This window comes from Nonomuraea harbinensis (assembly GCF_019396385.1).
GTDB lineage: Bacteria > Actinomycetota > Actinomycetes > Streptosporangiales > Streptosporangiaceae > Nonomuraea > Nonomuraea ferruginea.
On sequence record NZ_JAHKRN010000017.1, the window covers coordinates 111,619 to 153,815 of the forward strand.

At 70.8% G+C, this 42,197-nt stretch carries 37 protein-coding genes and 1 pseudogene (1 of these 38 running past the window's edge); 23 read left to right on the forward strand and 15 right to left on the reverse strand.

Annotation, left to right across the window (positions count from 1 at the left end; genetic code table 11):
• The 4 genes from KME79_RS19520 to KME79_RS19535 all read left to right on the forward strand — a co-directional run.
• Window positions 1-1,043, forward strand: the 3' portion of a protein-coding gene (locus tag KME79_RS19520; protein WP_219545655.1) for an ABC transporter substrate-binding protein. 184 nt of this gene lie to the left of the window's left edge; only the last 1,043 of its 1,227 coding nucleotides appear in the window; its start codon lies off the left edge, out of view; it ends in the stop codon at window positions 1,041-1,043.
• A gap of 69 nt (window positions 1,044-1,112) precedes the next feature.
• Complete coding sequence (locus tag KME79_RS19525; RefSeq protein WP_219545656.1) at window positions 1,113-1,634, forward strand: flavin reductase family protein; 522 nt, start codon at window positions 1,113-1,115, stop codon at window positions 1,632-1,634.
• A gap of 116 nt (window positions 1,635-1,750) precedes the next feature.
• On the forward strand, window positions 1,751-2,920 hold the full coding sequence (locus tag KME79_RS19530; protein WP_219545657.1) for an LLM class flavin-dependent oxidoreductase: 1,170 nt from the start codon (window positions 1,751-1,753) through the stop codon (window positions 2,918-2,920).
• Window positions 2,920-3,729: an acetoacetate decarboxylase family protein gene (locus KME79_RS19535; protein ID WP_219545658.1), complete on the forward strand. Its 810-nt coding sequence runs from the start codon at window positions 2,920-2,922 to the stop codon at window positions 3,727-3,729. The genes KME79_RS19530 and KME79_RS19535 overlap by 1 nt, the downstream gene beginning before the upstream one ends.
• Before the next feature lie 62 nt (window positions 3,730-3,791).
• Here the strand turns inward: KME79_RS19535 and KME79_RS19540 are convergent, their stop codons facing one another.
• Window positions 3,792-4,565, reverse strand: coding sequence for an SDR family NAD(P)-dependent oxidoreductase (locus KME79_RS19540; RefSeq protein WP_219545659.1), 774 nt, complete (start codon window positions 4,563-4,565; stop codon window positions 3,792-3,794).
• A 207-nt stretch (window positions 4,566-4,772) separates the two neighbouring features.
• On the opposite strand from KME79_RS19540, the gene KME79_RS19545 reads away from it, so the two are divergent.
• Both KME79_RS19545 and KME79_RS19550 read left to right on the forward strand, forming a co-directional pair.
• Window positions 4,773-5,918 (forward strand): acyl-CoA dehydrogenase family protein, encoded by a 1,146-nt coding sequence (locus KME79_RS19545; RefSeq protein WP_308248979.1) that lies wholly within the window; start codon window positions 4,773-4,775, stop codon window positions 5,916-5,918.
• A 156-nt stretch (window positions 5,919-6,074) separates the two neighbouring features.
• Entirely contained in the window at window positions 6,075-7,112 is a 1,038-nt protein-coding gene (locus KME79_RS19550; protein ID WP_308248978.1) for a phosphotransferase family protein, read from the forward strand.
• Between the two features lie 43 nt (window positions 7,113-7,155).
• On the opposite strand, the gene KME79_RS19555 is transcribed toward KME79_RS19550, so the two are convergent.
• Complete coding sequence (locus KME79_RS19555) at window positions 7,156-7,596, reverse strand: nitroreductase family deazaflavin-dependent oxidoreductase (RefSeq protein ID WP_219545662.1); 441 nt, start codon at window positions 7,594-7,596, stop codon at window positions 7,156-7,158.
• Between the two features lie 95 nt (window positions 7,597-7,691).
• Here KME79_RS19555 and KME79_RS19560 point away from each other — a divergent pair, with 95 nt between their 5' ends.
• A complete protein-coding gene (locus KME79_RS19560) occupies window positions 7,692-8,444 on the forward strand; it encodes an SDR family oxidoreductase (protein ID WP_219545663.1) in 753 nt (250 codons plus the stop codon).
• A 362-nt stretch (window positions 8,445-8,806) separates the two neighbouring features.
• Here KME79_RS19560 and KME79_RS19565 read toward each other — a convergent pair whose 3' ends face one another.
• Both KME79_RS19565 and KME79_RS19570 read right to left on the reverse strand, forming a co-directional pair.
• On the reverse strand, window positions 8,807-9,694 hold the full coding sequence (locus tag KME79_RS19565; protein WP_148033972.1) for a serine/threonine-protein kinase: 888 nt from the start codon (window positions 9,692-9,694) through the stop codon (window positions 8,807-8,809).
• A 40-nt stretch (window positions 9,695-9,734) separates the two neighbouring features.
• On the reverse strand, window positions 9,735-11,498 hold the full coding sequence (locus KME79_RS19570; protein ID WP_219545664.1) for an HsdM family class I SAM-dependent methyltransferase: 1,764 nt from the start codon (window positions 11,496-11,498) through the stop codon (window positions 9,735-9,737).
• Between the two features lie 75 nt (window positions 11,499-11,573).
• Between KME79_RS19570 and KME79_RS19575 the strand changes: the two genes are divergently transcribed.
• Window positions 11,574-12,344, forward strand: coding sequence for a PP2C family protein-serine/threonine phosphatase (locus KME79_RS19575; RefSeq protein ID WP_148033970.1), 771 nt, complete (start codon window positions 11,574-11,576; stop codon window positions 12,342-12,344).
• A gap of 159 nt (window positions 12,345-12,503) precedes the next feature.
• The gene (locus KME79_RS19580) at window positions 12,504-13,298 is read left to right on the forward strand and encodes a CHAP domain-containing protein (RefSeq protein WP_308248980.1); all 795 of its coding nucleotides are present in this window, start codon (window positions 12,504-12,506) and stop codon (window positions 13,296-13,298) included.
• Between the two features lie 3 nt (window positions 13,299-13,301).
• On the opposite strand, the gene KME79_RS19585 is transcribed toward KME79_RS19580, so the two are convergent.
• A complete protein-coding gene (locus KME79_RS19585; RefSeq protein WP_219545666.1) occupies window positions 13,302-14,345 on the reverse strand; it encodes a glucose 1-dehydrogenase in 1,044 nt (347 codons plus the stop codon).
• A gap of 87 nt (window positions 14,346-14,432) precedes the next feature.
• Here KME79_RS19585 and icmF point away from each other — a divergent pair, with 87 nt between their 5' ends.
• Window positions 14,433-17,630, forward strand: a complete 3,198-nt coding sequence (gene icmF / locus KME79_RS19590; protein WP_219545667.1) for a fused isobutyryl-CoA mutase/GTPase IcmF — start codon at window positions 14,433-14,435, stop codon at window positions 17,628-17,630.
• Here the strand turns inward: icmF and KME79_RS19595 are convergent.
• Window positions 17,627-18,400, reverse strand: coding sequence for an SAM-dependent methyltransferase (locus KME79_RS19595; protein WP_219545668.1), 774 nt, complete (start codon window positions 18,398-18,400; stop codon window positions 17,627-17,629). The genes icmF and KME79_RS19595 overlap by 4 nt on opposite strands.
• A gap of 91 nt (window positions 18,401-18,491) precedes the next feature.
• On the opposite strand from KME79_RS19595, the gene KME79_RS19600 reads away from it, so the two are divergent.
• On the forward strand, window positions 18,492-19,271 hold the full coding sequence (locus tag KME79_RS19600; RefSeq protein ID WP_219545669.1) for a helical backbone metal receptor: 780 nt from the start codon (window positions 18,492-18,494) through the stop codon (window positions 19,269-19,271).
• Here the strand turns inward: KME79_RS19600 and KME79_RS19605 are convergent.
• Genes KME79_RS19605 through KME79_RS19620 form a run of 4 tightly spaced genes read right to left on the reverse strand, consistent with a single transcriptional unit; the run spans window position 19,264 to window position 23,539 of the window.
• A complete protein-coding gene (locus KME79_RS19605) occupies window positions 19,264-20,421 on the reverse strand; it encodes an ROK family transcriptional regulator (RefSeq protein ID WP_219545670.1) in 1,158 nt (385 codons plus the stop codon). The two genes, KME79_RS19600 and KME79_RS19605, sit on opposite strands and share 8 nt — an antisense overlap.
• A gap of 4 nt (window positions 20,422-20,425) precedes the next feature.
• Window positions 20,426-21,271, reverse strand: coding sequence for a carbohydrate ABC transporter permease (locus KME79_RS19610; RefSeq protein WP_261808811.1), 846 nt, complete (start codon window positions 21,269-21,271; stop codon window positions 20,426-20,428).
• Window positions 21,258-22,175, reverse strand: coding sequence for a carbohydrate ABC transporter permease (locus KME79_RS19615; RefSeq protein WP_219545671.1), 918 nt, complete (start codon window positions 22,173-22,175; stop codon window positions 21,258-21,260). The genes KME79_RS19610 and KME79_RS19615 overlap by 14 nt, the downstream gene beginning before the upstream one ends.
• Entirely contained in the window at window positions 22,172-23,539 is a 1,368-nt protein-coding gene (locus KME79_RS19620; RefSeq protein WP_219545672.1) for an ABC transporter substrate-binding protein, read from the reverse strand. The genes KME79_RS19615 and KME79_RS19620 overlap by 4 nt, the downstream gene beginning before the upstream one ends.
• Window positions 23,540-24,015: 476 nt before the next feature.
• Between KME79_RS19620 and KME79_RS19625 the strand changes: the two genes are divergently transcribed.
• The 3 genes and pseudogenes from KME79_RS19625 to KME79_RS47435 form a co-directional block, all read left to right on the forward strand.
• On the forward strand, window positions 24,016-25,050 hold the full coding sequence (locus KME79_RS19625) for a zinc-binding dehydrogenase (protein ID WP_219545673.1): 1,035 nt from the start codon (window positions 24,016-24,018) through the stop codon (window positions 25,048-25,050).
• Window positions 25,047-25,832, forward strand: a complete 786-nt coding sequence (locus tag KME79_RS19630; RefSeq protein WP_219545674.1) for a sugar phosphate isomerase/epimerase family protein — start codon at window positions 25,047-25,049, stop codon at window positions 25,830-25,832. Before KME79_RS19625 ends, KME79_RS19630 begins: the two co-directional genes overlap by 4 nt.
• A pseudogene (locus KME79_RS47435) lies at window positions 25,829-27,007 on the forward strand (MGH1-like glycoside hydrolase domain-containing protein); the annotation flags it as partial. The gene KME79_RS19630 and the pseudogene KME79_RS47435, both read left to right, overlap by 4 nt.
• Before the next feature lie 9 nt (window positions 27,008-27,016).
• Here KME79_RS47435 and KME79_RS19635 read toward each other — a convergent pair.
• Window positions 27,017-28,129: a zinc-binding dehydrogenase gene (locus tag KME79_RS19635; protein ID WP_219545675.1), complete on the reverse strand. Its 1,113-nt coding sequence runs from the start codon at window positions 28,127-28,129 to the stop codon at window positions 27,017-27,019.
• Window positions 28,122-29,072 carry a Gfo/Idh/MocA family protein gene (locus KME79_RS19640; RefSeq protein WP_246640094.1) on the reverse strand — a complete coding sequence of 317 codons (951 nt, stop codon included), beginning with the start codon at window positions 29,070-29,072 and terminating at the stop codon, window positions 28,122-28,124. Before KME79_RS19640 ends, KME79_RS19635 begins: the two co-directional genes overlap by 8 nt.
• A gap of 105 nt (window positions 29,073-29,177) precedes the next feature.
• Here KME79_RS19640 and KME79_RS19645 point away from each other — a divergent pair, with 105 nt between their 5' ends.
• Both KME79_RS19645 and KME79_RS19650 read left to right on the forward strand, forming a co-directional pair.
• The gene (locus tag KME79_RS19645; protein ID WP_219545677.1) at window positions 29,178-30,152 is read left to right on the forward strand and encodes a glucosyl-3-phosphoglycerate synthase; all 975 of its coding nucleotides are present in this window, start codon (window positions 29,178-29,180) and stop codon (window positions 30,150-30,152) included.
• The gene (locus KME79_RS19650; protein ID WP_219545678.1) at window positions 30,149-31,282 is read left to right on the forward strand and encodes a glycosyltransferase; all 1,134 of its coding nucleotides are present in this window, start codon (window positions 30,149-30,151) and stop codon (window positions 31,280-31,282) included. The genes KME79_RS19645 and KME79_RS19650 overlap by 4 nt, the downstream gene beginning before the upstream one ends.
• Here KME79_RS19650 and KME79_RS19655 read toward each other — a convergent pair.
• Window positions 31,254-32,048 carry a universal stress protein gene (locus KME79_RS19655; protein ID WP_261808810.1) on the reverse strand — a complete coding sequence of 265 codons (795 nt, stop codon included), beginning with the start codon at window positions 32,046-32,048 and terminating at the stop codon, window positions 31,254-31,256. The genes KME79_RS19650 and KME79_RS19655 overlap by 29 nt on opposite strands.
• Before the next feature lie 77 nt (window positions 32,049-32,125).
• Here KME79_RS19655 and KME79_RS19660 point away from each other — a divergent pair, with 77 nt between their 5' ends.
• From KME79_RS19660 to KME79_RS19670, 3 genes are all read left to right on the forward strand, one after another.
• Window positions 32,126-32,434 (forward strand): hypothetical protein, encoded by a 309-nt coding sequence (locus tag KME79_RS19660; protein WP_219545679.1) that lies wholly within the window; start codon window positions 32,126-32,128, stop codon window positions 32,432-32,434.
• A gap of 81 nt (window positions 32,435-32,515) precedes the next feature.
• Window positions 32,516-33,067, forward strand: a complete 552-nt coding sequence (locus KME79_RS19665; RefSeq protein WP_219545680.1) for a phosphatase PAP2 family protein — start codon at window positions 32,516-32,518, stop codon at window positions 33,065-33,067.
• Window positions 33,068-33,071: 4 nt separating this feature from the next.
• Window positions 33,072-34,001 (forward strand): threonine ammonia-lyase, encoded by a 930-nt coding sequence (locus KME79_RS19670; protein WP_219545681.1) that lies wholly within the window; start codon window positions 33,072-33,074, stop codon window positions 33,999-34,001.
• Here the strand turns inward: KME79_RS19670 and KME79_RS19675 are convergent.
• Together KME79_RS19675 and mscL are read right to left on the reverse strand one after the other, a co-directional pair.
• Complete coding sequence (locus KME79_RS19675) at window positions 33,980-34,558, reverse strand: hypothetical protein (protein ID WP_261808809.1); 579 nt, start codon at window positions 34,556-34,558, stop codon at window positions 33,980-33,982. The two genes, KME79_RS19670 and KME79_RS19675, sit on opposite strands and share 22 nt — an antisense overlap.
• 96 nt (window positions 34,559-34,654) lie before the next feature.
• Entirely contained in the window at window positions 34,655-35,083 is a 429-nt protein-coding gene (gene mscL, locus KME79_RS19680) for a large conductance mechanosensitive channel protein MscL (protein WP_148033954.1), read from the reverse strand.
• A gap of 325 nt (window positions 35,084-35,408) precedes the next feature.
• Between mscL and glgX the strand changes: the two genes are divergently transcribed.
• The 4 genes from glgX to KME79_RS19700 all read left to right on the forward strand — a co-directional run.
• Window positions 35,409-37,502, forward strand: coding sequence for a glycogen debranching protein GlgX (gene glgX / locus KME79_RS19685; RefSeq protein WP_148033950.1), 2,094 nt, complete (start codon window positions 35,409-35,411; stop codon window positions 37,500-37,502).
• Window positions 37,495-39,663, forward strand: a complete 2,169-nt coding sequence (gene treY / locus KME79_RS19690; RefSeq protein ID WP_219545682.1) for a malto-oligosyltrehalose synthase — start codon at window positions 37,495-37,497, stop codon at window positions 39,661-39,663. The genes glgX and treY overlap by 8 nt, the downstream gene beginning before the upstream one ends.
• Window positions 39,653-41,365 carry a malto-oligosyltrehalose trehalohydrolase gene (gene treZ, locus KME79_RS19695; RefSeq protein ID WP_219545683.1) on the forward strand — a complete coding sequence of 571 codons (1,713 nt, stop codon included), beginning with the start codon at window positions 39,653-39,655 and terminating at the stop codon, window positions 41,363-41,365. The genes treY and treZ overlap by 11 nt, the downstream gene beginning before the upstream one ends.
• Window positions 41,366-41,481: 116 nt before the next feature.
• Window positions 41,482-42,197: hypothetical protein (locus KME79_RS19700; RefSeq protein WP_219545684.1), on the forward strand; the 716-nt coding region annotated here is incomplete at its 3' end.

Genomic DNA, 42,197 nt, shown 5'->3' on the forward strand with positions numbered 1-42,197 from the left:
CCCTGAACGGGCTCAAGGCGGGCGTGGACTACGTCAACACGCTCGACGGCCCGAAGTTCGAGCTGGTCAGCAGGGACACGAAGGGAGATCCGAGCGCAGGGGCCAACCTTGCCCGTGAGGTGGCCCAGTCGGGCGTGGGCGCGATCTACGCGGGCACGCAGGACATCGCGGCGATGCAGCCGGTGCTCAACCAGTACCGGGTGCTGGCCGCCGACGCCGGCGGGATCACGGCGATCCTCCCGAAGATCGGGGACGACAAGGAGTTCCCCTGGACCTTCTGCCCGAACCCGGCCTGTGGCCCCAACGGCATCGTGCCGCAGCTCCGGTTCGTCAGCGAGATCGGTGACGGCAAGGTCGGCGAGCTCTCCGACGCGGGCCCGTACGGGGCCGGGATGACGGCACTGACCGAGAGCGTCGTCAAGGAGCAGTTCCCAGACATGGAGATCGTGCGGGAGTCCTTCCCGATCTCGGCGACCAGCGTCACGTCACAGCTGCAGAAGCTCCGTGACGCGGGCGCGGAGACCCTCCTGCTGTGGACCTACGGGGCGCCGCTGGTCATGGTGATGCAGAACCTGGACCGCATGGGCTGGTACCCCTACATCGGCGCGCCTCTGGGCGCCGGCGACCCGTCCGTGGTGGACGCCACGCCCGAAGGGCTCAAGGGCAAGATCGCGGCCGGCGGGATCGCGAAGACCCAGGTCCAGGGGAGCCAGAAGAGCGAGGTGGCCAAGGCGTTCTACGACGGCTACGCCAAGGCCGGCGGAGTCGACATCAACTCCTTCAAGTCCCTCGACACGGTCGGGTCCTACAGCTTCGACTGGGCCGTCGTCCTGCACGCGGCGATCAAGGGAGCCGGCTCCACCGAGCCCGAGAAGGTCAAGGACTGGCTGACCGCCGGCAACACCGTGGAGGGAGCCCAGGGCCCCCTCACCTTCGGCAAGTCGGGTGAGGAGCGGATCGGTCTCAGCCTCGACGACACCACCGTGTACGACCCGTCGCAGCCTTGCAGCGACGGGCAGTGCGCGCCGATGAAGACCCCGTAACCGACACCCTCGCCCGGATGCCCTGACACCAGGGCATCCGGGCGGCCGGCCTCAGCAGATTGGACTGTCATGGACGCACAGCCGGTCCCGTCGGAGCAGACGGTTCACCCCGACCAGTTCAGGCATGTCATCGGGCACTTCCCGACCGGAGTCGCGGTCCTCACCACGGTCGTGGAGGGCGAGGGCCACGGAGCGACGGTGAGCGCCCTGACCTCGCTGTCGATGGAGCCGCCGATGCTCCTGGTGTGCCTCAAGCACACGAGCCGGACACTTTCGGCGATCAAGCGGCGCGGGTCCTTCCTCGTGAACCTCCTCGCGGAGGACCAGGCCCACGTCGCCGCGCACTTCGCCACCCGCGAAGGGGCGAAGATCGCGCCGCCCGATCCCGAGGGGGAGGGCTTGCCCGTCGTCCCCGGGGCTCTCGGCGCGATCGAGTGCGAGGTCGAAAGCATGGTCCGCGGCGGATCCCATCTGGTGATCACCGCGACGGTCCGGCGTGCGGAGGTGTTCGGCGGCCGGCCCCTGACCTACTACCGGGGCCGGTTCGGCGGGTTCGTGCCCGCGCTCACCCTCGTCAAGCCGTCCGACTGACGAGATCCGATTGACGAGAGAGGTTCGCCATGGCGGACGGAAGAAGTTCGATTGGCCCTGCTCTGACCTCGTGAGTTCCGAGCGGCCGGTCCCGTGTGAAGTATTCGGAGGTGCTGGTGAAGGTCGGTGTGTCGGCGTGGTTCGCGAACCTGCCGGAGTTCGAGGAACGGACCAGGGAAGGGCGGTTCGGTCGCTCCTATCCGGTCCCGGACGTCGACCAGTTCCGCCGTGAGATCGCGATGGCCGATCTGGTGGAGCCGCTGGGGTTCGACTCGTTCTGGACGATCGAGCACCATTTCACCCCGTACGGGATGACGGCGAATCCCACGCAGATCCTGTCGTACATCGCGGGGCGCACGAAGCGGATCGATCTGGGCACGATGGTGCTGGTGCTGCCGTGGCACGAGCCGCTGAAGCTGGCGGAGAACCTGGCGATCCTCGACGTCCTGCTCGACGGCCGCAAGCTCAACATCGGCGTCGGGCGCGGCTTCGCGGCCCGCGAGTACAACACCCTGGGCGTGCCGTACGAGGAGTCGCGGGGCCGGATGGCCGAGTGCCTGGAGATCGTGCGGCTCGCGCTGACCCAGGAGTTCTTCTCCTTCGACGGCGAGCACTTCCGGATCCCCCGCACCAGCATCCGGCCGCGCCCGCTCAGCCCGGATCTCACCGAGAACCTGCTGATGACCTGGGCGTCGGTCGAGTCGCTCGAGTTCGCCGCCCACTCCGGGGCCGCCCCGCTCTTCACGAACTACCGCGGGTGGGACACCCTGCGGGAGAACCTCGGCAGGTTCAACGCCCTGCGGACCAGCCACGGCTGGCCGGCCTCGACCTCGGCGATCGCCACCACGGTGCACGTCCACGAGGATGGCGAACGCGCCAGGGAGATCGGCGAGCGCTACTGGCGCCGGACGAGTGCGATGACGATGTGGCACTACGACCGGCTCGCCTCGGAGTACTTCATGCCCGGCGCCACCGAAGAGGAGCGGGAGCGCTACGTGAGAGCGGGCTACGAGGACCAGGCCTCGGCGGGCCTGTTCGGCACCCCCGGCGAGGTGATCGAGCAGATCCGGGAGTTGCAGGAGACGGCCGAGGTGGGCCATCTGATCACCTTGCACAGTTTCGGGGACATGCCCCAGGACACGGTGGAGAGAAGCATGCGGTTGTTCGCGAGAGAAGTCCTGCCCACGATCAAGACCTTCGGCGGCCCGGAGCCGCGGGCGATGCCCTACCGAGCGGTGGTCTCCGATCGAGCGGCGACGTCGCCGGGCTGGGAGGGGAAGGCCTGATGGGAGGCGTCGAGCTGACCCCCGGTGTCCGTTATGACATGCCGGCCGCCTTCGGGCCGTCGGTGGCCCCCGACGTGGAGGAGGGTTTCGACATCCGGGGCTCGGAGATCTTCTTCGAGACCTCGCCCGAGGCGGTCGAAGCCCTGCTGCCGCGCTGGTTCCGCCCGGCTGAGCGGCCCGTGGTCTCGGTGTGCTACCGCCACATGATCCGGATGGGCTGGATGGGCGGCAGGGACTACCGGCTGGTCACCTTCCGGGTCACCACGCACTGCGACGCGGTGGAGGGGTCGCCGGTGAACCCGTACTCCTGGGTGATCTGGGAGTCCGACTGCGCTCCCGTACTGGCCGGGCGGGAGCTCATGGGGTCGCCGAAGCTCTTCGCCGACATCCCCGTGGCGCGGGCCGGCGGGGAGGACCACGAGTTCACCTGTCACGAGTACGAGGCGTTGCTGGTCCGCGGCCGGCTGCACGGGCTGCGGGAGGTCTCGCGCCCGGAGCTCGACGCCGCGCTGGAGCGGATGCGCGAGGCGCGCAGCTACTACTGGAAGTACATCCCGGGTCCGGGCGGCACCGTCGACGCCGACTATCCCGTCGCGATCCGGATGGACATCCCGTACGTCCAGATGTGGAAGGGCGCCGGGGAGCTTGAGCTGAACGTCCCGACCGCGGTGGAGGCGCCCTACTCAAGCAAGATCATGGCGGCTCTGGCGGCGCTGCCCCGGCTCTCGCAGCTCACCGCCTCCAGCTGGCACGCCGTCGACTGCAAGCTGTTCCGCGGTGAGACCCGGCGTCTCGACCTTCCGGCGTAGGGCCGTAGGGCCGTCGGGCCGGCGCGGTCGTGGAGGGATCCTCGCCGGCCCGGAGAGCTGGTTCACGCCTCGACGGTCGACACCTTCGGCATGAGGGCGGCGGTCCAGCCGCCGTCGACGGGGATGTCCGCCCCGCTGACGTACGCGGCGTCCGGGCCGAGAAGGAAGGCCACCACGGCTGCGACGTCCTCCGGGACGCCGACGCGGCCGAGGGGCACCTGCGCGCCGCGCCGCTCCATGACACCCGGCTTCTCAAGCCCGGCACGGGTCATTCCGGTGAACGTGGAACCCGGCGAGACCACGTTGCACCGGATGCCGTCCGGACCCCACTCCCTGGCGATCTGACGGGCCAGCATGCTCACGGCCGCCTTGTTCGAGCAGTACGCCCCTACGTCGGCGGTGGGATGGGTGCCGGAGACGGAGGCGGTCACGACGATGCTCCCCCGCGCCCCGCGGAGCGCCTCGTAGCACTCCTGGGCCAGGCGCAGGCAGGCGCGGGTGTTGATCGAGAAATCCCGGTCCCAGACCTCGGCGCGGACGTCCTTGAGCGGCGCCGGTGAGATCACGCCCGCGTTGCTCACCAGCCCGTCGAGCCCGCCGCCGAGATGGTCCAGGGCGGTGGACACGGCCTGGACCAGGGAAGCGTCCCGGCCCAGGTCCACCTGGACCGCGAGCGCGCCGGGCCCCAGCTCGCGCGCCAGATCATCGACGCCGGACGCGTCGATGTCCAGGAGGGCGATCCGCAGGTCCTCCCCGGCGCGGGCCGCGTCCGAAGCCAGCCTCCGGGCGACCGCGCGTCCGATCCCCGAAGCGGCTCCCGTGACGATGGTCCTCATGGTGGCCCTCCTGTCCAATTCGTGATCGATTGATCAGAACGTAGAGCTTCCACGGAATTCGAGTCAAGTGTCCGCCGCCAGTCAGGCGGCGGTGTGGAGCTGCTTGCTCCAGCCGGTCAGGGCATGTTGACAAAGTCGCCGGCCTCAGTAGATGCTAAGCAAGCGATTAGTTTCTGGATGTCGGGCCATCATGCCGTGCGAGGTCACGTGAAGCGCAGCGTCTACAACTCCGATCACGAGGCGTTCCGGAGTTCGGTTCGTACGTTTCTCGACCGGCACGTGTGGCCGCGCACCGAGCAGTTCATCGACGAGCGGGCGTTCCCGCGCGACCTCTGGATCGAAGCGGGCAAATTGGGCTTTCTGGGGCTGGGAGTCCCCGAGCACTACGGCGGCTCGGAATCGGGCGACTACCGCTACAGCGCCCTGCTCGGCGAGGAGCTCGCCCATGTGTCGGCGGCGCTGGCCTCCTCGCTCAGCATCCACTACGACGTGGTGGCCCCGTACCTGGTGGAACTCGCCGGCGAGACGCAGCGGCGGCGTTGGCTGCCCGGGTTCTGCTCTGGAGAGCTGGTCACGGCGATCGCCATGACCGAGCCGAGCGCCGGATCGGACCTCGCGGCGCTGCGAACCACCGCGGTGCGCGACGGTGACGTCTGGGTGCTCAACGGTGCGAAGACCTTCATCACCAACGGCTGCTCGGCGGATCTGGTGATCGTGGCCGCCAGCACCAGCCCGGCCAGAAAGGCCAGGGGGATCACGCTCTTCGCCGTCGAGGCGGGGACGGACGGGTTCACCCGCGGCCGGAAGCTGGACAAGGTGGGGCAGCCCGAGGCCGACACGGCCGAGCTGTTCTTCGACGACGTCCGCGTGCCGCACGGGAACGTCATCGGCGAGGTCGACGGCGGGTTCGTCCACATGATGGAGCGGCTTCCGCAAGAGCGGCTCAGCGCGGCCGTGTCCAACGTGGCCAACGCCGCGCAGATCCTCCGGGAGACCATCGAGTACGCCAAGGAACGCCGGGCCTTCGGCCGCCCGGTTGGCGCATTCCAGTACAACAAGTTCAGGCTCGCCGAGCTCGTCACCCAGATCGAGGTCTCACAGGCGTACGTTGACCAGGCGATCGCGGCGCACGCCGAGGGGCGGCTGACGGCGGTGGACGCGGCCAAGGCGAAGTGGTGGTCGGCGCACGTGCAGAACGAGGTGATCGACGCCTGCGTCCAGTTGCACGGCGGCTACGGCTACATGAACGAGTACCGCGTGGCGCGTGCCTGGCGGGACGCCCGCGTGACCCCCATCTGGGCCGGCTCCAACGAGATCATGAAGGAGCTCATCGGCCGGGACCTCGGTCTGTGATCCGTGCGCCGGCGCTCGCAGGTATATGAGCAGATGATTAGCTTTGGTAGGTTGGTTTGGTCGCCCCGCGCTGCGGTTTCCTGCGACCGGGAAGACGGTGACTGGATGCCGACGCGCGACCACGGTCTCACGGAGAGTCCGCTCGATCCGCCGGCAGTGGATCTGCCAGGCCTCGACCTCAAGGCGTTCCGGCGGTGGTACGACGCGGAGCGCCCGGACGAGATCGCGGGCCCCCTGAGGGCGAGGATGATCCCGGGTGGGAAGTCGAATCTGACCTACGAGGTCACCGACGGCGTGTCGTGGTGGATCGTGCGGCGCCCTCCGCTGGGACACGTGCAGGACACCGCACACGACATGCGCCGCGAGTACACCGTGATGACCGCGCTGGCCGGAACGGACGTCCCGGTCCCCGAGACCTACGCCCTGTGCTCCGACCCGGAGGTCCTGGGCGTGCGCTTCTACGTGATGCAGCACGTCGCGGGCACCGTCTACCGCGATGCCGCGCAGCTCGAAGAGCTGGGCCCCCGGCCCACCGCCGCCATGGCGCGGCAGATGGTCGGTGTCCTCGCGCGCTTGCACGCGGTGGACCCCGAGCGGGTGGGGCTGGGCGCCTTCGGCCGGCCGGAACGTTTCCTCGCACGCCAGATCCGCCGCTGGGGCGTCCAGCTCGCGGGCTCGGCGTCGCGAGAGCTGCCCGACGCGGATCGCCTGCTCAGCCGTCTCGGCGACGAGATCCCGGACACCGACGACGGACGGGCTTCGGGACTCGTCCACGGTGACTACCGGCTGGACAACCTCCTGATGGACCTCACGGCCGAGCAGCCGGTCCGCGCCGTGGTCGACTGGGAGATGGCCACGCTGGGCGACCCCCTGGCCGATGTCGCGCTGATGCTGGTCTATGACCGCTTGTACCAGGTCGCCGGTGGCGCCACGATCGCCGACTACGGCGCCGCATCCGGATATCCGGGCGCTCGCGAGCAACTGGAGGCGTACGCCGAGGCGGGCGGGCGCGACCTGGCCCCGCTCGGCTTCCACCTGGGCCTGGCCCATCTCAAGCTCGCGGTCATCCTGGAGGGCATCCATTACCGGCATCTGCGGGGGCAGACCCTGGGGCAGGGATTCGACCAGGTGGGCGAGGCGGTCCGGCCGCTGCTCGCCGCCGGACTGGCCGCACTCGACGGCCGCTCCGGCTGATCTCCGGCGCGCCCGGCCGGGGAGGGCGCGCCGGCCGGCTCCCTCACACGCGTTCGAGCACGAACACCGGGATGAGCCGCTCCGTACGCCGCTGGTACTCCTCGTACGGGGGATAGGCCGCGGTGGCGACGTCCCACCATTCACCGCGCTCCTCCCCGGACAGCAGCCGGGCGCGGTAGGCGGCCCGGTGGGGGCCGTCCTGGAGCTCCACCTCGGGGCAGGCGAGCAGGTTGTGGTACCAGAGCGGGTTCTCGGGGGCTCCGCCCAGTGACGCGACCGCCGCGTAGGCGCCATCGCGCTCGACCCGGATGACGGGGGTCTTGCGTAGCTTGCCGGACTTCGCGCCCACCGACGTGATCACCACGATCGGCCAGTCTTGCTCCCCGATGGTGCCGCCCCTCGCGCCGCCGGACGCCTCGTACTCGGCGACCTGCTCGCGGACGTTGGCCTTCGGGCTGGCTGCGTAGTCCCCTTCCAGTGCCACGGGCTTCTCCTCGGTTGACGGTTCGGCCGCACGCTCGTTAGCGTACGCATCATCTAAGCAACTGCTTACAAAAAACGCAATCAGGAGGTGCGGCTGTGGGCGGCAGCGAACGCTTCGCCGGCAAGGTGGCGGTGGTGACCGGAGCCAGCCGCGGCATCGGCCTGGCGATCGCGCGGCGCATCGTGACCGAGGGCGGCCGGGTGTGCGTCACCGGCCGCCGCGAGGCTGGGCTGGCCGAAGCGGTGGCCCTGCTCGGCGGCCCCGGTCACGCGTTCCACAGCGCCGGCGCCTCCGACGACGAGGACCACCAGGCGCAGACCGTCCGGAAGGTCGTGGACCGGTTCGGCCGGATCGACGTGCTGGTCAACAACACGGGCGTCAATCCCGCGTATGGGCCGCTCTTCGACGCGGAGCGGAGCGCGCTGCGCAAGATCATGGAAGTGAACGTCATCGCCGCGCTGTCTTGGGCGCGCCTGGCCTGCCGGACCGCGAGCTGCGGCGTCATCGTGAACGTGGCCTCGGCCGCGGGGCTGCGACCGGCGGACAAGATCGGCTTCTATGGCACGAGCAAGGCCGCACTCATGCACCTGACCCGGCAACTGGCCGCCGAGCTGGCACCGGACGTGCGCGTGAACGCGGTCGCCCCGGCCGTCGTGCGCACCAGGTTCGCCGGGGCCCTCATCGACGGCAAGGAGCAGGCTCTGGCCGGGACGTATCCGCTGGGCCGGCTGGGCGAGCCGGAGGACGTGGCGGCCGCGGTCGCCTTCCTGGCCTCGGACGACGCCTCCTGGGTCACGGGCCAGACCCTGGTCGTGGACGGCGGGCTGACGCTGACGGGCGGTATCTGAAGACCACGCTGACCACGAGGAGAGGTTGATCTGGTGGCCATCGATCTGGCTCATGAGCCGCACATCGTGGATCTGGCCGCACCTCCGGCGGCGACATCCTGCTCGGCCGGTTCCTGCGTGAGGTGCGCCCGTTCCGCATCTACGACGGGCCGTCGGAGACGCACCGGTGGGCCATCGCTTGCCGCGCGCTGCGCCGGAACGCCCAGACATCACCGCGGCCCGCGGTGCCGACCCTGATGCGTGACAGGTGCCGCGTCCTCCGCCGTCCCGCTAGCGGCCGGGCTCGGATCCTCGCCCTTTCTCGCGTGGTCGGCTCGCTGGGGTGCGGGCGATCCGGGTGCTTCTGCTCGTCGCCTGACCCGCTAGCTGAGCACCCGGCCCACCATCCGCGCGTACATCCGCCCCGGGCTGGGAGAGGACGTGAGGAAGCCCGGCAGCATCGGCAGCGCCACCGCGAACGGTTCCAGCAACCGGTAGAGCTCGTCGGCGTCGGCGGGCCGGTCGCCCGGCTGCTTCTCCAGCAGCCGGGCCAGGAGGGCGCCCAGCCCGGCGGGAAGCCCGGGGATGGCCGGTGGCCGCTCCTTCACCTGCTTCTCGAACACCACGTAGTCGGTCGGCCCGGTGAACAGCTGCCTGCCCGTCAGCATCTCGTGCAGGACGCAGCCCAGGGAGTAGAGGTCGCTGCGGGGCTCGGCGACGCCGTGCTGGATCTGCTCCGGGGCCATGTAGGCGGGCGTGCCCAGGATCTGCCCGATCCGGGTGAAGGTCGTCACGTCGGCGTCCCGGAGCATGGCCAGGCCGAAGTCGAGCACCTTGACGCTGCCGTCGGGGCAGAGCATGAGGTTGGTCGGCTTGAGGTCGCGGTGACAGATCGACAGCGCGTGCGCGGCCGTCAGGACGGCGCAGGCCTGCGCGGCGATGGCGGCGGCCCACGGCACCGGCAGCGGCCCGTGCTCGCTCACCACGTCGGCCACCGTGACGCCCTCGATGAACTGCATCACCTGGTAGAGCCGCTGCTCGTGGGTGCCGAAGTCATAGAGGACGGGGGCGCCCGGGTGTTCGAGCCGGGCCAGGATGCGCGCCTCGCGGGTGAAGCGGAGCTCCAGCTCCTGATCGGGGCCGCTGGGCAGGCGCAGCAGCTTGACCGCGACCTTGCGATCGAGGTGGCGGTCGTGGCCCGCGTAGACGGCGCCCATGCCGCCCTGGCCGAGAGGAAGATCGTCGAGCACATAGCGGTCGCCGATGACCATATGCCCCCCTCCCGCGCCCTTCCGGGGAAAAACTACACCGTCAGGACTGTGGGTGCAGGTGGCCGTCGGTGAGCCCGTCGAGACCCAGCCGGATCAGCGTCTGGCCCAGCTCCGACGTCTCCCGCAGCGCGTCTTCGAGCACCGCGAGCTGCCGGAACGCCTCACCGTACGGGCGCTGCTCCTTGAGCGAGAGCCGCGGCAGGCGGGTGCGCCGCACGTCGAACCTGCTGGAGCCGGTGGACGCGCGGCTGCCGGCCGCGCGCAGGAAGCCCGCCAGGAAGTCGGGGTCGAGCCTGCGGGCGTCGACGCGGTAGAGCGTCAGTTGCGGGCCGAGCACGCCGCCGCCGTCGGAGATCACCCGTACGGAGGAGTAGGAGGCGACCACGTCACCCGGCTGGATCGGGACCAGACCCCGCTGGCTGATGGTGCGGCCGGACGGGGGAGCCCCGGCGGACAGGTCGTCGGCGGTCAGCACCGGGAGGTCGCCGTCGCCGACGGCCATCCTGGGCGGGGCCTGCGAGACCGCCACCAGGCCCTCCTTGATCAGGTCGCCGACCGTGGTGGCGGGCTGGTCGAGCGGCTGCTCCAGCACCTTGAGGTCGGGCGGCGTGGTCGCGGCCGCCAGGAACCGGTCGCGGGTCTCGGCGAACGCCCGGCCCACGTTCTCCCGCCGCTGGTGGCGGGCCGGGGTCATGTCGACCTCGTCGGCCAGCAGGTCGATGATGCGTACGGTCTGGCCGGAGCCGTCGCGCAGGTAGGCGCGCCAGGCCGGCTCCACGACGGACGGGTCGGCGGCGGCGTCGAGGATCAGCACGTCGGACGGCGGCCGCTCGCCCGTGGCCGGGCGGCGTAGCAGCCACAGGTCGCAGCCGGGCAGGGCCACCACGGCACGCAGCGCACCGGCGCGCAGCAGGTTGGCGCGGATGCGCCGGCCGGCCTTGCGGCTCGCGGCGGCGGGCGGCATGAGGATCGCGACCAGGCCGCCCGGCTTGACGTGGGTCAGGCAGTGTTGCACCCAGGCCAGCTCGGGCTCGCCGCGCGGCGGCAGGCCGTACTCCCACCGGGGGTCGCCGACCAGTTCCTCGTAACCCCAGGCGCGCTCGTTGAACGGCGGGTCGCAGACGACCGCGTCGGCCTTCTCGCCGGCGAACGCGTCGTGCCGCATGGCGTCGCCGGACGTGATCGTGGCGTCGGCGTCGCGCAGCCGCAGGCGCGCGGCCGCGATCGCGGCGGAGCTCTCGCTCAGCTCCTGCCCGAGCAGCCGCCGCGTCACCGCCCCGCCCCCGCCGGCGGCGTGGAGCAGGAGGGTGCCGACGCCGCAGGCGGGGTCGAGGACGGTGGGGGCGTCGCCGACGAGGGCGACCATCAGGCCGGCGATGTCGTCGCGGGTGACGGAGAGCTGCCGGGAGTGGGCCTCCAGATAGCGCTCGACGAGGAACTCGTAGGCGGTCAGCGCCCCGTGGCGCTCGGCCAGCTCCGACACCGGCTCCGCCTGCTCGGGCCCGAGGTCGCTGTCGCCCGAGGTCAGCAGGGCGCCGGCCTGGGCCACCACCTCGCCGAGTCGCAAATCTCCCGCGGTTTTCAGGCGTTGCCACGCACGGTCCGCCACCGACAACTGGTAGGACTTCCCGTAGCGGCGCAGCCACGCCTCCACTTGCGGCAGCGAGAAGAGGGGTTGATTGGCCGTGCCGCCTATGGGCAAGGGGAAGTCGTCGTGGCGGCGGCGCCAGTTGCTGACGGCGGCACGCCCGACACCGGCGAGCCGGGCGATGTCCCCGGCGTTCAGGGTCGGGTCGTGGCTCATGGGGCCACCATAGTTCAATGGAGTCTTCAGCGCATCTGCTTGTGAAGTCTTTCAACCAGTGATTTACTGCGGGGTATGAAGCACAACATCCGCTATGCCGCCGGATCAGATGTGGGCCGCCGCCGGGAGCAGAATGAGGATTCCGGATACGCGAGTGGCCGGTTGCTCGTGGTGGCTGACGGGATGGGCGGACACGCGGCCGGCGAGCTGGCGAGCGCGGCGGCGATCGCCGTCATGCGCGAGCTCGACGCCACGCTTCCCGAGACGGGGTGCGACCTGGAGTCGGCGCTCGACGGCGCGGTCCGCGAGGCCGGGCGCAGGCTGGTCGAGCTGGCCGAGATCGACCCCGCGCGCAGGGGCATGGGCACGACGGTGACCGCGATGTTGTTCGACGGCTTCCGGTTCTCGCTGGCCCACCTGGGTGATTCTCGCGGATACCTGCTTCGCGACGGCGCTCTTTACCAGATGACCAAGGACCACACGCTCGTCCAGTCGATGGTCGACGAGGGGCGCATCACCGAAGACCAGGCCGCGGTCCACCCGCGCCGCTCGATGGTGCTGCGCGTGCTGGGCAGCGAGGGCAGGGCTGACGCCGACCTGGCGCTGCGTGAGGCCGACCCCGACGATCGCTACCTCCTCTGCTCCGACGGGCTCACGACGGTGCTCGGGCCCGAGGTCCTGCACGAGGTGCTGACCACGGTGGCAGACCCGGCGGCGGCCGTCCAGCGGTTGATCGATCTGGCCAACGAGGGAGGCTCGCCGGACAACGTGACCGTCATCGTGGCGGATGTGGTCGCCCCCGGCGCGGGAGACGACCAGATCTACCGCGTGGGCGCGGGCGCGTAACACCACCGGTCCCACCTGCCTCTGGTCTCACTTCCGCACCACAACCGAAATATCGGCTCATAGCTTGACACTTTCCGGGTGTCACGCGCACATCCGAGATGCCGCGATTACAGTCCATCGTGATCTGCCACGCCTCTGGGGGGAGTCGAGCTGGACCCGATCGCGGATAAGTTACTCAAAACGGTCCGAAAGGAACTCGGGTACCGGGAGAAGGGCGGCCAGCACACCAAGTTCGGCCACTGGTACGCCGAGCGCGTCCAGGACCCCCAGTACAAGGACGCGCCGTGGTGTGACATGTTCATCGCCTGGGCCGCCGACAAGGCAGGCATCGGCGAGTACGTCGGCCAGTTCGCCTGGACACCGTCCCATGCCGTCTGGTTCATCGAGCAGGGCGCCTGGACGAAGAAGCCCGAACCCGGGGCGCTGGTCTTCTTCGACTGGCGGGGCGGCAAGAGCTACAAGGGTGTCGACCACGTCGGCATCGTCGAACGGGTCGAAGGCGGCAAGATCCACACCATCGAGGCGAACGTCGACCGCGTGTGGCTCAAGCGCAAGGTCCGCGACACCGACAAGGTCGTGGGCTACGGCCTGCCGCGGGTCGTCCAGGCCAACGCCGAGCGGACGGAGATCCGGGAGACCGAGCACCCGTTCCCGTTACGCGAGCGGGCCGACAAGCCAGGGAGCAACCCGCTCGACCTGATCGGCACGCCGGTGGCCCTGCTGCTCCTCATCGTGGTCACCACCGTGGTGATCGCCTTCCGCCTCGCGGGCCGTCGCCGCGGCCATCATCGTCACGGTCCGTGGAACGAGCCATCGGCCCAGCCGGAGATCGAGCGGATCGGACCCCAGTACGTCATGCGGAGCCCGGTGCCCACCCAGCCCGGGCCGCCGCCGAGGGAGTCGGTGGCCGCGGGCGCGCCCCGTCGCCGCCGTCCCTACGACCCCCAGCCCTGACCCTCAGGACTCCAGGGAGATGACGACCTTGACGTGGTCGCCCTTCTCGAAGGCCGCCTCGTACTCCTTCAGCGGGAGGCGGCGGGTGATGAGGGCGTCCAGCCAGGAACGGTCCGCTTCCTGAAGGGCCTTCGCGGCGTCCCGGTAGTGGCGCAGGTTGGCGTTGACGGTGCCGAAGACGACGTCGTTCTCCAGCACGATGTCGCGGTTGATCTGCCCCGCGTCCGCCCGCAGGTGCCGTCCGCCGCTGGAGACGCCGGTCAGGCAGACGATGCCGGCCGCCGCCGTGTTGAGCATGGACTCGAAGACGAGTGACCCGGAGCCGGTCGCCTCGATGATGACGTCGGGCCGGTAGCCGCCGACCGCGTCCAGGCTGCTGCCCGAGTGGTAGGTGGCGCCCAGGCCGGTGACCAGCTCGGGCTTGAGCCCGCTCTCCGCCCGGTCCAGGACGTGCACCTCCAGCCCGCGCTGCTTGCTGAGCAGCGCCGCCAGCAGCCCGATGGGCCCGGCCCCGGTGACGAGCACCCTCTCCGGCTGGAACCAGGCCCGCGAGCCGATCCGCTCGATGTGCTCCCACGCCTTGGCGAGCACGGACGTGGGCTCGACCAGCACGCCGAGCACTCCCAGCGCCGGGTCCACCTTGACCGCGTAACCGGCCTCGACCGTCCACTGCTCGCTGCCGTAGCCGTCGCGTTCCTTGATGCCGCGCTCGGTGTACTCGCCGTTGCGGCACATGTCGAACTCGCCCCTGGCGCAGGCTCCGCAGGGCACCGGGTCGGGCCGGCGCACCACGCCCACCACCAGGTCGCCGGGGGAGAACGCGGACCCCTCCGGCGCCTCCAGCACCCGCCCCAGCGACTCGTGCCCGAGGATCATCGGCTCGTCTCCCGGGAAGCCGTACTCGCCCGAGACGAGCTCCCTGTCGGTCCCGCAGATGCCCAGCGCCAGGCCCTGGACAAGCAGCTCGCCCGGCTTCGGCCGGGGATCGGGAACCTCCGTGACGCCGAGCGTGCCCTGCTTGCCCGGCACCAAAGTCATCGCACGCATGAGGCACCCCTACCCAGGGAAGCCTGGGAAATAGTAGGACGTCCTAGTATCTTCATGACAGGGCCACTGACGAAGGAGTGAGCAGGCGTGCATGTACCCGTGCATCCCGTACGTTTCGTGACGGCGGCGGCGTTGTTCGACGGTCACGACGCGGCGATCAACATCATGCGGCGCATCCTCCAGACCCAGGGGGCCGAGGTCATCCATCTCGGGCACAACCGCTCGGTGGAGGAGATCGTCGACGCCGCGATCCAGGAGGACGTCCAGGGCGTGGCGATCAGCTCCTACCAGGGCGGCCACGTGGAGTTCTTCACCTACCTGGTGGACCTGCTGCGCGAGCGCGGCGCGGGCCACATCAGGGTGTACGGGGGCGGCGGCGGGGTGATCGTGCCCGAGGAGATCGAGCTGCTCCACTCCCGGGGCGTCGCGCGGGTCTTCTCGCCCGAGGACGGCCAGCGGCTGGGCCTGCCCGGGATGATCAACAAGTTGGTCGAGGAGTGCGACGTCGAGCTGGAGGGCGTGCCCTCGGTGGAGGCCGTGGTCTCCGGCGACCAGGCGGCCCTGGCCCGCGCGATCACCCTCATCGAGTCGGGACGGGCCCCGGCGGAGCTGGTCGAAGGACTGCGCGCGGCCCGCAGGAACGCCCCGGTGCTGGGCATCACGGGCACCGGCGGGTCGGGCAAGTCCTCGCTCACCGACGAGCTGGTCCGCCGGTTCCGGGTGGACAACGACGACAAGCTGCGCATCGCGGTCATCGCCATCGACCCGACGCGCAGGCGGGGCGGCGGCGCGCTGCTCGGCGACCGGATCAGGATGAACAGCCTGAGCCCGCAGACCTACTTCCGCTCGCTCGCCACCAGGGGCGCGCCCAGCGAGGTGCCCGCCTGCCTGGACGACGTGATCACCGCCTGCCGGGCCGCCGGGCACGACCTGGTCGTGGTGGAGACGCCCGGCATCGGCCAGGGCGACGCCGGCATCGTCCCGCACGTGGACGTGCCGATCTACGTGATGACGCCGGAGTTCGGCGCCGCCTCCCAGCTGGAGAAGATCGACATGCTCGACTTCGCCGAGGCCGTGGTGATCAACAAGTTCGAGCGGCGCGGGGCCGAGGACGCGCTGCGCGACGTGCGCCGTCAGATGGTGCGCAACCGGGAGGCGTTCGGCGTCAGGCCCGAGGACATGCCGGTGTTCGGCACGATCGCGGCCCGCTACAACGACGCCGGCGTCACCGCCCTCTACCACCACCTCAAGGACCTGCTGGCGGAGAAGGGCCTGCAGGCGGGCCCCGGCCTGCTGGCGCCCGTCCAGGGCCGTACCTCGCAAGCGTCCGCGGCCATCGTGCCGCCGTCGCGGGTGCGCTACCTGGCCGAGATCGCCGAGAGCGTGCGCGCGTACCACGAGGAGACCCGCGCGCAGGCCGAGGTGGCGCGCCGCCGCCAGCAGCTGGAGGCGGTGCGGGCGCTGCTCGGCGAGGAGGACGAGCGGCTGGCGAGGCTGAGCGAGCAGGCCGGGCGGGAGCTGACCGAGGAGAGCCGGGCGCTGCTGGACGACTGGCCCGAGACCAGGGCCCGCTACAGCGCGGACGAGCTGGTCGTACGGGTGCGCGACCGGGAGATCCACACCCCGCTCTGGCGCGAGACCCTGTCCGGCAACCGCGTCCCCCGGGTCGCGCTGCCCCGCTTCGAGGACCACGGCGAGCTGCTGCGCTGGCTGCGCGCCGAGAACCTGCCGGGCCGGTTCCCGTTCACCGCGGGCGTGTTCCCGTTCAAGCGGGACGACGAGGACCCGACGCGGATGTTCGCGGGCGAGGGCGACCCGTTCCGCACCAACCGGCGCTTCAAGCTGCTGTCGGAGGGCCAGCCGGCGACCCGGCTGTCGACCGCGTTCGACTCGGTGACGCTCTACGGGAACGACCCGGACCTCCGGCCCGACATTTACGGAAAAGTCGGGACGTCGGGGGTGTCGATCGCGACGCTCGACGACATGAAGGTCCTGTACGACGGCTTCGACCTGTCGTCACCCAGCACCTCCGTGTCGATGACCATCAACGGCCCCGCGCCGACGATCCTGGCCTTCTTCCTCAACACCGCCGTCGACCAGGCGCTCGACCGCTTCCGCGAGGAGCACGGCCGCGAGCCGTCGGCGGAGGAGGCGGGCGAGCTCCGCGCCCGCACGCTGGCCACCGTGCGCGGCACCGTGCAGGCCGACATCCTCAAGGAGGACCAGGGCCAGAACACCTGCATCTTCTCCACCGAGTTCAGCCTGCGGATGATGGCCGACATCCAGGAATGGTTCATCCGCAACCGGGTCCGCAACTTCTACTCGGTGTCGATCTCCGGCTACCACATCGCCGAGGCCGGCGCCAACCCGATCAGCCAGCTCGCCTTCACCCTGGCCAACGGCTTCACCTACGTGGAGGCGTACCTGGCAAGGGGCATGGACGTGGACGACTTCGCGCCCAACCTGTCGTTCTTCTTCTCCAACGGCATGGACCCCGAGTACAGCGTGCTCGGCCGGGTGGCCCGGCGCATCTGGGCGGTCGCCATGCGGGAGAGGTACGGCGCGGGGGAGCGGTCGCAGAAGCTCAAGTACCACATCCAGACCTCCGGCCGGTCGCTGCACGCGCAGGAGATGAACTTCAACGACATCCGCACCACCCTGCAGGCCCTGATCGCCGTCTACGACCACTGCAACAGCCTGCACACCAACGCCTTCGACGAGGCCGTCACCACCCCGTCGGCCGACTCGGTGCGCCGGGCGATGGCGATCCAGCTCATCATCAACCGCGAGTGGGGCCTGGCGCGCAACGAGAACCCGCTGCAGGGCTCGTTCGTCATCGACGAGCTGACCGACCTGGTGGAGGAGGCGGTGCTGAGCGAGTTCGAGCGGCTGTCCGACCGGGGCGGCGTGCTCGGCGCGATGGAGACCGGCTACCAGCGCGGCAAGATCCAGGACGAGTCGATGCTGTACGAGACGCGCAAGCACGACGGGTCACTGCCGATCATCGGGGTCAACACGTTCCGCAACGGCGACGACCACGTCCCGCACAAGCTGGAGCTGGCCCGGGGGACCGAGGAGGAGAAGCGCTCGCAGCTGGATCGGCTGACCGCCTTCCAGGAGCGGCACCGCGACGAGGCCCCGGCGGCGCTGGCCCGGCTGCGCGAGGTGGCGATGTCCGACGGAAACGCCTTCGAGGTGCTCATGGACGCGGCCCGCGTGTGCACGCTGGGCCAGATCACCGAGGCGCTCTTCGAGGCGGGCGGGCAGTACCGCCGCAACGTCTAGTTCCTGCGGGCGACGCCGCACAGGCCCAGCGAGGAGGAGGGGTCGTCGACGAAGTCGATGGTGTCCTCCTCGGTGGGCCGCCACTCGGGCAGCCACACCAGCCCGGGTTCCAGCAGCTCGAAGCCCTCGAACAGGGCCGCGATGCCGGCGCGGTCGCGCAGCACGAGCGGCGAGGTGGCCCGGCTGTAGACCTCGGTGCCGTCCTCGACGGCGTCCGGCCGGGAGTCGCTGGTGCCGTGGCTCAGGACCAGATAGCTGCCCGGGGCCATCGCGTCGCGCAGCGTCCTGATGATCTCGCGCGGGTTCTCGGACTCCTGGACGAAGTGCATGATCGCGACCAGCAGGACGGCGACGGGCTCCCGGAAGTCGATGATCCTCCGTACCTCCGGGTGGTCGAGGATCTCCTTGGGATTGCGCACGTCGCCCTGGACGGCGGCGTTGTCCTGGCCGTCGAGCATCATCCTGGCGTGCACCAGGACCACCGGGTCCAGATCGACGTAGACCACCCTGGAGCCGTCGGCCACCTCGTGCACGGCTCCCTGGCTGGGCAGGCCGGTGCCGATGTCGAGGAACTGCCGGACGCCCAGACCGGTCAGGTGGCGTACGGCCCTGCCGAGGAACGCCCGGTTGGCCCGCGCGGCCAGCTTCGCCTCGGGCACGATGCGGAGAATCTGCTCGGCCGCCTCCCGGTCAGCCGGGAAATGGTCTTTTCCGCCCAGGTAGTAGTCGTACATCCGGGCGACGTTGGGCGTGTTCGGATCGAACTCCATGGACGCTGACTCCAACCGGCTGCCCCCCAGGTCCGGAGATGAGAATATCTTTCCAAGATTCTATGCGCCAGTAATGTGATTTGTGGGGAAGATGTCTGGTTTGAAAAGCGAGAATTCCGCCCTCCGAGACGACACCGGAGTTCCCGTCCAGATACCGGAGACGGTTTCCGGCATCGTCTCTCTCGTGCCGTCGCTGACCGAGTCGGTGGCCGCCACCCTGCCCGGCGCCCTGACCGGCGCCACCGACTGGTGCACGCACCCGGCGGACCTGGACGTGACCAGGATCGGGGGCACCAAGAACCCGGACCTGGAGGCCATCCGGCGGCTGCGCCCCGACGTCGTGCTGGCCAACGCCGAGGAGAACCGCGCCCCCGACATCGAGGCGCTGCGCGCGGCCGGCGTGCCCGTCTGGGTGACCAGGATCGAGACCCTCGACCAGGCCTTCACCTCACTGGCCCGCATGTTCACCGGCGCCTGCCGCACAGCCGTCCCCGCCTGGCTGGCCGAGGCCGGAGAGGTCTGGCGGGAGCCGTACCGCGGCCCGCGGCGCACGGCGGTCATCCCGATCTGGCGCCGCCCCTGGATGGTCGTCGGCCGCGACACCTTCACCGGCGACGTGCTGGCCCGGCTCGGGGTGCGCAACCTGTACGCGGACCACCCCGAGCGCTATCCCAGGATCCCGCTCCCCGAGCTCGCCGGCGCCGCCCCCGACCTGGTGGTGCTGCCGGACGAGCCGTACGCCTTCGGCGACACCGACGGCCCCGAGTCGTTCCCCGGCCTGCGCTGCGTGCCGGTCAGCGGCCGGCTGCTCACCTGGTACGGGCCCTCCCTCACGGAGGCCAGGGCGGAGCTGGAGCGGGCGCTCAGGTGACGGCGCCGGACCGCGCGGCCAGCGCGGCGTCCACGGCCCGCGGCGACAGCACGTGCTCCATGACGATCACCGCGGTGCCCACGATGCCCGCCCGGTCGCCCAGCGAGCTGGTGACGATGTCCAGGTTGCGGGTCGTGTACGGCAGGCTCCTGCGGTAGACGCTCTCCCTGATGCCCGTCAGGTAGTGTTCGCCGGTCTCGGCCATGTCGCCGGCCAGCACCAGCACGCCGGGGTTCAGCAGGCTGACCGCGGTGGCCAGCACGACGCCCAGCGTCCGCCCGCCCTCCTGGACGCGCGCGATGGCCGCAGGGTCACCGCTGTGCACCAGCCGCACCACGTCACGGCTGGTGTCGCGGCCCAGGTCGGTGGCGATGGCGTGGCCGCTGGCCAGCGAGGCCACGCAGCCGCGCGAGCCGCACGTGCACACCCGGTCGTCGGACTCCGACAGCCGGACGTGGCCCAGGTTGCCGGCCGCCTCCTCGACGCCCCGGTAGACCCGGCCGTCCAGCACGATGCCGGTGCCGATCCCGGTGGACACCTTGACCAGGACGAGCGACGCGCAGCCGCGCCAGGACGACCACCACTCGCCCAGCGCCATCGCGTTGGCGTCGTTCTCCACCAGGACAGGCACCTCGAACTCCGCCCGCAGCGCCTCGCTGATCGGATGGTCGTCCCAGCCGGGCATCAGGAACGACCTGATCATCCGCCCCGAGGCGTGGTCGACCGAGCCGGGCAGGTTGAGCCCGATGCCGCAGACCTGGCCGGCGGGGCGGCCGGTGCGGTCGAGCAGCCGCCGGAACGCCTGCCGCACCCACGTGAGCACCGCCTCCGGACCCCGCGCGATGCGCATCTCGATGTGCTCCTCGGCCATCGGCCGGGCCGCGAGGTCGGTCAGCGCGACCCGGGCGTGACTGGCGCCGAGGTCGGCCACCAGCGCCAGCCGGCTGGTGGCGTCGATGTCGAGCACCGAGGGCGGCCGCCCGCCCCCGGAGGTCGCGACGCCGGACTCGTGGATGTATCCGGCCTCGATCAGCCGGTCGACCCGGTCGGTGACGGTCGACCGGGACAGGCCGGTGACCTCGATCAGTTCCTTACGGGTGCGGCAGGTGCGGTCGCGGATGAGCTGGAGGACCTGCCCCGCCGTCAGCATGGGTCTATCCCTTCTCCGCTCCCGCCGTGAGCCCCTCCGTCAGGAGCCGCTCACTGGCGAAGAAAATGATCACGATGGGCAGTGTCAGAACCACCGATCCTGCCATGAGCACCGTCGTCGGGATCTCGATACTGCCCGCCAGCTGTGAGAGCCCGAGTGAGACGGTCCAGCTGTCCCGCTTCTCCACCAGGAAGAGCAGGGCGAACAGGAACTCGTTCCAGGCGATCATGAACACGTAGAGGCCGGTCGCCATGAGCGCGGGCTTGGACAGCGGCAGCACCACCCGCCAGATGGTCGACAGGCGGCCGCAGCCGTCGATCGCGGCCGCCTCCTCCACGCTCTGCGGCACGGTCTCGAAGTAGTTGCGCAGCATGTATACCGTGACGGGCACGGTCTGCGCGATGTAAACCAGGATCAGGCCGACGAGCGACCCCCGCAGCCCGAGCATGGTGAACAGCACGAACAGCGGAATGGCCAGCACGATGGCCGGGAAAAGATAGACCGCCAGAAACAGGAAATGCACCTGGCGGCGCCCGAAGAACTCCAGCCGGGCCACCGCGTACGCGCCGGGAATTGAGATCAGCAGGGTCACCGCCACCGACGCGACGGCGACGATCGCGCTGTTGCGCATGAAGGTCAGGAACCCCTGCCGGTCCAGGACGTCCGCGTACGTGTCGAAGGTGAAGCTCCGCGGCCAGAGCGAGCCGGGCTCCAGGATCAGCTCCTGGATGTCCCGGAACGACAGCATGACCATGTAGTAGAAGGGGAACGCGGTGGCCAGGAAGAGCACCGCGATCACCACCGGCCGCAGCACCCTGAACAGCGCCCGCTCGAACCTATCCCTGCTCACCGCGTTCACCTCCGCCGAAGAACCTGAGATAGACGACGAGGAACACGACCAGCACGACCGCGAGCACGATCGCCTGGGCGGCCGAGGCGCCGATGTCGTCGCGGGCGGTCAGGAAGTTGTAGACCCGCACGCTGACCACCTCGGTGCCGGCGCCGCCCCCGGTCAGCAGGTAGACGTCGTCGAACTTGGTGAACGTGAACACGAACCGCAGCACCGACAGCAGCGCGATGATCCGCCACAGCTGCGGCAGGATCACGTAGCGGAAGCGCTGGGTCGGCGTGGCCCCGTCGACCACCGCCGCCTCCTCCAGCTCCGACGGCAGCGCCTGGATCCTGGCCAGGATGAACAGGAAGGCGAACGGGAAGTAGCGCCACGCCTCGAAGGCGATCACCGTGAGCAGCGCCACCGGCACCTCGACGCCCAGGAAGGTGCCCCGGGCCTGGGTGAGGAAGGCGATCGGCTCCTCCAGCCAGGTGTTGACGATCCCGTACTGCGGGTTGAGCATCGTCTCCCACAGGAACGCCACCGCCACGACCGGCGCCACGTACGGGATCAGGATCGAGGCCCGCACCACCGTGCGGCCCCTGAACCGGCCGCGCAGCGCCAGCGCCGCGACCAGCCCGATCACGATCGACAGCGCCGTGCCCGCCACCGTGTAGACGAGCGTGTTGACCAGGGCCGACCAGAACCCCGGCTCGGCGAGCACGTACGCGAAGTTGTCCAGCGTGTAGTCGCCGAAGAGCCCGGACTGGCGGATGTTGATCAGCCGGACGTCCTGGAACGCCAGCATGATCGCCCACAGCAGCGGCACGACCACCACGACCAGCGTGATGACCAGGGTGGGCGAGATGAGCGCCAGCCCGGCCCTGCCCTCCTGCTCCGGCAGGGTCCGCCCGCGCCTCACTCGCGGATCCCGCGCTTGATGGTCTCGACCTCCCGTGCGGCCTGGGCGGCGGCCTGCTGAGGAGTGATCGATCCGGCCACGACCGCGCTCAGCGCGGTGGGCACGGGCAGCTCGCCCATCACGGCGCCGACCAGCTTGCCCTGGCCCTGCGGGATGCCCCACCGGTCGAACGTCTCGGGGCTGGTGCGCAGCGCTTCGAGCACCTCGGGCGGGTAGACGTCGCCCAGCGGCTTCTTGGTGTCGACGCCGGCCTCCAGCGCCTCCCACTTCTCCGCGTAGCCCTGACGGGTGGGGAACTTGCCCTCCGGCGCCATCCCGAGCCACCGCTCGTAGCCCTCGTTCATCATGTACGAGACGAACCTGCTCGACGGGTCCGTCTTGGCGTCACGCATGATCGCCCACGAGACGATCTCGCCGTACTGCGCGGGCGCGCTCCCGTCGGGCCCCTTCAGCGCGGTCACGACGCCGGTGTTCTCGGCCAGCCACTCGGGGTTCTCCCGGCACTGCGCGCAGCTCGGCAGCGCGTCCTTGCGCAGCCCCGCCAGCTCGTCGAGGATGAACGACGACCAGATGGTCATGGCCGCCTTGCCGGAGAAGTAGGTGGCCCTGGTGGAGTCGACGTCCTGGGTGCCCTTGACCGAGTAGTTCTTCGCCAGGTTCGTGTAGAACTCGAAGGCCTTCACGCACTGCGGCGAGCCGAGCGTGACCTTCCCCGCGTCGTCCACCAGCTCGCAGCCGTTGGCCAGCGCCACGTGCTCGAAGCTCTGCGCGGTGAAGGAGTCCTTCGGCGCCACGGCGAGCGTGATGCCCGCGACGCCGCCGGTGTTCAGCTTGGCCGCGGCCGCCTCCAGCGCCTCGTAGGTGTCGGGCGGTCGAAGGCCGGCCTTCTCGAACAGGTCCTTGCGGTAGAGGATGAGCTGGGCCCAGCCGTCGCTGGGCACCGCGAGCAGCTTGCCGTCGCCGGTGTCGAGCTCCAGCGCGCGGGCCGAGAACGTGTCGCGGCCGAGCTGGTCGACGATCTTGCCAGGGGTCTCGGTGTCGAGGAGGTCGTTGGCCTCCAGCTCACGGACGGACGCCAGGGGCAGCGCCCCGATCACGTCGGGCAGGTCGCCCGCCGCCGCGGCCGAGGTGACGACCTGGCTGAACTGGTCCTCGGCGATGCCCACGAGCTCGACCTGGATGCCGGTCCGCTGGGTGAACTCCTTGACGATCTGTTGTTGCACGGCCATCCGGTCCTCGAGGTTCTCCTCGGTCCAGACCGTGATCCGGTTGCCGGCTTCCTGTTCGTTGCCGCCGCCGCAGGCCGCCAGGCAGGTCGCCGACAGCAACGCGACGGAGAGGACGGCGGTTACCTTCTTCGGCATGACGCGCTCCTCTGGATGGGGATATGCGGCCACTTACCCTCTGATCAGGTCGCGCAACGCAGCGGAGGCGTTTCCGCACCTCCCGCCGCACCGGGCGCTGACCACGACCGTCCCTTCCGCCGCCCGCGGTTGGTACTCACGGCCCGGCGAACCGTAAAGGGAGGGTCTGCGCAGGGCGAAATTCTCGTATCCATCAGACGCGGCAGACGACGCCGAAAGGATCAATCTGATCGGATTTCGGTCATCGAGGCGAAGTGGTTCCGGCTGGTACCAGCGGCCGGGACCCTCTCTGGAGCTGCTCTGCCGCAAATAGCGGGTAAGGTCGCTTTCCAGAACTCGATGTCTGAAACCCCTTTTTGCTGAAGTTTCTCGTACGGAAGTCGTAGACTTTAGAGTGATCCGCCCCCGACTACGGTGTGCGGAGCAGTACTAATCCCGTGACTTTTGATTGATCAATAAGCGTAAGTTGTTGGGGAATGCGCGTCATCACCTTCGAAGAACCGGGCCAGGTCTCCGTCAGCCTGGAACCGCCCGCCGAGCTCGTCCCGGGCAGCGTACGCGTCCGTACGATGTACTCAGGTGTCTCCGCGGGCACCGAGCTCACCGCCTACCGCGGCACCAACCCCTATCTGAACCGCAGGTGGGATGTCGAGCGACGCCTCTTCCTCGATGGGCGGACGCACGCCTACCCGCTGACCGGCTGGGGCTACCAGGAGGTCGGCGAGGTGGTGGAGGCGGCGCCCGACGTCGCTGAGCCCGCCGTCGGCAGCGTCGTCTGGGGCATCTGGGGCCACCGCGCCGAGGCCGTCGTGCCGGCCGCCCGGCTGGCCGGTCACGTCCTGCCGCCCGGCGCGACCCCGCTGCACGCGGTCTTCGCCCGGGTCGGCGCGATCGCGCTCAACGCCGTGCACGCCGCCGACATCCACCTCGGCGACCAGGTCGCCGTCTTCGGACAGGGTGTCATCGGCCTGCTCGCCACCCGGCTGGCCGTGCTCAGCGGGGCCCGCGTGGTGGCGGCCGACGCCATCCCGGCCCGCCTGGAGCTGGCCAGGCAGTACGGCGCGGCCGAGACGTTCGACGTGAACGCGGGCTCGGTCGCCGAGTTCATCCGCAAGCGGATCGAGGGCGCCGACACCGCGATCGAGCTCAGCGGCAGCCACCTCGGCCTCCAGGAGGCCATCCGCACCGTGCGGCGGGGCGGCCGGGTCGTCGCCGCCGGCTTCTACCAGGGCGACGGGCTCGGGCTCCGGCTGGGCGAGGAGTTCCACCACAACCAGGTGCAGCTGATCTCCTCCCAGATCGGCGGCGTCGCCTCCTGGCTGTCCCACCGCTGGGACGTCGAAAGGCTCCAGCGGACGTTCATGGAGGTCGTGCACCGGGGCGAGCTCGACGTCAGCGGCCTGGTCACCCATCTGGTGCCCGTGGACGAGGCGCCCGCGGCCTTCGACCTGATCGACAAGCACCAGTCCGAGGTGCTCCAGCTCGTCTTCACCTTCGAGGAGTCACAGTGAAGCTCGCCGCCCAGGAGCAGCTCCTGCCGGGCCGGTCCCTGCAGGAGAAGTTCGCGTTCGCCGTCGAATCCGGGTTCGACGCCATCGAGCTCCGGGGCAAGGGCGACTTCCACTTCGCGGGCCGCCTCACCGAGCTGAAGCGCGCGCTCGCCGACGGCGTGGTCATGCCGACCGTGTGCGTCGACATGCCGCACTTCATCGGCGACTTCGACCCGGCCAAGCGCAAGGACGCCATCCAGCAGCTGCGCTCCCAGCTGTCGGTCATCGGCGAGCTGGGCGGCGTCGGCGTCATGACCCCCGCCTCCTGGGGCCAGTTCTCCCTCCGGCTGCCCCCGTTCACGCCCCCGCGCAGCGCGGCCGACGACCGCGAGGTGCTCGCCGAGGCGCTGGGCATCCTGGGCGAGCACGCGCAGCGCAACGGCGTGCTGATCATGCTGGAGCCCCTCAACCGGTACGAGAACCACATGGTCAACACCCTGGCCGAGGCCGTCTCGTACTGCGCCATGGACTCGATCAGGGTCGTCGGCGACACGTACCACATGAACATCGAGGAGGACGACCCCTGCCGCTCCCTGGTGGAGGCCGCCCCCTACCTCGCGCACATGCAGATCAGCGAGTCCAACCGCAACCAGCCGGGCACCGGTCACCTCGACTGGGGCGCCCAGCTGGCCGCCCTCGACGCTGTCGGCTACGACGGCTACCTCGCGCTCGAATGCCGCCTGCGCGGCGAGCCCGAGATCGTCCTCCCCCAGACAGCGGCCTTCATCAGGAAGTTCCTATGATCCTCCGCGACGCGCTGCGCGTCCTGATCGACAACTGGGACGGCAGCCACACCGTCCCCTCCCGCACGCTCTACCCCCACCAGTGGAGCTGGGACTCCGCCTTCATCGCCATCGGCCACGCCCGCTGGTCGCCCCGCCGGGCCAGGACCGAGCTGCTCAGCCTGTTCGGCGCCCAGTGGCACGACGGCAGGGTGCCGCACATCGTGTTCAACCCGGCGGTGCCCGAAGGCGCCTACTTCCCCGGTCCCGGGTTCTGGGACGCGCGCTCCCCGTCCGGCTGGACCACCTCCGGCATCGTGCAGCCGCCCGTGCACGCGCTGGCCGCCTGGCGGGTCCACCTGGCCGAGCCCGACCCCGCCTTCCTCGCCAGGATCTACCCCAGGCTGGTGGCGCAGCAGGAGTTCCTGCGCGCGCAGCGGCGCGGGCCCGACGGGCTCGTCTCGATCGTGCACCCCTGGGAGTCGGGCATGGACAACAGCCCGTCCTGGGACCTGCCGCTGACCGCGGTGGAGCCGGTGCCCAACGGCGTGGCCCGCCGCGACCTGTGCCACATCGACCCGGCCGAGCGGCCCACGGACCGCGACTACGAGCGCTACATCGCGCTCGCCCGCGCCTACCGCGACACCGGCTACAGCCGCGCGTGCGCCTTCCAGGTCGAGGACCCGCTGTTCAACGCCGCGTACGGGATCGCCGAGTCGACCCTGGCCGAGATCGCGCGGGTGATCGGCCGGGATCCCGCGCCGCACCACGCCGAGGTCGAGGCGGTCACCGCCGCCATGGTCGAGCACCTCTACCAGGACGGCCTGTTCCACTCCCGTGACGCCATCACCGGCTGCCTGATCCGCTCCGGCAGCGCCGCCGGTCTGGTGCCGCTCATCCTGCCGGGCCTGCCCCGCGACGTCGCGAACGCGCTGATCGGCACCGGCCTGGACCTGTTCGGCCTCAAGGACGGCGTGCTGCCGAGCTACTCCCCGGCCGCCCCCGAGTTCGACCCGGTGCGCTACTGGCGCGGCCCGAGCTGGATCAACGTGTCGTGGCTGGTCTGGCAAGGGCTCAAGGCCCGCCGCCCCGACCTGGCCGGCGCGCTGGCCGACGGCATGATCGGCGCGGTGGGCCGGTCCGGCTTCCGCGAGTACTTCCACCCCTTCACGCTGGAGGGGCACGGCTCCGGCGACTTCAGCTGGTCAGCCGCTCTGATCGTCGACGTGATCGCTGAGCACGGCCTGGAGGGCGTGCCGCTCACGGCTCGCGAGCTGGGCCATCAGGCGGGGGCCCTCGTCGAAGCCGACCACGTCGGTGATCAGGTGCCGGCGTAGCAGCTCGCCGCGGCCCGCGAGCAGGACGACGCTCTCGTACGAGAGCCGCTCCCGGTCCCAGGCGTGCGCCAGGCCGCGCGGCACCCGCCCGATCTGCGCGCAGCGCAGCGACAACCCGTTGTGGTGGAACTCCTCGCCGAGCCGCACCTCCTGGGCGCCGTCGGTGTAGAAGGCCAGGTCGACGGCCACCCCCTGGGGCCGCAGCAGCTTCAGCGCCAGGGCCAGCGCCCTGGCCCGGCCGCGGCACTGGAAGACCACGTCGGCGCCCCGGTCGTCGGGACCGTGGCGCCAGCGCCGCTTCAGCTCGACCGCCGGATCGGCGTCGGCGGCCAGCGTGTCGGCGCCCAGCGCGGCGGCGACCGCCAGCCGGTCAGGCGTCTCGTCCACGACCACCACCTCCGCGGCCCCGTACGAGATCGCGAACGACGCGGTCAGCAGCCCGACCACGCCCGCGCCCACCACCGCGACCCGCCGCCCGCGCACCCCGTCGCCGAGATGGTGGACGTCCTGGCCGTACAGGTCGGCGGCGGCGTGCAGCAGCCCGTTGGCGCAGATGGGGCCCATGTGGGCGACGTAGATGCCGAGCATCGGGTCGAGCTCTCCGGGCAGCGGCACGAACCGGTCGCGCATCGGGTCGGCGACGTAAGCGCTGCGGTGCCCGTACGCCATGGCCACCAGCGCGCCCTCGGCCACCGCCCGGGTGCGGGTCTCGACCACCCGGCCGACCTGCATGTAGCCGATCCCGCGCACCGGGTAGGCGATCGACGGCGTGCCCTCCAGGAACAGGCCGAGGCCGCGGTCCCAGGTCGAGGTCAGGTAGGGGTTGTCGCCCTTGACGTAGGTGAGCTCGGTGCCGGCCGACACGCCGCTGTGGACGGTCTCCACCAGGAACCCGCCGTCGGGCACGTCGCCGAGCTTCTCCTCGACCAGCGTCACTTCACCGGGCGCCTCGATGCTGAGGACGGTCGCGACGTCATGCATCGAGCATCACCGGCTTCCGTTCGCGTGCGGACCGCGCCAGCGCCAGAGCCAGCCGGTGGGTCTTGAGCGCCTCCCGGTACGGGACGCGCACGTCGGCCTCCTTACCCTGGACGGCGTCGACGAACGCGCGATCCACCGCCACTTTGGCCTCGCCGCCGTCCCGCAGCCGCTGCTCGCCGTCGACGACCAGCTCGGTCTCGCTCAGCTCCAGCGCGATGCCCTCGGCGTGCACCTCCAGCCCCGCCCGGTGCTTGCGGTCCAGCAGGCAGCAGGTGGCCAGCAGCCCCGTGGCGCCGGCGGCGAAGCTCATGACGGCGGCGGTGGCCCGGTCCACCTCGCCGTCCACGGCGTTCCCGGCGGGCACCGCGTGCACCATCGTCACCTCGCCCACGAGCAGCCGCGCCAGGTCCAGCACGTGGACGGCCTGCTCGACGGTCTGACCGCCGGACCTGCCCGGATCGAGCCACCAGGCGACCGGCGGCACCTTGTCCAGCCAGTGACCCAGCGCGAGCCGTACCGGCCGATCGGCCAGCAGGTCCCGGGCGCGGTCGAGGATGTCCAGGTAGCGCCAGTGGTGGCCGACGGCGGAGGGCAGCCCGCGCCGGTCGATCTCGTCCGCGATCGACTCCGCGGTGGCCAGGTCGAGCGAGAGCGGCTTCTCCACGAAGATCGGGAGATCGCAGGCCAGGATGTCACGCTCGGGGTCACCGTGCGCGAAGGGAGGCACGCACACGTACACGGCATCCAGCCCGCCCGCGCTCAGCAGGTCCGCATGGTCGCCATAGGCGGGGGAGCCGTGCTTGGAGGCCAGCGCCGCGGCTCTGCGAGGATCGGTATCGGCGATCCCGGCGATCGTCACGTCGGGGAAACCTGATAGGACGTCGGCATGACGGGCGGCGACATTGCCGGCCCCTACGATGCCCACACGGATGGCGGGAGACATAACCCGGCATATCCCACGCCCTCCAGAAAACAAACAAATACGTTCGAAGAGTCATCAAGGGGGCAGTTGTCGCCGACCTGACCTCCAAAGATCGGGGTTGACTGCATGAAATCAGATCTGGAGGCCTTGACGAGGGTCCGGGAATGGTACGGACTCCACTCCAGCACGGCCGCCGACTGGCCGGTCGACTCTCTCCTGCTGGCCAAGGGAGCCACCACGGTGAGCGTGGTGCTGCCGGCCCACAACGAGGAGTCGACGGTGGGCGACATCGTCACCGCGATCCGCCGCGACCTGGTGGAACGGGCTCCGCTCGTGGACGAGATCGTCGTGGTCGACTCCCTGTCCACCGACGCGACCGCCTCCAGGGCGGCCGCGGCGGGCGCCCGGGTCGTCGCCCAGGAAGCGGTGCTCTCCCACCTTCCGCCGCTGACCGGGAAGGGCGAGGCGCTGTGGAAGGGGCTGGCCGCCACGACCGGGGACATCGTCGTGTTCGTGGACGCGGACCTGCGCGACTTCGGCTCGCACTTCGTCTCCGGCCTGCTCGGGCCGCTGCTGCTGGACCGTGACATCCAGTTCGTCAAGGGCTCGTACGAACGCCCGTACACGGGCGCGGACGGGGTGGCCCACCGCGGCGGCGGCGGGCGCGTGACCGAACTCGTGGCCCGCCCGCTGCTCAACATGTTCTGGCCGGAGCTGTCCGGCTTCGCCCAGCCGCTCGGCGGCGAGTACGCGGCCCGCCGCGAGGTGCTGGAGCAGGTCCCCTTCGTCACCGAGTACGGCGTCGAGTTCGGGCTGCTGGTGGACCTCCTGCAGCTCGCCGGCCTGGACGCGATGGCCCAGGTGGACCTGGGCGTGCGGGTCCACACCCACCAGTCGGTGGCCGCGCTCGGCCGGATGGCCGGGCAGATCATGCTGACCGCCTGGTCCCGTCTGGAACGCCAGGGCCGCCTCGTCTCCCCGGAGTCGCCCGCCCACACGCTGTTGCAGTTCGGCCTGGATGGGCAGGCGGACCTGGTGGACGTGGGCGTGGCCGAGCGGCCGCCCCTGGCCACTCTCGTCTTAGAGGAGGACGTGGCTTGAACATCCTGCTGAACGCCGGGCCCTGGCTCCCCGTACCGCCTCCTGGATACGGCGGCATCGAGAACGTCGTCGCCACCCTGATCCCCGAGCTGCGCGCTCGGGGGGTGCGGGTGGTGCTGGCCTCGGTGGGGACGAGCGCCATCGAGGTGGACGAGCTGATCAGCGTCTACGCCGACGGCCAGTTCCCCCACCTGCAGAAGCCGTACAACCAGGTCATGGGCATCGCCCACGCCCACCAGGCGCGCGTGGCCGAGGAGCTGCGCCGCCGCGACGACATCGACCTCGTCCACGACCACCTCGAAGTGGTCGGCCCCGGCGTGCTGGCGGCGCTGGACGGCCCGCCCGTCCTGCACACCCTGCACTGGGACCTGCACAAGCACGCCGCCTTCTATGACTCCTTCCCTCACAAGATCGCCGTCAACGGCGTCTCCCACTCCCAGCTCGCCCGCGCCCCCGAGGCGCTGCGCCGGGCCGCGCTGGGGGCCGTGCACCTGGCCACCCCGCTCGCGGGCACCGGCCTGCGGGTCGAGCGGGGCGAGCACCTGGTGGTCATGGGCCGCGTGTGCGGGCTCAAGGGCCAGCACGTGGCCGCCCGCATCTGTCAGAAGCTCGGCCTGCCGCTGACGCTGGCCGGCCCGGTGAGCGGCCTCGACACGCCCGCCGAGCTGGAGGCCGTCGCCCAGGACCCGTCCCACCCGCTCTACGGCCACCCCGACGTGCGCTACCTCGTCGACCACGTCTCCACCTACCTCGACGGCGACCGCGCCACCTGGATCGGCTCGGTCGGCGGCGAGGACCGCGACCGGCTCTACGCCTCCGCCCGCGCCTCGTTGTTCCCCATCCAGTGGGACGAGCCGGGCGGCACCGCCGTCGTCGAGGCGCTGGCCCTGGGCGTGCCGCCGGTCGGCCTGCGCCGCGGCTGCCTGCCGGAGATCATCGACCACGGCCGCACCGGCTTCCTCGCCGACACCGAGGAGGAGCTCGCGGAGTGGATACTCCGGGTGGACGAGATCGACCCGGAGGAGTGCCGCCGCGAGGCCGCCCGCCGCTTCTCACCGGCCGTCATGGCGGAGCGCTACCTGGAGCTGTACGAGCGGGCGATCAGGAGAAGCCCCGTGGCAGCACGGTGACCGGGACCGGGGCGGCGCGCAGCATCTTCATCGCCAGCTCGCCCAGGAACACCCGGTGCGGCTGGGCGTCCTCGCTCGCCGCGCAGATCAGCAGCTCGCCCGGGAGCCACGTGGCGGTCTCCATCGCGGCCGCCACGTCGTGGCCCTCGGCGACGTCGGCCTCCGCCTCGATCCCCGCGGTCTCCCAGGCCAGGCGCACGGCCAGCGCCAGGTCGTCGCGGATGCGCTCAGGATCGTCGGTGCGCAGGTCGAAGGTGATCAGCCGCAGCGGCACGCCCAGCCGCAGCGCCGCCTGCGACATCCGCGCCACCGCCTCGTCACACTGCGGCCGGTGCACGTACGCGAGCGTGAGCCGGGACAGCTCGCCGGTCGGCGCGAAGCCGGACGGCGCCACCATCACCGCCTCCGGCGACAGGTGGAGCAGGTGGTCGCCGGTGCTGCCGAGGGCGATGCGGCCGTGCTGCCCGCCGGCCGCCGACCCGACCACGATCAGGTCGGCCTTGATCCGGCTGGCCAGCACCCCCAGCCCGCGGCCGGCGCCCCGGCTCTCGAACGCCATGTACTCCGACGGGACGTCCTCCAGCGCCACGCCCGCCTCCGCCAGGTTGGCCTGGGCCTCCACCGCCCGCCCCGGGCTGCCGGGCGGGTAGATCGAGGCCACCGTGAGCTCGCCGCCGGTGACCCGCGTGATGGCCGCGCCGAGGGCCAGCGCCTCCCGCCCGCCCGCGTCGTGGGTGTAGCCGACGATCACGTGCTCTCCGATCACGAAAGCGTCTTTACCCGCGTCGAGCAGGGAATACGCCGTCATTGCAAAGCGTTGCATAACAACGGAGGCGAAAGGAATTGAAGATCACTCTTGACACCAAGTTCATGGGTTCGTCCGGCATGATCACCCTGCGTGACGCCGTCGGGCAGCTTAAGGCCCAGGACCTCGCCTGTACGGTCGCGGGCGACAAGGTAGGGGCGAAGGCGCGGATGTTCGCCGAATGCGTCGAGCGCGGTTTCACGCCGCTCCGCAGCGAGATCATGGCCGCCTGCTACGTGGCCGAGCGCGACGCCGTCACCGAGTCCTTCGAGCGCGGCCTCATCACCCGGGGCGAGCTGGAGCAGACCCAGCTGGCGCTGTCGAGGCGCTTCCTCGGCTCCACCTGATCTTCCTCCTTTCTGACGGCACATCGCGGTGCCATCTCCTCGTAAAGTCGTGTCCATCACCTGTTAATGGATTGGACACGTGTGTATCGCGACATCGTCGACTTCGCACTCACCACGCCGGCCTGGCTGCACACCCTGGCCGAGGTCGGCACCGACGCCGGCCTGTTCATCTTCGCCGCGCTGTTCGTCGTGTGCTGGTGGCGCGCCCGCCACGCTCCCGCGCGCGACCTGGCGATCGCCATCGCCGGACCGGCCGGGATCGTGGGCGCGTACGTGATCAGCGAGGTGCTGAAGCTCCTCGTCAGGGAGGACCGGCCGTGCCGGGGCGGCGTCGTGACGATCGCCGCCTGCCCGCCGGCGGCGGACTGGTCGTTCCCCAGCAACCACTCGGTGATCGCCGCCGGGGCCGCCGGAACCCTCATGCTGGCCTGGCGCGCGCTCGGCTGGGTGGTGGTGCCCCTGGCCGTCGTGATGGCGTTCTCCCGGGTGTTCGTCGGCGTGCACTACCCGCACGACGTGATCGCCGGGTTCGTGCTCGGCCTGGCCCTCGCGCCGCTGCTGGCCCTGCTGATGGTCGGCGCCGTCACCCCGGTGGTCCGCCTGGCCCGGGCACGCCTGTCCGCCGTAGGTTGATCGCATGGAACTGGTGACGGTCGAGGACATCCGGGCGGCCGCCGGGCGGATCGAGCCGGTCGTCGTCCGCACCCCGCTGGTGCCGGTCGGAGACCTCCTGGTCAAGTCCGAGAGCCTGCAACGGGTCGGCTCGTTCAAGATCCGCGGCGCCTACAACGCGGTGGCCCATCTGCGCCCCGCCGGGGTCGTCACCCACTCATCGGGCAACCACGGCCAGGCCCTCGCCTACGCGGCGGCGAGCTTCGGGGTGCCCTGCGTGGTCGTGGTGCCCGAGGGCACGCCCCGCGTCAAGACCGACGCCATCCGCCGCCACGGCGCCGAGCTCGTCGTGGTGCCGCCCGACCGGCGCCTGGCCGCCGCCGCCGAGGTGGCCGCCGGGCGCGGCCTCACGCTGGTGCCGCCGTACGACCATCCGGATGTGATCGCCGGGCAGGGCACGATCGGGCTGGAGATCCTGGCCGACCTGCCCGACGTCGAGGTGGTCGCGGTGCCGGTCAGCGGGGGAGGGCTCGTCTCCGGCATCGCCGCCGCCGTCAAGGCGCTGCGCCCCCGCGCCGCCGTGATCGGCGTCGAGCCCGAACTGGCCGCCGACGCCGCCGAGAGCCTGGCCGCCGGTCGGCTCATCACCTGGGAGCCCGCCCGGACGTTCCGCACGAGCGCCGACGGCCTTCGCGCCGAGCTGTCGGAGCTGACCTTCGCCCACCTGCGCGCGCACGTCGACGCGGTCGTCACCGTCACCGAGGACGAGATCCGCGCCGCCATGCGCCACCTGGCCACCGCCGGACGCCTGGTGGCCGAGCCGAGCGGCGCCGTCGCCACGGCCGCCCGCCTGTCGGGCAAGCTGCCGCGCGGGCTGACGGTGGCGGTGCTGTCGGGCGGCAACGTCGACCCCGCCCTGCTGCGCGAGGTGTTTCAGACCGCCGACCAGGAGTGACGGCTGAGGAAGCCCCGCTCGCCCGTCGCGTACTCGTGGAAGGCGCGCCGCACCTCCTCCAGCTCCGCCACCTCGGCGCGCACCATCGCGCCCTCCTTGTACTCCAGCTCGTAGCCGGGGGAGACCTGGATGAAGTGGTGGCCGAAGGTCACCAGCGCCACGAACGGGTTCTGTGGCGACATGGTGCCGAGCACGTCGTGCACCAGCCCCAGATCGGGATCGTGCACGATGAGCCCGTCGCCGGTGTGGAGCTGCATGCCCTGGTAGACCCCGAGCGGCGCCACGTTGTGGACGAGGTCGCGCTGCGGGTCGTAACACACCAGCCCGTACGCGCGCGCGACCTCGAACACCTGGGCCGACATCTCGTCCATGGTCTCCAGGTCCATCGTCACCAGCACGTGGTCCCCGTAGACGGTGACGGTGCCCGGCAGCTCCTTGGCGACCTCCGGCAGCTCCCTCTGAACGGGCTCGCCCTTGCGGACCTCCAGATAGGCGGCCCGTGCCTGGTCCCTGGAGACGGGCACGGGCGCGTCCCACACCATCAACTCAACGCTCACCCGTCCATCTTGTCGGACCAAGGCCGCACTTGATGGGGTACCAGCTGGAACCGAGCCGAAACCGCGCCCTGACGCAGCCCGCCCGGCGTGGCGTCGCTACGTGGTGGCGGCCGGCTTCTCCGTCTCGGGCACCAGCTGGATCGTGCAGTGCATGCACCGGCGGGCCTCGATCGGGATCTCGCCCAGGCACTCCGGGCACTCCTTCGTGGTGGCCGCCTTGTCGCGGTCGAACAGGGTGACGAGCCGCGTCATCGGCAGCACGACCAGCCAGTAGACCACCGCCGCGATGATCAGGAAGGTGATCAGGTGGTTGAGGAAGTCGCCGTACTTGAACTCGCTGCCGTTGACGGTGAACGAGTACTGCGCGAAGTCCGGCTGGCGCCCCCCGGTGACGGCGCCGATCAGCGGCGTGATCAGGTCGCGGACGAGGGCCTGCACGAGCCCGCTGAAGGTCGCGCCGACGATGACGGCCACCGCCAGCTCGACGATGTTGCCGCGCAGCAGGAATTTTCTGAAACCAGCCATAGCAGGCAACCGTATGTAGGCGGCCAAGCACAGGTCAACACAGGGTTTCAGACGGCGTCGAAGCGTCCGGCTTTGACCGCGTCCCGGAACTCTTCCCACTCCTCGCGATCGAAGCCGTCCACGGGCGTGGGATCCGGACCCGTACGAGAGGGCTTCGGCCCGCGGTTCCCCGTGAACCGTCCAGCCGGGCGGCTCACCGCTCGCCCGTACGAGGTGATCGGAGCGGAACGAGGGGAAGGTACTGGTCGCGTCAGAGGGAAACGAGGCCGGGCTTGTCCGGTAGGGCGGGGGAACGGAACATGGGAGGGACCGGGAGGAAGCCTCGATGATCGAAATCTGGCCGGGAGATCCTTACCCGCTCGGGGCGACCTATGACGGCGCCGGCACCAACTTCTCGCTCTACACCGAGGTCGCGGATGCCGTGGAGCTGTGCCTGTTCGACGAGGACAACCGCGAGGAGCGGGTGAAGCTCACCGAGGTCGACGGCTTCATCTGGCACGGCTACCTGCCGGGCATCGGGCCCGGCCAGCGCTACGGCTACCGGGTGCACGGTCCGTACGACCCGGCGCACGGGCTGCGCTGCAATCCGAACAAGCTGCTGCTCGACCCGTACGCGATGGCGATCGAGGGCGGGGTGACCTGGCACGAGGCGGCGTACGGTTACCGGTTCGGGCATCCCGACACCCGCAACGACCTCGATTCGGCGCCGTACGTGCCGCGCTCGATCGTCGTCAACCCGTTCTTCGGCTGGGGTCACGACCGGCCGCCGGCGACCCCGTACCACGACACGGTGATCTACGAGGCGCACGTGCGGGGGCTGACCATCAGCCATCCGAAGATCCCCGCGCGGGTGCGCGGCACCTACGCCGCGCTCGGCCATCCGGTGATCACCGACCATCTGACGAAGCTGGGCGTCACGGCGCTGGAGCTGATGCCGGTCCACCAGTTCGTCACCGACCACGTACTGGAGCAGCGCGGGCTGTCCAACTACTGGGGCTACAACTCGATCGGCTTCTTCGCGCCGCACAACCGCTACTCCAGCACCGGGCAGCGGGGCCAGCAGGTGCTGGAGTTCAAGGCCATGGTGAAGGCACTGCACGAAGCCGGCATCGAGGTCATCCTGGACGTCGTCTACAACCACACGGCCGAGGGCAACCACCTGGGGCCGACGCTGGGCTTCCGCGGCATCGACAACCCCAACTACTACCGGCTGGTCGACAACGACAAGCGCTACTACATGGACACCACCGGCACCGGCAACAGCCTGCTCATGCGCTCGCCGCACGTGCTGCAGATGATCATGGATTCGCTGCGTTACTGGGTCATCGAGATGCACGTCGACGGGTTCCGGTTCGACCTGGCCTCGACGCTGGCCCGGGAGCTGCACGAGGTCGACCGGCTGAGCGCGTTCTTCGACCTGGTGCAGCAGGACCCGGTGCTGTCGCAGGTCAAGCTCATCGCCGAGCCGTGGGACGTCGGGCCCGGCGGCTACCAGGTGGGCAACTTCCCGTCGCGGTGGACCGAGTGGAACGGCCGCTACCGCGACACCATCCGCGACCTGTGGCGCGGCCAGCCGGCCACGATGCCGGAGTTCGCCTCCCGCTTCACCGGGTCGAGCGACCTCTACCAGGCCGACACCCGCCGCCCCGCCGCCTCGATCAACTTCGTCACCTGCCACGACGGCTTCACGCTGCGGGACCTCGTCTCGTACGACCACAAGCACAACGAGGCCAACAAGGAGGGCAACCGCGACGGCACCGACGACAACCGGTCCTGGAACTGCGGCGCGGAGGGCCCGGCGGGCTGGGCCATCGAGTCCCTGCGCGAGCAGCAGAAGCGCAACTTCCTGACCACGCTGTTCCTGTCGCAGGGCGTGCCGATGCTGTCGCACGGCGACGAGCTGGGCCGCACCCAGCAGGGCAACAACAACGGCTACTGCCAGGACAACGAGCTGACCTGGGTCGACTGGTCGGACGTGCGGGAGAACTGGCTGCTGCTGGAGTTCACCCAGAGCCTGGCGGCGCTGCGCAAGAAGCATCCGGTCTTCCGCCGCAGGCGGTTCTTCTACGGCAAGCCCGTACGGGGGCTCAGCGACATCGCCTGGCTGACCCCGTCGGGCGAGGAGATGACCGACAGCGACTGGAACGTCGGCTACGCCAAGTCGCTGGCCGTCTTCCTCAACGGCGAGGCCATCACCGAGCCCGACCGGCGCGGCCGGCCCATCAGGGACGACTCGTTCCTGCTGCTGTTCAACGCGCACCACGACACCATCCGCTTCACGATCCCCAAGGACTACGGCGAGATGTGGCAGACCGAGATAGACACCGCGATGCCGATCAGATTGGACGTGCGCATGTGCCGCGCCGGGGAGGGCGTGGCGGTGCCGGGGCGGAGTGTGCGGGTGCTGCGCCGTGTCTGATTCCCTGACCAGGCCCGTCTCGACCTACCGGCTGCAGCTGACCCCCGACTTCGGCTTCGCCCAGGTGGCGGAGATCGCGGGCTATCTGCGCGACCTCGGGGTCAGCCACGTCTACCTGTCGCCGATCCTCCAGGCGACGCCCGGCTCCCTGCACGGCTACGACGTCACCGACCACTCCAGGATCCGCGAGGAGTTCGGCGGCGCGAAGGGCTTCCGCGAGATGGCCGAGCAGCTCGCGGCGCACGATCTCGGCGTCGTGCTCGACCTGGTGCCCAACCACATGAACACCAGGAACGCCGCGTTCTGGTCGGTGCTGAAGGACGGTCCGGAGTCCCCGTACGCGCGCTGGTTCGACATCGAGTGGGAGGACGGCAAGGTCGCGCTGCCCGTGCTCGGCGACGACACCGAGCCGGTCGTCGACGGCGACGTGCTGCGCTACCACGAGCACGAGTTCCCCTATCCGGGCCACTACCGGCTGGTCGACTGGCGGGAGGGGCCCGGATACCGGCGCTTCTTCGACGTGTCCACCCTGATCGGGCTGCGGGCCGAGGACCCGGAGGTGTTCTTCGCCACCCACGAGGTGATCTTCTGGCTGCTCGACGAAGGGCTGGCCGACGGGCTGCGGGTCGATCACCCCGACGGCCTCGCCGACCCCCGGGGCTATCTGGAACGGCTGCGCGCCAGGTCCGGCGGCACCTGGACGGTCGTGGAGAAGATCCTCATCGGGGAGGAGCGGCTGCCCGCCGACTGGGCGTGCGACGGCACCACCGGCTACGAGACGCTCAACCGGGTCACCGGCCTGTTCGTCGACCCCGGTGGCAAGCGGCCGCTGGTCGAGCTGTTCACCCGGCTGACCGGCGAGCCCGCCGACTACCGGCAGGTCATGACCCTGGCCAAGCAGGAGGTCGTCGACCTGTTCTTCGGCGCCGAGGTGAGCCGGCTGGCCCGCGCCGCCTCCTGCGACCCGGCGGCGGTCGCCGAGCTGCTCGCCGCCATGCCGGTCTACCGGGCGTACGTGGTGCCGGGCGAGCCGCCGCCCGCCGTGTCGGTCGAGATCGTCGAGGGGGCGGCCGCGGTCTGCTCCTCCGCCGTCCACCCGCTCGTCGAGCAGGTCCTGCACGGGCCGCCCGAGGTGATCACCCGGTTCCAGCAGGCCTGCGGTCCCGTCATGGCCAAGGGCGTCGAGGACACCGCGCTCTACCGGTGGTTCCCGCTGTCGTGCCTGAACGAGGTCGGATGGGAGCCGGACCACTTCGGCGTGCCGGTCGAGGAGTTCCACGACTACTGCGCGGCCATGCCGCCGCACACCATGACCACGCTGTCCACCCACGACACCAAGCGCTCGGAGGACGTGCGGGCCCGGCTCTCGGTGCTGTCGGAGCTGCCCGAGGAGTGGGAGAAGGCGGTGTCGGAGTGGTCGGCGCAGGTCGCCTTCGACCGCCGGCTCGACTACCTGGCCTGGCAGAACCTCATGGCCGCCTGGCCGATCTCGGCCGGCCGGTTCACCGACTACCTGCTGAAGGCGGCGCGCGAGGCCAAGACCGCGATCTCGTGGGTGCGCCCCGACCCGGACTACGAGCGGGGGCTGCGCGCGTTCGCCGAGGCGGCCGTGCGGCTGCCGGTCGGCGAGTTCACCGAGCGGATCGACCGCTACGCGATGGCGAACTCGCTCGGGGCCAAGCTCGTGCAGCTCATGATGCCCGGCGTGCCCGACGTCTACCAGGGCAACGAGACGACCGACTTCTCCCTGGTCGACCCCGACAACCGGCGGCCCGTCACATATCCGCGCACCCCCGCCTCCGCCTGGGACGCCGCCAAGCTACGGGTCACCACCCAGGGGCTGCGCCTGCGCCGGCGCGTCGGCCCCGCCGCACCGTACACGCCGCTGCGCGCGGACGGCGCGGCGGCGGAGCACGTGATCGCGTTCGCCCGAGGCGGCGACGACCCCACCGGGACCGGTGTCGGCGCGCGGGCCGTCGCCGTCGTCACCCGGCTGCCCGTCGGCCTGGAGCGGCGCGGCGGCTGGGGCGGCACCACGCTGTCGCTGCCGCCGGGCACCTGGCGCGACCTGTTCGGCGGCGGCGTGCACACCGGCCGGGTCCCCCTGGCCCACCTGCTCGGTTCCCTTCCCGTCGCACTCCTGGAGCGAAATGATCTTTGACGTGTGGGCCCCCAACGCCACGGCCGTCGAGGTCCTGGTCCTGGGCGAGCGGCGCGGGCTGTCCGCCGGGACGGACGGCTGGTGGTCGCTCGACGTGCCGGACGCCGTGCACGGCACCAGCTACGCGTTCGTGATCGACGGCGACGGCCCTTACCCCGACCCCCGCTCCCGCCGGCAGCCCGAGGGCGTCTTCGGGCCCAGCGCCGTGTACGACCACGCCCGCTACACCTGGTCCGACCACGACTGGAAGGGTCGCGACCTGCGCGGCGGGGTGATCTACGAGCTGCACATCGGCACGTTCACCCCCGAGGGCACGTTCCAGGCCGCCGCCGGCAGGCTGGACCATCTCGTCGAGCTGTGCGTCGACTTCGTGGAGATCATGCCGGTCGCGCCGGTGCCCGGCACCCGCAACTGGGGCTACGACGGGGTCGACCTGTACGCGGTGAACGAGACCTACGGCGGGCCCGACGGGCTCAAGACCTTCGTCGACGCCTGCCACCGGGCCGGCATCGGCGTCATCCTCGACGTGGTCTACAACCACCTGGGGCCGTCGGGCAACTTCCTGCACCCGTTCGGCCCGTACTTCGGCGGGTTCGAGGGGAGCTACTGGGGCGAGGCGGTCAACCTGGACGGGCCCGGCTCCGACGTGGTGCGCCGCTACTTCATCGAGAACGCGTTGCAGTGGCTGCGCGACTACCACGTCGACGGCCTGCGGCTGGACGCCGTGCACGCGCTGCACGACAGGCGCGCCACCCACCTGCTGGCCGAGCTGGCCGAGGAGGTGGACGCGCTGTCGTGCGCGACCGGCCGGCCGCTGACGCTGATCGCCGAGTCCGACCTGAACGACCCGCGCATGGTGCGTTCCCTGGACGCGGGCGGCCTGGGCATGACCGCCCAGTGGAACGACGACGTGCACCACGCGCTGCACACCGCGGTGAGCGGCGAGACCCACGGCTACTACGCGGACTTCGCCGGGCTGTCCGCCCTGGCGAAGGTGTTCACCGACGGCGTCCTGCACGACGGCGGCTACTCCAGCTTCCGCCGCCGCTCCCACGGCCGGCCCTACACCGGCGTCCCCGGCCACCGGCTGGTCGCCTGCCTGCAGAACCACGACCAGATCGGCAACCGGCCGATGGGCGACCGGCTGCCGATGCCCGCGCTCAAGCTCGGCGCGGGCCTGCTGCTGACCTCGCCGTTCACGCCGATGCTGTTCATGGGGGAGGAGTGGGGGGCGGGGACGCCTTTCCTGTTCTTCTCCGACCACGCCGAGCCCCACCTGCGCGAGAGCGAGGGCGGGCGCAGGGAGAAGGAGTTCGAGGGCTTCGGCTACACATGGGAGGCGCCCGACCCGTCGGCGGAGGAGACGTTCCTGAGCTGCAAGCTCGACTGGCAGGAGCTGAAGGACGAGGCGCACTGGTCGCTGCTGTGCTGGTACCGCGACCTGATCGCGCTGCGCAAGGCGCTGCCCGAGCTGACCGACCCGCGCCTCGACCGGGTCAGGGTGGAGACCGATCCGGCGGGGAAGTGGCTGGTCGTGTGGCGGGGCGAGGTGTGCGTGAGCGTGAACTTCAGCACGGACACGGTCACGGTGCCGGTGCCGCTGGGCGGGCTGCTGCTGTCGTCGGACGAACCGGTGGCGGAGGACGGGCAGGGGGTACGGCTCCCGGGCCAGTCCCTGGTGGTCCACCGCCCCTCCTCCTGAGCGTCCGCCGTCCACAGGCGGTGGGTCCCGCACCGGGTCATCCACAGAACGTGATTCGTGCCCGCGCGCCCCGGCGCGCTCCGCCGATCCTGGGGGCCCGACCACCGGAGGCCCTCGTGAAGATCGTCCTGCCCCTGCCCGTCACCCTGACGTCCCTGTTCGTCGTCACGCTCACCGGCGGCGCCTTCGAGCCCTGGCACCTGACCGGCCCCCACAGGAAGGCCGCCATGGCCGCGCTCGGCTCCCGCCGCCTGCGGCTCACCCACCACCCCACCCCGTGGAAACCCGCCGCCGTCGCCCTCACCCCCGGCGAGCGCCGCCTGCTGCGCCGCTCCAGACAGCACCTCACCGTCTCCTCGGCCGCGCCGCCCCACGACCAACCGGCCGCCGTCCAGGCCGCCAGGGCCGTCGCCCGCGCCCTCGCCCAGGCGTACGGCGGCATCCTGGCCGACCCGCTGACCGGCGCCGTCCTGCCCGCCCACGACCCGGAGCCCACCGCCTTCCACCTGGCCGACGGCTGGCTCGGCTGGGACGTCCAGGTCCACGACGCCGCCACCTGCTCGCCGTGGGACCCCGCGGGCATCGGCGCCTGCGACGGCCTCATGGTCACCTCCCGCGGGCTGCGCAGGTTCGGCCTCCCGGAGATCACCCTCGACGGCGCGGCCTGCGCCCACACCCTGTGCGCCACCAACCTCCTGCGTACGGTGGCCGCCCGCCTGGTCGCCGGCCACCTCGCCTTCGCCGCCGCCCACCCCGGGGCCCGCCGCCGCGCCATCGACGACCACCTCCCCCTCCCGCCCGCCCCCCTCGGTGTCCGCCTCACCCCCTGCGC

What these genes read in the sequence shown, in the direction of transcription:
- KME79_RS19670 (WP_219545681.1), top strand. Translation starts at nt 33,072, where the DNA reads ATGGAACTGGTGACGGTCGAGGACATCCGGGCGGCCGCCGGGCGGATC.
- KME79_RS19595 (WP_219545668.1), bottom strand. Translation starts at nt 18,400, where the DNA reads ATGGAGTTCGATCCGAACACGCCCAACGTCGCCCGGATGTACGACTAC.
- KME79_RS19565 (WP_148033972.1), bottom strand. Translation starts at nt 9,694, where the DNA reads ATGGTCATCGGCGACCGCTATGTGCTCGACGATCTTCCTCTCGGCCAG.
- KME79_RS19635 (WP_219545675.1), bottom strand. Translation starts at nt 28,129, where the DNA reads ATGCATGACGTCGCGACCGTCCTCAGCATCGAGGCGCCCGGTGAAGTG.
- KME79_RS19575 (WP_148033970.1), top strand. Translation starts at nt 11,574, where the DNA reads ATGAAGCACAACATCCGCTATGCCGCCGGATCAGATGTGGGCCGCCGC.
- KME79_RS19525 (WP_219545656.1), top strand. Translation starts at nt 1,113, where the DNA reads ATGGACGCACAGCCGGTCCCGTCGGAGCAGACGGTTCACCCCGACCAG.
- KME79_RS19625 (WP_219545673.1), top strand. Translation starts at nt 24,016, where the DNA reads ATGCGCGTCATCACCTTCGAAGAACCGGGCCAGGTCTCCGTCAGCCTG.
- KME79_RS19535 (WP_219545658.1), top strand. Translation starts at nt 2,920, where the DNA reads ATGGGAGGCGTCGAGCTGACCCCCGGTGTCCGTTATGACATGCCGGCC.
- glgX (WP_148033950.1), top strand. Translation starts at nt 35,409, where the DNA reads ATGATCGAAATCTGGCCGGGAGATCCTTACCCGCTCGGGGCGACCTAT.
- KME79_RS19640 (WP_246640094.1), bottom strand. Translation starts at nt 29,072, where the DNA reads ATGTCTCCCGCCATCCGTGTGGGCATCGTAGGGGCCGGCAATGTCGCC.
- KME79_RS19585 (WP_219545666.1), bottom strand. Translation starts at nt 14,345, where the DNA reads ATGCGTGCGATGACTTTGGTGCCGGGCAAGCAGGGCACGCTCGGCGTC.
- KME79_RS19620 (WP_219545672.1), bottom strand. Translation starts at nt 23,539, where the DNA reads ATGCCGAAGAAGGTAACCGCCGTCCTCTCCGTCGCGTTGCTGTCGGCG.
- mscL (WP_148033954.1), bottom strand. Translation starts at nt 35,083, where the DNA reads ATGGCTGGTTTCAGAAAATTCCTGCTGCGCGGCAACATCGTCGAGCTG.
- KME79_RS19605 (WP_219545670.1), bottom strand. Translation starts at nt 20,421, where the DNA reads ATGCTGACGGCGGGGCAGGTCCTCCAGCTCATCCGCGACCGCACCTGC.
- KME79_RS19540 (WP_219545659.1), bottom strand. Translation starts at nt 4,565, where the DNA reads ATGAGGACCATCGTCACGGGAGCCGCTTCGGGGATCGGACGCGCGGTC.
- KME79_RS19645 (WP_219545677.1), top strand. Translation starts at nt 29,178, where the DNA reads ATGAAATCAGATCTGGAGGCCTTGACGAGGGTCCGGGAATGGTACGGA.
- KME79_RS19570 (WP_219545664.1), bottom strand. Translation starts at nt 11,498, where the DNA reads ATGAGCCACGACCCGACCCTGAACGCCGGGGACATCGCCCGGCTCGCC.
- treZ (WP_219545683.1), top strand. Translation starts at nt 39,653, where the DNA reads ATGATCTTTGACGTGTGGGCCCCCAACGCCACGGCCGTCGAGGTCCTG.
- KME79_RS19600 (WP_219545669.1), top strand. Translation starts at nt 18,492, where the DNA reads ATGTCTGGTTTGAAAAGCGAGAATTCCGCCCTCCGAGACGACACCGGA.